Source organism: Neobacillus vireti, from assembly GCF_036962345.1.
In the GTDB taxonomy this organism is placed as follows: Bacteria; Bacillota; Bacilli; order Bacillales; family Cytobacillaceae; genus Neobacillus; species Neobacillus vireti_A.
In genome coordinates, this window is record NZ_JBALNB010000009.1 from 173,015 (window position 1) to 230,685 (window position 57,671).

The 57,671-nt window shown below is 38.6% G+C and carries 47 protein-coding genes and 1 pseudogene (2 of these 48 running past the window's edge); 13 read left to right on the forward strand and 35 right to left on the reverse strand.

Annotation, left to right across the window (positions count from 1 at the left end):
- Positions 1–825, reverse strand: the 5' portion of a protein-coding gene (locus V7108_RS11575) for an amidohydrolase (protein WP_335516874.1). 576 nt of this gene lie to the left of the window's left edge; only the first 825 of its 1,401 coding nucleotides appear in the window; its start codon is at positions 823–825; its stop codon lies beyond the left edge, outside the window.
- Between the two features lie 143 nt (positions 826–968).
- Positions 969–1,262, reverse strand: a complete 294-nt coding sequence (locus V7108_RS26920; protein WP_420489089.1) for a TIGR04104 family putative zinc finger protein — start codon at positions 1,260–1,262, stop codon at positions 969–971.
- 520 nt (positions 1,263–1,782) lie between these two features.
- On the opposite strand from V7108_RS26920, the gene V7108_RS11580 reads away from it, so the two are divergent.
- Positions 1,783–3,492: a PucR family transcriptional regulator gene (locus V7108_RS11580; protein WP_335513871.1), complete on the forward strand. Its 1,710-nt coding sequence runs from the start codon at positions 1,783–1,785 to the stop codon at positions 3,490–3,492.
- A gap of 108 nt (positions 3,493–3,600) precedes the next feature.
- Here the strand turns inward: V7108_RS11580 and V7108_RS11585 are convergent, their stop codons facing one another.
- Positions 3,601–4,818: an MFS transporter gene (locus tag V7108_RS11585; RefSeq protein ID WP_335513873.1), complete on the reverse strand. Its 1,218-nt coding sequence runs from the start codon at positions 4,816–4,818 to the stop codon at positions 3,601–3,603.
- Between the two features lie 455 nt (positions 4,819–5,273).
- On the opposite strand from V7108_RS11585, the gene V7108_RS11590 reads away from it, so the two are divergent.
- Positions 5,274–6,131 carry a YhcN/YlaJ family sporulation lipoprotein gene (locus tag V7108_RS11590; protein ID WP_335513876.1) on the forward strand — a complete coding sequence of 286 codons (858 nt, stop codon included), beginning with the start codon at positions 5,274–5,276 and terminating at the stop codon, positions 6,129–6,131.
- Positions 6,132–6,253: 122 nt separating this feature from the next.
- Here the strand turns inward: V7108_RS11590 and V7108_RS11595 are convergent, their stop codons facing one another.
- Positions 6,254–6,400, reverse strand: a complete 147-nt coding sequence (locus V7108_RS11595; protein ID WP_335513878.1) for a hypothetical protein — start codon at positions 6,398–6,400, stop codon at positions 6,254–6,256.
- A gap of 124 nt (positions 6,401–6,524) precedes the next feature.
- Positions 6,525–7,314: pseudogene (locus V7108_RS11600) on the reverse strand (DUF2935 domain-containing protein).
- Positions 7,315–7,544: 230 nt separating this feature from the next.
- On the opposite strand from V7108_RS11600, the gene V7108_RS11605 reads away from it, so the two are divergent.
- Complete coding sequence (locus V7108_RS11605) at positions 7,545–7,883, forward strand: replicative helicase loader/inhibitor (RefSeq protein WP_335513881.1); 339 nt, start codon at positions 7,545–7,547, stop codon at positions 7,881–7,883.
- Between the two features lie 102 nt (positions 7,884–7,985).
- On the opposite strand, the gene V7108_RS11610 is transcribed toward V7108_RS11605, so the two are convergent.
- The 5 genes from V7108_RS11610 to V7108_RS11630 all read right to left on the reverse strand — a co-directional run bounded on the left by V7108_RS11610 (position 7,986) and on the right by V7108_RS11630 (position 11,952).
- Positions 7,986–8,525 (reverse strand): chromate transporter, encoded by a 540-nt coding sequence (locus tag V7108_RS11610; protein ID WP_335513883.1) that lies wholly within the window; start codon positions 8,523–8,525, stop codon positions 7,986–7,988.
- Position 8,526: 1 nt separating this feature from the next.
- Positions 8,527–9,150 carry a chromate transporter gene (locus V7108_RS11615; protein WP_335513884.1) on the reverse strand — a complete coding sequence of 208 codons (624 nt, stop codon included), beginning with the start codon at positions 9,148–9,150 and terminating at the stop codon, positions 8,527–8,529.
- Positions 9,151–9,359: 209 nt separating this feature from the next.
- The gene (locus tag V7108_RS11620) at positions 9,360–9,998 is read right to left on the reverse strand and encodes a DNA-3-methyladenine glycosylase (RefSeq protein ID WP_335513886.1); all 639 of its coding nucleotides are present in this window, start codon (positions 9,996–9,998) and stop codon (positions 9,360–9,362) included.
- 148 nt (positions 9,999–10,146) lie between these two features.
- Entirely contained in the window at positions 10,147–11,550 is a 1,404-nt protein-coding gene (gene thrC / locus V7108_RS11625) for a threonine synthase (RefSeq protein ID WP_335513889.1), read from the reverse strand.
- 219 nt (positions 11,551–11,769) lie between these two features.
- Positions 11,770–11,952 carry a 4-oxalocrotonate tautomerase gene (locus V7108_RS11630; protein WP_335513891.1) on the reverse strand — a complete coding sequence of 61 codons (183 nt, stop codon included), beginning with the start codon at positions 11,950–11,952 and terminating at the stop codon, positions 11,770–11,772.
- A 365-nt stretch (positions 11,953–12,317) separates the two neighbouring features.
- Here V7108_RS11630 and V7108_RS11635 point away from each other — a divergent pair, with 365 nt between their 5' ends.
- A complete protein-coding gene (locus V7108_RS11635; protein WP_335513892.1) occupies positions 12,318–12,512 on the forward strand; it encodes an H-type small acid-soluble spore protein in 195 nt (64 codons plus the stop codon).
- 121 nt (positions 12,513–12,633) lie between these two features.
- Here V7108_RS11635 and V7108_RS11640 read toward each other — a convergent pair whose 3' ends face one another.
- The 13 genes from V7108_RS11640 to gltB form a co-directional block, all read right to left on the reverse strand.
- Positions 12,634–13,674, reverse strand: a complete 1,041-nt coding sequence (locus V7108_RS11640; RefSeq protein WP_335513894.1) for a cytochrome d ubiquinol oxidase subunit II — start codon at positions 13,672–13,674, stop codon at positions 12,634–12,636.
- Positions 13,675–13,686: 12 nt separating this feature from the next.
- Positions 13,687–15,048, reverse strand: a complete 1,362-nt coding sequence (locus V7108_RS11645; RefSeq protein ID WP_335513896.1) for a cytochrome ubiquinol oxidase subunit I — start codon at positions 15,046–15,048, stop codon at positions 13,687–13,689.
- A 320-nt stretch (positions 15,049–15,368) separates the two neighbouring features.
- Positions 15,369–17,114 carry an alkaline phosphatase D family protein gene (locus V7108_RS11650; RefSeq protein WP_335513898.1) on the reverse strand — a complete coding sequence of 582 codons (1,746 nt, stop codon included), beginning with the start codon at positions 17,112–17,114 and terminating at the stop codon, positions 15,369–15,371.
- A gap of 383 nt (positions 17,115–17,497) precedes the next feature.
- Positions 17,498–21,967, reverse strand: coding sequence for a hypothetical protein (locus tag V7108_RS11655; protein WP_335515030.1), 4,470 nt, complete (start codon positions 21,965–21,967; stop codon positions 17,498–17,500).
- Positions 21,945–22,691, reverse strand: coding sequence for a DUF6063 family protein (locus V7108_RS11660; protein WP_335515034.1), 747 nt, complete (start codon positions 22,689–22,691; stop codon positions 21,945–21,947). Before V7108_RS11660 ends, V7108_RS11655 begins: the two co-directional genes overlap by 23 nt.
- Positions 22,688–24,202, reverse strand: coding sequence for a hypothetical protein (locus tag V7108_RS11665; protein ID WP_335515036.1), 1,515 nt, complete (start codon positions 24,200–24,202; stop codon positions 22,688–22,690). The genes V7108_RS11660 and V7108_RS11665 overlap by 4 nt, the downstream gene beginning before the upstream one ends.
- Positions 24,193–25,275 carry a Wadjet anti-phage system protein JetD domain-containing protein gene (locus tag V7108_RS11670; RefSeq protein WP_335515039.1) on the reverse strand — a complete coding sequence of 361 codons (1,083 nt, stop codon included), beginning with the start codon at positions 25,273–25,275 and terminating at the stop codon, positions 24,193–24,195. The genes V7108_RS11665 and V7108_RS11670 overlap by 10 nt, the downstream gene beginning before the upstream one ends.
- A 222-nt stretch (positions 25,276–25,497) precedes the next feature.
- Complete coding sequence (locus V7108_RS11675) at positions 25,498–25,962, reverse strand: hypothetical protein (protein ID WP_335515043.1); 465 nt, start codon at positions 25,960–25,962, stop codon at positions 25,498–25,500.
- Positions 25,963–25,967: 5 nt separating this feature from the next.
- On the reverse strand, positions 25,968–26,756 hold the full coding sequence (locus tag V7108_RS11680; RefSeq protein ID WP_335515046.1) for a hypothetical protein: 789 nt from the start codon (positions 26,754–26,756) through the stop codon (positions 25,968–25,970).
- A gap of 194 nt (positions 26,757–26,950) precedes the next feature.
- Positions 26,951–27,910 (reverse strand): aldolase catalytic domain-containing protein, encoded by a 960-nt coding sequence (locus V7108_RS11685; protein ID WP_335568322.1) that lies wholly within the window; start codon positions 27,908–27,910, stop codon positions 26,951–26,953.
- Positions 27,911–28,123: 213 nt separating this feature from the next.
- A complete protein-coding gene (locus V7108_RS11690) occupies positions 28,124–28,462 on the reverse strand; it encodes a hypothetical protein (RefSeq protein ID WP_335568323.1) in 339 nt (112 codons plus the stop codon).
- Positions 28,463–28,616: 154 nt separating this feature from the next.
- Positions 28,617–30,083: a glutamate synthase small subunit gene (gene gltD, locus V7108_RS11695; protein ID WP_335568324.1), complete on the reverse strand. Its 1,467-nt coding sequence runs from the start codon at positions 30,081–30,083 to the stop codon at positions 28,617–28,619.
- 16 nt (positions 30,084–30,099) lie between these two features.
- Positions 30,100–34,647 (reverse strand): glutamate synthase large subunit, encoded by a 4,548-nt coding sequence (gltB, locus tag V7108_RS11700; RefSeq protein ID WP_335568325.1) that lies wholly within the window; start codon positions 34,645–34,647, stop codon positions 30,100–30,102.
- A 135-nt stretch (positions 34,648–34,782) separates the two neighbouring features.
- Between gltB and V7108_RS11705 the strand changes: the two genes are divergently transcribed.
- The gene (locus V7108_RS11705; protein WP_335568326.1) at positions 34,783–35,685 is read left to right on the forward strand and encodes a LysR family transcriptional regulator; all 903 of its coding nucleotides are present in this window, start codon (positions 34,783–34,785) and stop codon (positions 35,683–35,685) included.
- A gap of 148 nt (positions 35,686–35,833) precedes the next feature.
- On the opposite strand, the gene V7108_RS11710 is transcribed toward V7108_RS11705, so the two are convergent.
- Complete coding sequence (locus V7108_RS11710; RefSeq protein ID WP_335568327.1) at positions 35,834–36,991, reverse strand: glycosyltransferase family 4 protein; 1,158 nt, start codon at positions 36,989–36,991, stop codon at positions 35,834–35,836.
- A gap of 180 nt (positions 36,992–37,171) precedes the next feature.
- Between V7108_RS11710 and V7108_RS11715 the strand changes: the two genes are divergently transcribed.
- Complete coding sequence (locus tag V7108_RS11715) at positions 37,172–37,927, forward strand: serine/threonine-protein kinase (RefSeq protein ID WP_335515068.1); 756 nt, start codon at positions 37,172–37,174, stop codon at positions 37,925–37,927.
- A gap of 48 nt (positions 37,928–37,975) precedes the next feature.
- The gene (locus V7108_RS11720) at positions 37,976–38,740 is read left to right on the forward strand and encodes a glycosyltransferase family 2 protein (RefSeq protein WP_335515071.1); all 765 of its coding nucleotides are present in this window, start codon (positions 37,976–37,978) and stop codon (positions 38,738–38,740) included.
- A 65-nt stretch (positions 38,741–38,805) separates the two neighbouring features.
- Here V7108_RS11720 and V7108_RS11725 read toward each other — a convergent pair whose 3' ends face one another.
- Positions 38,806–40,293, reverse strand: a complete 1,488-nt coding sequence (locus tag V7108_RS11725; RefSeq protein ID WP_335568328.1) for a glycosyltransferase family 2 protein — start codon at positions 40,291–40,293, stop codon at positions 38,806–38,808.
- 33 nt (positions 40,294–40,326) lie between these two features.
- On the reverse strand, positions 40,327–41,016 hold the full coding sequence (locus V7108_RS11730; RefSeq protein WP_335568329.1) for a glycosyltransferase: 690 nt from the start codon (positions 41,014–41,016) through the stop codon (positions 40,327–40,329).
- Positions 41,017–41,217: 201 nt separating this feature from the next.
- Between V7108_RS11730 and V7108_RS11735 the strand changes: the two genes are divergently transcribed.
- Complete coding sequence (locus V7108_RS11735) at positions 41,218–42,132, forward strand: NAD-dependent epimerase/dehydratase family protein (protein WP_335568330.1); 915 nt, start codon at positions 41,218–41,220, stop codon at positions 42,130–42,132.
- A 34-nt stretch (positions 42,133–42,166) separates the two neighbouring features.
- Positions 42,167–42,868: a glycosyltransferase family 2 protein gene (locus tag V7108_RS11740; RefSeq protein WP_335568331.1), complete on the forward strand. Its 702-nt coding sequence runs from the start codon at positions 42,167–42,169 to the stop codon at positions 42,866–42,868.
- Between the two features lie 101 nt (positions 42,869–42,969).
- On the opposite strand, the gene V7108_RS11745 is transcribed toward V7108_RS11740, so the two are convergent.
- From V7108_RS11745 to V7108_RS11775, 7 genes are all read right to left on the reverse strand, one after another.
- On the reverse strand, positions 42,970–44,514 hold the full coding sequence (locus V7108_RS11745; protein ID WP_335515084.1) for an acyl-CoA carboxylase subunit beta: 1,545 nt from the start codon (positions 44,512–44,514) through the stop codon (positions 42,970–42,972).
- A gap of 24 nt (positions 44,515–44,538) precedes the next feature.
- Positions 44,539–45,321, reverse strand: a complete 783-nt coding sequence (locus V7108_RS11750) for an enoyl-CoA hydratase (protein WP_335515086.1) — start codon at positions 45,319–45,321, stop codon at positions 44,539–44,541.
- Positions 45,322–45,334: 13 nt separating this feature from the next.
- On the reverse strand, positions 45,335–46,249 hold the full coding sequence (locus tag V7108_RS11755; RefSeq protein WP_335515089.1) for a hydroxymethylglutaryl-CoA lyase: 915 nt from the start codon (positions 46,247–46,249) through the stop codon (positions 45,335–45,337).
- A gap of 31 nt (positions 46,250–46,280) precedes the next feature.
- Complete coding sequence (locus tag V7108_RS11760; protein ID WP_335568332.1) at positions 46,281–46,496, reverse strand: acetyl-CoA carboxylase biotin carboxyl carrier protein subunit; 216 nt, start codon at positions 46,494–46,496, stop codon at positions 46,281–46,283.
- 18 nt (positions 46,497–46,514) lie between these two features.
- Entirely contained in the window at positions 46,515–47,864 is a 1,350-nt protein-coding gene (locus V7108_RS11765) for an acetyl-CoA carboxylase biotin carboxylase subunit (protein ID WP_335518113.1), read from the reverse strand.
- A 125-nt stretch (positions 47,865–47,989) separates the two neighbouring features.
- Complete coding sequence (locus tag V7108_RS11770; protein ID WP_335518110.1) at positions 47,990–49,957, reverse strand: acetate--CoA ligase; 1,968 nt, start codon at positions 49,955–49,957, stop codon at positions 47,990–47,992.
- 43 nt (positions 49,958–50,000) lie between these two features.
- Positions 50,001–51,140 carry an acyl-CoA dehydrogenase gene (locus tag V7108_RS11775; RefSeq protein WP_335518107.1) on the reverse strand — a complete coding sequence of 380 codons (1,140 nt, stop codon included), beginning with the start codon at positions 51,138–51,140 and terminating at the stop codon, positions 50,001–50,003.
- Between the two features lie 282 nt (positions 51,141–51,422).
- On the opposite strand from V7108_RS11775, the gene V7108_RS11780 reads away from it, so the two are divergent.
- Positions 51,423–53,240, forward strand: coding sequence for a helix-turn-helix domain-containing protein (locus tag V7108_RS11780; RefSeq protein WP_335518103.1), 1,818 nt, complete (start codon positions 51,423–51,425; stop codon positions 53,238–53,240).
- Positions 53,241–53,339: 99 nt separating this feature from the next.
- Here V7108_RS11780 and V7108_RS11785 read toward each other — a convergent pair whose 3' ends face one another.
- Together V7108_RS11785 and V7108_RS11790 are read right to left on the reverse strand one after the other, a co-directional pair.
- On the reverse strand, positions 53,340–54,158 hold the full coding sequence (locus V7108_RS11785) for a CPBP family intramembrane glutamic endopeptidase (protein WP_335568333.1): 819 nt from the start codon (positions 54,156–54,158) through the stop codon (positions 53,340–53,342).
- A gap of 57 nt (positions 54,159–54,215) precedes the next feature.
- Positions 54,216–54,611, reverse strand: a complete 396-nt coding sequence (locus tag V7108_RS11790) for a hypothetical protein (protein WP_335518095.1) — start codon at positions 54,609–54,611, stop codon at positions 54,216–54,218.
- 168 nt (positions 54,612–54,779) lie between these two features.
- On the opposite strand from V7108_RS11790, the gene V7108_RS11795 reads away from it, so the two are divergent.
- The 3 genes from V7108_RS11795 to V7108_RS11805 form a co-directional block, all read left to right on the forward strand.
- Positions 54,780–56,828, forward strand: coding sequence for an ATP-binding protein (locus V7108_RS11795; RefSeq protein ID WP_335568334.1), 2,049 nt, complete (start codon positions 54,780–54,782; stop codon positions 56,826–56,828).
- A gap of 103 nt (positions 56,829–56,931) precedes the next feature.
- Entirely contained in the window at positions 56,932–57,432 is a 501-nt protein-coding gene (locus V7108_RS11800) for a redoxin domain-containing protein (protein ID WP_335568335.1), read from the forward strand.
- A 37-nt stretch (positions 57,433–57,469) separates the two neighbouring features.
- Positions 57,470–57,671, forward strand: partial view of a glycine/sarcosine/betaine reductase selenoprotein B family protein gene (locus V7108_RS11805; protein WP_335518086.1) — the beginning only. 233 nt of this gene lie beyond the right edge of the window; the window shows 202 of its 435 coding nt (coding positions 1–202); its start codon is at positions 57,470–57,472; its stop codon lies off the right edge, out of view.

Sequence of the window (57,671 nt, forward strand, 5' to 3'; positions counted from 1 at the left end):
TGCTTTATAGTCGGCAGCAATTTGGACCATCGTATTCAATGATTTTTCCATATTCCCATCAACCAAGGTTGGATCTAGCCCGCCAACATGGGTAACTCCAAGCTGCATTGCGTCACGGATCAAACCCTCTACATTTGAACGAAGCAATCCATGCTGAGGAAAGGCCACGATTTCATGTGTTATTTTATCGGAGTAGTTCGCTAATGCTTTTTTCAGATTCTCGAGATTCTTTAACCCTACAACCTGATCGATATTGCAATGGCTTCTAACGTATGTTGAACCATAACTGAGAATCAGCTCAATTAATTTCTCTGCACGCTCCTGAGCAGTTGGCAGAAGCTCCAGTAACAGTGTCTGTTCTAATTCAATCATATCAAAAATACCGTTTTTTCTCAGATGGGCTGCTTTCCAAGGACCGCCATAATAGGTTTTATCCAAATGAATATGCATATCTCTAAAAGAAGGAAGTAATAGCATACCTTTGGCATCATAACGATCTAAATTTTTATTGTATGTAGCCTTAGTATCTAGTATCCTGTTAATCTTGCCATTGGTAATTTGGAGGTTGCGTAATACAGTTTCCGTCGCAACAACTAGACCGTTTTCATACTTATAACCACTTTCTAAACGGACATTTAGTAACATATAGTGGCTATTTTTCCCTGGTTTTTTGCTATTAACTCTGACCTCCGCATTCGCGACGTTCTCTTGTGGTAAAAATAAATCCATCGTGCCTGTGACGCCAAGAACAGCGGAGGCGCCTCCAATTTTACCAGCATTACTCAGAAACTTTCTGCGTGAAAAACCTTCAATTTCCTTAACCAACTAAAATTCCTCCTCATGTAAATATAAATTTCTAAATACTTGGGTAACAATTTAAGCCATAAACTATAGAAATTATAATATATAATTATCGCTCCTTAGGATGGGGCGATTATCAGATTGATTCTCAACTGTGAGCTTTGTATTTAACGATTAGCTTTATATGCTGCATAATAAGGGAAGCTGAGTACAACGGAAAGAAAGACAATGATAATTACCGTTACTCTTAAATTAAAAGGAAGATTAGCTTGACTGAAAATGAATAACAATCCTGCTATCAAAAGAGAAAATAGTAACCTGCTTTGTATCGTAATTTGATGTCTTGTTTCACATTTCCTACATACAAGTGGTTTATAATTCCAACGGATAGTTTTTTGTATTTCTTTCCATGTAAATTGACGTTTACAAGCTTCACACTTTTGTATTCCCAATACAAACACCTCTCTTTTTCAGGAAATCTAACAAATGCTTAATTGACCTATCTAATTTCAAAAATGTCAAAGTCTAGCACATTATGGTATAGAGCCGAGAGTAAGTTTTTTAATCTGCTATTCTCTTTCTTCCAAAACCCTTATGATTTTATTTTAGATACTATCTATAATTTTGTCTTCGGGTACAAACAACAAAAAAACTTAATTTTAATTAGGCACCATGTACAATAAAATACGACTAAATTATGTCATTGGTATAAGTACCACAATTAACAAGTGGTACAGTTGGATTCCTGCTACTTCATCTCTTCTTAAAAAAAGCTTATAAGCCATAAAAACTGAAATAGTTTATGAAAAACATGACTCTGTTTTTTAAAATAATTTTACAAACAAAAAATCTTACTCCATTTATTTTAGTTATATTACTTAAAACTAATCATCGTTTATTGAAACCAAAAACCTTCGACTTTAAATTGTGCAAGTTATACAATGACTATATTAATAATATTACGACCAGGGAGTGAACAGATTGCTTACGGTTAAAGAGCTATTTAATATAAAATCGATTGATGGGCTAAAAATCGTTGCTGGGGAAAAAGGAATTAATAATGAAATAACAATTGTAAATATTATTGAAAATCCTGAGGCATTTGACTGGCTTTCTCCAAATGAACTGCTTTTATCTACAGGATATATTTTTAAAGACAATGAAGAGTTACAAAATCGAATCATTAAGGAGCTTTCTGATATTAACTGTGCCGGACTAGTTATCAAAATGAAAAGATACTTTGATAAACTCCCACAGAACATGATTGACCAAGCAAACAAGCTCGGATTACCTTTAATTGAGTTACCATTTGAATATACTTTATCAAAGGTCATCTCAATTATTAATGAAAAAGCGTCAGGGAGATACGATTTATTAAACAGAAAAACCCTGGATATTCATAATTTATTTTTTAGAATTACACTTGAAGGCGGCGGAATTGATAGAATATTATCGATGTTATCTGAGACCATTAATAATCCTGTTATTTTTGTAAATGAAGATTGGAAGTTAGTGGACTTTAATGAACACATAAATAATAAAGTTCCGCTGTCATACTGTCTTGATTTGGTAAAAAATAGATCCGTATTCCCACAAGAATTCATTGACTCTATTCCGAAAAATATTAGTGAAATAAAAAAGACGATTAAACGAAATTATTATTTAGAAGGCATGGAAATAAAATGCAGAATCCTGCCTGTTGCGGCAGCAAGTTCTATTTATGGATATATAATTGTTTGGCAGACAGTTAGTGAACTGACAGAATTTGACTTCATTATTTTAGAGCAGGCTTCTACTAATATTGCACTAGAAAGGATAAAAGCCAAGGAAATCGAGGAAGTGAAATTAAAAATTAGACAGGACTTTTTCGATGATTTGCTATCTGGAAAAATCACTTCTAGCGAAACCATCCATACGCTAAGTGAAATGCATGGACTTCATTCAAATTATATGTATTACTGTATAGTGATTAATATAGAATCAGAGGAGTTCCAGAAGTATGAGGATATGGTGGCTAGAAGGGTTAGCTTGGAGAATAAAGCTAGAAAATGTGTGGAACTCATTTATGATTACTCTAATAAAGCAGACGGAGAAGTAACCTGCTTTCATAGAAACAATCGAATCATTATCTTAATTGGACAGCACGAGAAGCGATCAACAGTTTCTGTTAATGAAGCTAAACAATATACTACTAAACTATATAGTAAACTGAATCAGCAAATAAGCAATACCACCTTCTTAATTGGAATTGGCAGACAGTATGAATCCATTCAGTCTCTTCATAAAAGTTTTTCAGAGGCAAATGAATCGATTAGATTAATGCAAAAATTTGAAGACATTGGCGGAGTATCTCATTTTGAAGATCATACTATCTATCACTTTTTAGATTCCAATATTAAAGACATGGAACTAGAAGAATTTTTTATGAAACGGCTCGGAATGGTTTATAAAAACGATCAGTTACATGGAACAAGCTATATTATTACATTAGAAAATTATTTTCAAAATAACTTAAATCTGAGCGAAACTGCAAAAGCGATGTTCTTACATCGGAACACACTCATCTATAGAATTGAGAAAATCAAAGAAATATTAAATTCTGATTTAAAGAATTCAGAGGAAATGCTTCAAATTCAATTAGCATTAAAGATTTTTAGACTATTAAATAAGAAACTTCATAAAGACTCATAAGCTTAAACAAATCTCCGATAATCAGCAATACCAAGGTGAATCAGGAGCATTTTATAAAAAAGCCATTCCCTCCTTTTTAAATTGGAGAGAATGGCTTTTATACTAACCTTACACTGCTTTAGATAGATGACTGATATCTTCTTGACTGCCTTTTCCTTTTTGTAAACTAATCATTGCTATGAACGAGATACAATAAAGCGCCGCAAGATATCCCATTGCTACCGTTACATTTGCATGTTGCAGGATATATCCAACTAATATAGGAGATAATCCCCCTAAGGCCCTGCCAAAGTTAAAGATTGTGTTTGTTGCTGTACTGCGAATTTCTACTGAGTAATACTTGCTAATTAATGCTCCATAACCGGCAAACATTCCGTTCGAGAAGAATCCTACGATCGCACCGCCGATCAAAAGACCTGCACTGCCAGACGCATAGGAGTATAGAAAGACTGCTACCGCGGAAGCGAGCAAGAAAATTCCATAAGAGCGTTTCATACCTAAACGATCGATAAATTGTCCAAAAGTTAACATCCCAGCAATCATTCCTGCTGCAGTACTAATGGTCCAAAGAGCTGAGCTTGAGACTGATAACCCTTGTGATTGTTGGAGCATAGATGGCAGCCAAATCATTAAACCATTATAACCTGCAATTTGAACTGTTGCCATGATTGCTAAACCAAGCGTTGTTCCAGTTATTCTAGGTGTTGCAAACAGCTGCTTTAACTTTCCTTGTTTCTGTACATGTTGTTTATTCCTTTGTGTTGCTAACCATACCGGTGATTCGTCAAGTTTCTTTCGCACGATAAAGGCGAATATGACCGGAGCCAATCCAATGAAGAACAATCCTCTCCATCCCAATGTAGGAAGGATCATCGCGCTAAGAAGTGCTGCCAGGATTACACCATATTGCGCACCAACACTAACATAAGAAGAAGCTCGTCCTTGTTTATTTTTTGGCCATGCCTCTGCGACAAGTGCCATACCTATCCCGTATTCTCCTCCTGCTCCTAAACCAGCAATAAATCGAAATAGATAAACTTGTTCAATATTTTGTGCCAGCCCGGTTAACGCTGTCCCGACTGCAAATAGCAGGATAGTATAGGTAAATATTCTAACTCTCCCAAATTTATCTGCTAGAATACCGAAAATAACTCCCCCAGCAAGCATTCCTATATTCGTAATAGAAGAAATAAGTCCACCCGCTGCCATATCAATATGAAATTCCGCTATAATCATCGACATCGCAAAGGATATAAACATAATATCCATTCCCTCTAATGTTAAACCTGCTACTGATGCGACTACTGTCTTTTTACGATAATCCAATTGTCATTCTCCTTTCAAGCCTCACAGGACTTATTTAAAAGATGGTTTAAAAAATAAATACCCTTTCATCCAAAGGACAAAAGGGTATTCAGACATAGAAGTTATATGTATGAATTTTACCTTCGCCTTTTTGGACTCTCTGGACCAGATTTAAAGGGAATTTAATTTCAACTAATAGTAACATGTTAATAATCAGATGACAATATAGTAAAAAAATAAATTCCTATGTCAAATTGCCCCATAAGCGGGGTCCGATTGTAGTTTTTTTATAAAAATATTTTTTCCCAATTACACTTTTTTTACCAAAGGCGATCTTTGTCCACTTTTCATATTGGAGAAAAAACTTGGCAATTTTTCTTTAAAAGTTATTATTTAACATCTCATCTACTCGAATATTTCCACTTAGATAAGCCACGATATATCTGTAAGATAATTTTTTTAGGAGTTGACATGACTTGAAAAAAGGCTTGATTACGTTCGTTTTAACCTCAACCCTTATCGGTTTAACTGGTTGTGCAGGAGATAATAATAATGCAGGCAGTGATAACAACGGTGGCCATTTTGGAGTAAACAATGTTAGAAACAACGTTAGAAACAATGATAACAATGGTGTTACGGGAAGAAATGTTTCGAACCAAAATTTAAGAGTTTCAACTCGCGCCGCAAACAATGTAGAACGTATAGGTGAAGTTGACCAAGCCCATGTAATTATCCGTAACAACGATGCATACGTGGCAGTCCGATTAAACAATAACCAAGGTACTACTGGAGACCGCGCCGGCACAGGAACTGGTAATCAGATCAATACTTCGTATAACGGGAATGGAAACGGCAATAATGCTGGATATACCCAATATACCGGTAATACCGGGATTACCGGAAACAAAACAAATGCTGGTACTACAGGTAGAAACATGAATAAAGGGACTGGCTCCATAACCGGAAACAATACGGTTGCTCGGACTGAAGGTTTAAATGGAACTAACACTGGTTTTGGGACTAATGGTATAACTGGAACTAACACAAACACCGGTAATAATGGAATGGGAACAAATACTGGCAATACCAACACTGGTCTGAATGGTAATAATGTAACAGGCGATACCACCTATAAAGAAGTATCCACTCGTCTTGAGCAAAGAATAGCTGATGAGGTTAGAGCCGCTGATAAAAAAATTCACAATGTTTATGTTTCATACGATAACGATTTCTATAACCAAATGAACACCTATACAAATGATATTCAAAATGGACGAAACAGAGATGGTATTTGGAATGATTTTACTGATACTGTTGGAAGGTTTTTCCAGTAATAGTTTAATGGTAAAACTGGCGATCATTACAAATCGTCAGTTTTCCCGTTCCAATTTTAAATTTATTTAAAAAATAAAGTTAGATGTAAAAAAATCAGCCAAGAATTATCTTGGCTGCGGCCTTAACGATCAAGTCCCTTTTTATTCTTTCCAGAATTATCATTTGGTGAATCACCTGTACCGTTCTTGCTTTTGCTATTAGGAGTCCCATAAACCTGATTATCTTTTGTCACTTTAGCTCCTGTAAGGAAATCATCCTTTGTTTTCATTCAATTCATCTCCTTTGTTTAACATTTTTATTATTAATGGAGATGATAATTAATATACAACAATATAATTTATTTAGTTCATTATAAAATAAAAAGTCGCATACGCGGCTTCATTGATTAAATTTTATGCCCCTTTCAGGTTTGCCTCAAACATATCTATAATTTCCAGGAACCTTTCCGCTTCTCTGAATGTATGATCAGCTAAAAGAGGATGAATATTGCTCTTAATACGACAAGCTTCTATTAAATCTCTTGTTGTTTTCTTGAAGTCCCTTAAAGAAGCAACAGAAACCCTATTCTGGTTTAGAAATTGATCTAGAATTGGTTTTGTTTTAGATTGTGGTCGCATATAATCTAAATCTACTGCTTGAAAAAGAAGTTGGTCAAAATCATGACTAAACTCTCTTGCCTGGTCAACTAATTTTCTTTCCGATGGATCTAAAAGGTGTCCAATAAACTTTGCGTGATCAGCCATAATTTTTAAAAAAAATACATTTTCTTCAATGACTTTATCCGGGGTTGGGGCTAATATTCCTTCGTTTAATTCTTTTAGTCGATTTGCAAAATAAGCTGCTTCTCTGCTAATTGATCAACCAACAAAGGAAAATTGTTGTGCCTGATTTGACAGCGAAGTGTTAAATCTAATATCTTCCTTTTTATACCCATAGATTGCTGCAGCTCTTGATAAACCTCGGTATTAAAAGCCTGAACTTGATGAGGGTCCGAATTTACTGAAAATCTAGACAGCTTTTCCTCAATCCTTTCGAATAATCCATAAACTGCCGTGCTTCCTCAATCAATTGCTTCTGCTCATATGTGAAACCTAAACTTAAAAACAAAGAATGTTCTTTCATGATCCTGGACCAAAATGCAATTTCGTCTAATGACCTAGAAACAATCGAATCAGTTGCCATTCTGTCCCCCCTCATTTATAAACACTGCACTCCATCAAATATATTTGAAATGATTGTTAGTCTTAATTACCTATTGGTACCAATAATTTTTATTTATTCTTAAATCGTATTGCGAAAAGGTTATCAGGACAAAACTAGAAATAGCAGACAAAATCAGAGAGAGAATCGATGTCCAATCAGATCGAACGTTTGATTGAGGAAGGGAAAAACTCATTACAGGAGGAAGCTCAATGACCAAGGCAGAAGTAGTAAAACTTTTAGCAATGATTGAATCGGTTTATTCCCACTGCATATTCAAGGACGAAACGATACAGCAATGGTTTGAATTTTGTTCTGAAATGGATTTTGAGAAAGTGATGGCAAAGGTGAAAAATCATATTAGAAAAAGTCCTTTTCCACCTGCTATTACCGATATTGCTGTATTTCCCTTTGAAGAAAACAATTTTCCAGAATCATTACAAGACTGGATGAAGAAGGGACGTGAGAGAATTGAACGTGACCCTAAATCAAATAGGCGGGGACCGACACCTGCCTGGCTCGCCGAATATTCACCAAGAAAATTTATTTAATGCGGAAGGAATCCTTTTACTATTTTCAACTATTCCAAAGGTAAATATTAAAGCCGCAGAAGTAAGCGGCTGATACCATTTATTCGGTTTCATGTTTTTTATTTATGAATAAATGGCAGCACCCACTATACCAGACAATACAATCACTAATGCAGGATGTAAGCGAAGTTTTATTAAAGCAAAAAGAGAAAATAAAAATATCAGCAAAAGACTAAGAGAGTGCCAGCTAAAAGTATCTACTAAATGATTACTAATGGCAAATTTAATCGCTGCGTATCCAATTAACCCGGTAATAATAGGACGTAATCCATAGAAAGCAGATTCAACATATTTATTTTTACTGATTCTACTAAAAAACATTCCAATAATAATGACGAGTAACAAAGATGGAATCACCATTCCTAACCCAGCCGCAATGGCTCCTGTCATACCCTGAACCTGGTAACCTACAAAGATAGCACTATTTGTTGCAATAGGCCCAGGTGACATACCGGCAACTGCAATTACATCTGTAAACTGTTGTGTTGTCATCCATCCATGTTTAAATACCTCTAGTTCAATAATGGGGATCATTGCATAACCGCCACCAAATGAAACAAAACCGATCATTAAGAAAGTCCAGAATAGCTCAATTAGTATCATGTTATATCCCTTCCCCCATATACCATTCTAATTCATTTTGTGACGTGTATTTCTTCTTTTTAAGAGAATCATAACCTAAACGATTTTTGACCTTAACGAGCATGATTCCAAGGAATATCCCAAATAAGATTAGTAACACAGGATGTAAATGGAAAAATAATAAAATGAATATCGCTCCTACGGAAATACATAGAGTGGTTTTATCAATAATAGCGGATTTACCAATCATATACCCTGCATAAACAATTAGAGCAACAATGGATGCACGAATGGCCTGAAATGCTGCCTCAATTTTGGGATTTCCTTGAATCTGAAGAAAAACAATACTAAGAACAACTACGATGAAAAAAGTTGGTAAAAATATGCCTAATAATGCGGCAACTGCTCCTCTAATTCCACCAATTCTATACCCGATAAAGGTTGAAGAATTAATTGCAATGGCGCCTGGAATGGACTCGGCCAGCGCAAAAACATCCGTCACATCCTCGATTTTCAGCCACTTCTTCTTATGTACGACTTCTCTTTCGATGAGCGGAATCATGGCATACCCTCCGCCGAACGTCACCGGCCCAATTTTAAAAAACGTCCAGAAAATCCAAAATAACTTCATCCATCCATCTTTCATTTTTAATTCTCCTTTCGATTTATCTATGTGATTCTTCTGCTAATCGATTAATATAAAACTCTCTGTATACGTTATCCTTAGTTACTACGATAACATGGATAGTAAAGGAGGTATATTGCAACAAATGCATAGGATATAACAAAATGTTATATGGTTGAAATCCAGCCAGGTCCTAAGTTTCCAGAAAAAAGTAAATCATAGGAGCCTGCTTAAAATGATGATGGATTGATTTTGTATTCAAATTTTTGGTGCCTTGATACGAATCTATTATCGGTAACCCAGAACCGCCATGGATAATCCTTGGCTTCACCCGAGTTGTCGATTCCAATTCTTTTCCCGACTGATATACTTTCTGGACAATATCCTTTAGCTATATATAATGGCGGAAGTGTAAGTGAACTGCCATAGTCGTCCATGGTAATGCCCAATGATTTGGTCAGTTTCCCAGGGCCATTGGTAAGATTTTTTAAATCTTCGATACCTCTCCTGATTTTCATAAGCTCAATCCCATACCGGGGTTCTATGGCGCGGACCAATACGGCCTCAGGTTTTTCTTCACTGCCGCTGACTATATTGAAAAGGCAGTGGGTATGCATGAGATACGTATAAGCAATGCCAGAACGATGGAACATGACCTCTGTTCTTGCTGTCCTCTTGTTGTTAAAGCTGTGTGCAGCCCTATCCCCGGGACCTATATATGCCTCTGTTTCTACAATAAATCCTGCAGCCATACCCTGATTTGTATTTTTTACCAGAAGGCACCCAAGCAATGCCTTTGCCAGTTCTAGGGTTGGCTGTTCAAAAAATTCCTTTGGCAGCGGAAATATTTCATTTGGAAATTCACCCATGATAAATAGTCAACCTCCAAAAAATGATTTTCTTATTGTTTTACCCTATTTACTGATAATTAAAAATGGATATACTCGAAAAATGAAAAAAGGCACCTTCCAGGAAGGAAGATACCTCTTAAGTTAACAAGAACCTAATTTTGTGTTTTTATTTTGCGGATAAGCTAAAAAGCTTTTCTAAATGAGTAACAACTTCCGCTTTATCAGCTTCCACAACCTCTAGATACTGTGGCTTATTAAACAATTGATTAATTTGTTCAGGGAATGTCTGTTGGATATTACAACGTTCGATTGATTCATTAAATTTTGCCGGATGAGCAGTGGCTAGTGTGACGCAAACCTCACTTAGTGGACTGCACTTCTCGTATGCAGCAACCCCACATGCAGTGTGTGGGTCTAATAAATAACTTGTTTCAGCATGATACTTACTGATTGTTTCCAAGCATTCTTCCCCTTTTACACCATATGCAGCAAAATCTTCTTTCACCTGTTTAAGCAGTTCTTCACTTACGACAATATTGCCTTCTGAATTGAATTTTTCCATCAAAACCGAAACAGCCTTTGGATTCTCTCCAAGCAAGTAATAGAGATAGCGCTCAAAATTGCTGGCTACTTGGATGTCCATGGAAGGGCTATAGGTGCTGCGGAATTCACCAGGCTTGTACAATCCATCATGGATAAAGCCCTCTAAAATATTATTCTCGTTTGTAGCAACGATGAGTTTCCCCACCGGTAAGCCCATTTTCTTTGCAAGATATCCAGCAAAGATATCTCCAAAATTCCCTGTTGGCACACTAAAGTTAATATTCTCTGCGTTAATCTCTTTTTTCACTTGGAAATAGGCATAGAAATAATAAACCGTTTGTGCCATGATACGAACAAAATTTATAGAATTGATCGCACGCATATGGTATTTGTTTTTAAAATCCACATCCGCGAACAATTCCTTGATGATTCTTTGACCATCATCAAACGTTCCTGTAATCGCTAAGTTCAAAACACTTTCATCATCCACAGTGGTCATTTGTAATTCTTGTACCTTACTTACTTTGCCATGGGGGTGCAATATACAAATGCGAATGCCTTCTTTTCCTCTTACACCTTCAATCGCTGATGCCCCTGTATCCCCTGAAGTAGCGCCAAGAATATGAATAGACTCTCCTGTCTTCTTGGATACATAAGAATATAAATTTCCTAAGAATTGCAGTGCAATATCTTTAAAAGCAAAGGTTGGCCCATGGAAAAGTTCTAGAACATACATGTTATCCTTCAGCTTTTGAACGGGTGTTACCTCTGGGTGTCGAAATGTAGCATAGCTTTTCTCGATTAATACTTTCAACTCATCGCCTGGGATCTCCCCATCAACATAGTAAGAAAAGATTTCGTATGCTAATTCTTGATAAGTTAATGTAGACATTTCTTCTAACTTTTCTGCTGGAATTTGCGGGATTCTCTCAGGTACTAATAATCCTCCATCATTTGCTAATCCCATTAAGACTGTATCAATAAAACCAATTCTACTTACATTTCCGCGTGTACTAACAAAGTTCATAGCTGCCTCCAGTTTATCCTAAAAGTTTTATTTCCCTCGTTGGGAGATTTACCAATATTTTTAATAAAACTAAATATATAAAGTTCATTTTAATACAAAATTGCGTGAATAGTCTATGAATTATTGTTTTTTAACGCACATTTATTTATAAACATTCAACCTTGTAGGAAGGAATGAATCATAGGATGGTGGTATCTACTGCCATGCTTAGTCATATACCTATTTTTCTACAGGCTCCCCAGCTTTTCCCCAATGGGTTTTTGGAATCTCGGTTACGAGGACTCTTATATTCTCCTTCGGTGAATCTAGTGTTTCGGATACGGTGTTCGTAACATTACGAATTAATTCTGCCACTTTTTCTTTTGTTCTTCCTTCCATCATTTGCACATGAATAATAGGCATTCAAACCAACTCCTGACATTTTTTTAAATTCGTATTGGAAAAGGATACTTCACCAAACCATCAAATTTCCCGATTACAATATCCCCAGAGTTTAACTTAACTGCAGCTGTAGTGCCGAAAGTTAGAATTACATTGCCATTACGAACCTTTAAATCCCTGCACTTAATGGTTATATCAAATTCTAACAACTTATTAGCTATTCAAGCAACTCAATTGATTGGAGCCTAATGCAGCCGCACGAAATCCGAAGAATAGAATCCGAAGCCAACTAATGGAATACCATTGAACGATAAACGAACCAAAACCGTAATACTTCTTAAGAATATAAATTTGATGTTCGGAAAACATAATGTTGAGGTGTTCATATGAATCTAGATCGTGCCAAAAAAATCCTTACTTCCGACCAAGAAATAGCAGTACATTATCATGGAATTCCTATTTGGATTGAGAGCATAGATGATATATCAAATAAAGCGATTGTATCCGAACGAGGAATTCATAGTGAGAGACAAATCGTACCGATTAATGATTTGGAAGAAACAGGAGAGTATTATACGTGAATAGGTACCATTTAAAACAACCTTTTAAAAAGGAAACATGTTCTAATCTCCATTATCATCTACTAATTCTGCACATCATGTCCAAAAAAATCCCACCTATAGGTGAGATTTTTTTATGTTTTCACTGGTTCCCCTTTTGCCTCAAATATCGCTTATCATTCATAAATAAACTCCAAAAGTAAATAAAGCCAGGGAAGAGGATTGCAAATCCTACGATATAGGTGATAAACACCGCCCTAAAGGAGTTAGGGTCTGTAAATGCCGACTCAATTGTAACATTTGGATAGATGATATACGGCAAATGGGCCTTTCCATAGACATAGCTTGCTATCAGATACTGAAAGGTAACGGCAACAACAGCGAGTCTTGGCATGCCTCGTTCCCCTTTTTGAAAAGGATTTGGCGCATATAACCCGTATCCAATAATTAAAAAGAAGCCGACCGAGATCAATAGTAACGGAAGATCCTCCATCATTTTATTGTATAACCAACCAGCCTCACTTTTTAAGGTAATCACAATTAGCAATGCCATAATTAATGATATCGGACCAAGAATTTTTCCATCCCGAAGGTACACTCGGTAAGCTTCCATTTCATTTGAAGCCTTTGAATAATCTGCTAATAATAATGAAGAGAGAAAAAGTGTACTCGTGATCGCAAACCCGATGAAGGCATACTCATTGGGGCTCGAAAAGAGCTTACTAAGATTTAAATTCGCATTGCCATCTACAATATCAACATAGTGACCATGTGTAATCGGCAATACACTAATTAACAAGCCGGGAATAATGATTCCTGCAATACCAGAAATGTAGGTTAACGGCTTTTTATATTCCGTCGCAATGTTTGAAAAAACTAAAAATGCACTCCGTAATGCCAGTAATAGAAGGATCAAACTGCCGGGAATCAGTAGTATGGTCCCCAGAATATTGGCCGCACTTGGAAAAAGGCTGTAAACAGCAACCACCAACGCAACAATAAAGGTATTTGTTACTTCCCAAGTAGGTGATAAATAGCGATTGGCAATGTTCGTTGCTTTCGTTTTTTCCCGGTTGATGTAAACCATTGACCAAAAGCCGGCTCCAAAATCCATTGTGGCCATGACAGCGTAGATGAACACGAACCCCCACAGCACGGTAATTGCAATAAGAGCATCAGCCATATGTTTCTCCTCCTATGAATTTGAACTAAATAATGGGATGCTTTTTTTCTCTGCACGCTCGATATCATCTAATTCTGTGTTTTTTCTAAAGAAGTAGAGTAATACAAGCACGACAGAAAGCCCTAAGATTATGTAGACAATAATAAACGATACAAAAAGTGGACCTAAGTTGGTTGCCGTTGTTGCAGACTCTGCCGTCGATAAGATATGGTAGATTACCCATGGCTGACGGCCTGTGCAGGCAAAAATCCATCCACATTCAATGGCGATCACTGCCAGCGGACCGGTTGTTACAAGCCCCCAAAGAATGACCTTCGGGTAATGTGCTTTTTTAAAGACCTTTCTCCAGACGAAAATGAGTAAAGGAACCATAATCAGGGCGGAGCCGATGAACACCATTCCATTAAAAAGAGTATGAATGAATAATGGCGGCCATAGCTCTTCCGGATAATCGTTTAAACCGACAACCACTGTATCAAAACTGTTCCCGGCGAGAAAACTCAGCGCCCAAGGTATCTCGATAGCTCCTTTTATTTCTTTCGTTTTTGGGTCGGTAAAACCACCTATGGCTAAGGGTGCATGGGATTGTGTTTCAAATAACCCTTCGGCTGCTGCTAATTTTTCCGGCTGGTATTTATGCAGGTATTGAGCAGATTCATGTCCATTTAAAGCGGTTAGAAAAGCAAAAATCCCCCCCACTACAAGACTTAGAACCAGTGCTTTTTGATGAAACAGATATACTCTCGATCCGATTTTATTTTTCATCATTTTAAAAGACGCAACAGACGCGACAACAAAAGCTCCTACTACATAGGCAGACAATGCCACATGTCCGGCTGTAACAAAGAAGCTTGGGTTAAAAAAAGCAGCCCAAGGGTCAATATCGAGGAATTTCCCATCTTCATAACGGAACCCAGCTGGTGTACCTTGGAAGGCATGGACATTGGTAATTAAGACGGCAGAGGACAGTGCCCCAATTGCCACCAGAACTAAACTAACGATTCGCATCCAAGGAGCTATTCTTTCTGCTGCATAGACGTAGATCGACATAAACAATGCCTCAATAAAAAAAGCATAGATTTCGATTTGGAAAGGAAGAGGCATTACTCTACCTATCACTTCCATAAAACCAGGCCAAAGTAACGATAATTGCGTACCCGCTATCGTACCGGTGGGAATCCCAACACCAAGTAAAACTGCAAATGCTTTAGTCCAACGTTTCGCCATTACTACATAATCTTGATCTTTTGTTTTTTGATAGAGAAGCTCTGCAGCCAAAATCATGAGCGGCAAACCGACGCCTATCGTGGCAAAAATTATATGAAAGGCCATTGTCGTTCCAAATAAGGAACGGGCAAATAATAAATCACTCAAATTGAATTCTCCCCTTACGTATCATGGTCTTGATAATTATTTCCAAAAGAACCATTAATATGTAGAGTAAGTGATATTTCAATATAAAAATCTCACCTTCAATTTTGACGGTGAGATTTTTATATTTACATATTGTGACCCAAAGTTGGCATGTCAGAAAGGATTATTGGATCAACCATTCCTGCGATATAGCGATTGGGGCATAGATTAGAAGCATAAAAACAAAGAATGCGTGAACCTTTAATTTTTCTTCTTGTGATTTGTTTTTGTAAATAATTATTAACAGTGGAAAGTGCAGGTGTTTTCGCTTTCCACTAAATTTAATTCGTAACAGCCTCGCGTTTGCGCTTTTTCTCCATTTGCTTTTCGTGCGCACGGGAGTGGGCACGGTGGCGGTCTTCTTCCACTTCTTTAGACATTTGAACACCCATTGGTACTGTAGTTGCCGCAATTTCTTTAAGCCCTTGCTGGTCTTTCTCAAAAACAAATGACGCTCTTGTTGAAATATCTGCTCCCTGCTCAGTTACAAATGGGACTACACGGTAATCTGCACGCCATTGTTCAGGAGTGACCCGGCAGCGAACGTAACCGCGGTAATTATTAAAAAATTTGATGTGCGGGTTATCCTCTAAAGATTTAGCCGTATCTGCCCGCCAATCTGAGCCATTTCCACCCGATGTAATCGATGTTCCAACAAATTCTGCTCCAAAAATTGGAGCCTCTAGATTATTGTGATCTGTCGTTAGGTTTGAAGCCCAACTTGCATGGACATCTCCAGTAAGAACGATAACATTGTTTATGTTTTTGCCAGCAACGAAATCCGTAATGCGCTGGCGTGCTGCCGGATAGCCATCCCATGAATCCATACTGAATTTTGGTGCAGTGATGCTTCCAGATTTACGCTGAGCAAAGAAAATCTGCTGGGCAAGGACGTTCCAATGAGATTTAGAGTTTCCTAAATTATCAAGCAGCCATTTTTCTTGCTCTGTCCCAAGAAGAGTGCGTTTTGGATCCAAGGATTCTGGTGTATGAGCTTTTGATCCATCACCATTCGCCTGGTCATCACGGTACTGGCGCGTATCAAGGACATAGAAATTCGCCAAACCACCATATGTAAAATCCCGGTATAATTGCATGCCGCCATCGTGAGGCAATGACGACCTTCGGAGCGGCATATGCTCGTAATAAGCTTGGTAAGCAGCAGCACGGCGTTTGATAAATTCTTCTACAGACTGGTCTTTTTCTGGAATGACATTTGCGTAGTTGTTTTCCACTTCATGGTCATCCCATGTAACCACCCACGGGAATGCAGCGTGAGCAGCTTTGAGGTGTTCATCAGAACGATATTGGGCATGGCGATTGCGATAATCTTCAATCGTGATAATTTCGTCGCCTTTATGGGCACGGACATTGCCCGTTGGTGAAAGATACTCGTTCGTACCGTATTCATATATGTAATCGCCAAGGTGGAATACAAGATCAAGATCCTCTTTCGCCAAATGCTTGTACGCAGTAAAATAGCCGTGTTCATACTGCTGACAGGAAGCGAATGCAAATGTCATGCTTGCTACGCTGGCACCTGCTGCCGGTAAGGTTTTTGTTTTTCCAACAGGACTTATTTCATTACCAGTCTTGAAACGGTAAAAATAAACACTATTAGCCTTCAGGCCGCTCACTTCTACATGGACTGAATGTGCGAGATTAGGAGAAGCATGTTCCGTACCTCGTTTGATTACGTTTCGGAAGTTTTCGTCTGTGGACAGCTCCCAATTAACGGGAACGACATGAGCTGGCATTCCTCCACCGTTTAACGGATCTGGAGCTAACCTTGTCCATAATACGACACTGTCTGACAGCGGATCTCCTGAAGCAACACCAAGAGTGAAAGGATATTCTGTGAAATTAGGAGCCGCCTCTACTTTAAATCCTCCCAATGATTGAGCAATGGTCAGCCCTAGGGACAAACCTGCGATCTTGCCGGCTCCGTGAAGAAAGCCGCGGCGGTCTAAATTTTTCTTAAAGTTTTGTTCGTTAAACTTCCTAATCATATCTTCCAAATTTGTCATAACTTTTCCCCTCTCAGATTACATATTTTTACCACGACTTAGATTATAACTAGGATTTGTTAAAATATTATGAAGATTGTAAATAGAAAAATAGTATGTAGTCCGATAGGTGGTTCATTTATAATAGGCCTTTCAATATAGATAGGAATAAAAATTAAAATTACACCTCATAAGTTTTTCTAGCAAGGCAAATTCATTGACTTTAAATAGTCATTCTCTCCTGTTTTTTTTAATATTATATTCATAAAAAACTTACAAACTATCATTCAGTTTATTATACATAATGCTTCTTAGCTTATATGGGTGGCTCAAGTAAATTAAAAATCCCACTTTCCATACGGAAAAGTGGGATTTTTACGTTAATTCTCATATTACAATTTTGGTTACCTTACCTGAGTAACTTCCTCTCCCTGATAAATCCGAAATGCTGGAACAATCGTGTCGGAGACTATTTCTTTTCCTTTTTCACGAATGAAATCCAATTTATAATAGGCTTCGAATCTTTGGCTGATTTCTGTTTTTACCAGCTCAGGCGGAGTGACGACGATGAATTGGAACTTCAGTTTTTCGGCCACAGCGAAAATCGGGTCAAGGACATGTGCTGAAGCAGCCTGTCCAAATGGATTATCACAGACCAACGGAACCCAGCTTTGATCGGTTTCGCTTTTAACCGATAATAACATCATCATCATGACCATTCGGGCAGACAGTTTTTGACCTCCACTGCCATCCGATTTCGTTTTAGAACCTTGATTAATGGTCTGCCAAGTGGAATAATGCTCTCTTTGCGGCTTTCCGTACATAAAAGCATTATCCGTTCGCATGTTGTAGACCAAAAGCTCAGGATAACGATTTCTTAGTGAGACAAATAATATTTGCTCATCACTAATCAGTTGTTTTATTTCTTCGTCCAATGCCCGATTTTGTTCATCAATTAAATCAAATTGTTTTGTAATTTTGTTAATCGCAGCAACAAAATGCTGTTTTAGCAGTGGTTCGATATCTTCAGGCTTTTTAGGTAAGATATCCTCTCTTAGCTGAACAAGCGGAAATGATCCTCGTTCATTCTTCAGCTTCATCTTTGCCACCATCGAACGAATCGCCTCTGATATGCTCATCACTTTCATGCTGGCACGGCTTGCCCAGAAGTTTTGAGCCTTTTCTGCTCTTTCCTTATCGCGCTCTAATTGTTCCAAACCACTCTGTGAAAAACGCTTCATATTCTTAACAATGCTCTGGATATGTGTATAATGCCTTGTATCCAAATGGTCTAGTGTGGTTAATACTTCATTTTTAAAACGAATCTCCCAATCTTTTCCTTCAATGGTGAGCTTTAAATTGCGCAATGATTGGTCAATTTTCGCATGCTTTTCCTGGCCTTCTTCTTGAATGGCTTGATGTTCTTCACACCAGGATAAGATACATACTTTCCCTTGACTCTTAATTTTTTCAACATCATCATTCGTAAATACAGCAGCTTCCTCTTTAAGGATAACCGATAGAGTTAATAAGTCTCCTTCAAAGCCTGCAATATTCGTTTCTGTTTCTTTTTGAACCTTCTCAGCTTTCTTTACTTCCTCTTTCGTGACCTTCGTTTGGTCTTTTATTTCTATTTCTTTAATATCTAAGTCCAGGTCTTCCCAGGCTTCTGGCTGTTTTTCATGCTTTTCTATCTTTTTTCCTAATTTATCACGCTGTTCGATTGCGTGCTTTAAGCTTGTTTCAGCAACGGTTACTGCAGTGCCTTGTTCCCGTTCTTCTTTTTCTGCTGTCTTCGCTTCCTTTTGAGCATTTTGCAGCATGTTTTCTAATATACTGATTGGTTCTTCAGGTTCAGCCGCATTTTTCCAATCCTCATCATGTGTATGGAGTTTTTTCTCTAATTTCTTTTGCTGCTTTTGCTCCGTTTCCTTTCTTGCTTGAAGAACAAGTAATTCCCTCGCCTGTTCTTCTTTTGATTTTTGCAGCTGTTTTAGCTCTTCGATGCTTCCATTTATCTCTTGTAATAAATGTGGTGATAATCGAGGGACCTCTTCACTTTGGTCACCTTTTTGTTCAGCAGGAAAAACGGCTTCTTCAATAAAGAAAGCAATTACCTTAATATTTTGTTCGGTTGTAAGTTTCCATTCTAGGTATGTTTGATTCCACTGGTTTTGAAGTTCAACTGTATGTTGGTGCTCTTTTCCTATTTCTTGTTGCTTAGAATCTAATGCTTCCTTCTGTTTCTCTTTTTCTAGTTTCACCCGTTTATTTTCTTGGTGCTGCATTTTTTCTAGGTCAAAACCCTCTAAAGTTTTTACATTTCTTGTAAGCTTTTCTATTTTGCCTTGTATCTTTTCCAGCTGTTCTTTTAAAGTAAGCTGGAATTCTCTTTCTTTCTCTTCCTGTGTCTTAATTTCTTGTAGTTTCGTTTTCAGAGAAAGAAGAGCATTTTGTTCCTGAATCATCTCTTTTTCGATATCAATAGAAAGATCACTTGATGAAAAACGATCGATTTCTTTTAAAATACGACGCAAGGATGTTTCTGTTTTTTCAATTTCAAAGAGTGTATCTTTCCTATCTTCTATTTGTTTAGCAATCTTTACTTTCCAACTGGTGAATTGATTTTTATCGGTTAAAAGCTCCTTCTCGTTTCCGTTAAGGATGACAAATGATGGGTGGTGCTGTTCATTGTTCATTTCTTCACGCAAGAAAATTGGAACAGGACTTTTAAACATTCTTCCTGAAAGAACCTGCTGGTTGATTTTTTGCCATTGCTGACCGCTTACGACCAAACCGTATGGAAGGAGTGGATGCGTGATAAGGGTATCCGCTAATTCTCCGGGACTTAATGACTGAAGAAATTGAGTACCATAAAAGACATCAATACCAGTCTTCTCATCAATCCATTCCTTTAACTCTTTCACATCTTTATTAGCAATCCAGAAGGGCTCATCGTTTAAGGAATGATCGAGTTGTGTTTCCCAAAGTTCTTTTTTCATTTGTTCAGCTTGCTGGCGGTTATTGCTCAGTGCTTCTTCTATTTGTAAGCTATACTTCGATAAGAGCGAGTGCGTAAACGGGACTGTCACATCATCTAATAAACCATGAAGCTTATCTAAAAGTTTTGATTCTCTTTCTTTTTGCTTTTCATTTGCGAGGTTTAATTCCTCACATTTTGCTTCTGAAAACTGAATCGATTGGACGAGAGTACCATGTGAATTTGCTAACTTGTTCTGCTTCTCGTTAGATTCCTTATTCTTTAAATGGAGCTCTGCTAATCTTGCTTTTTTCTCGTCAATTTGTTTCAAGAAACTATTGGTTAAGCCCTTTAAGTCATAGGTTAAACGATCACCAAATTCTTGAACGAGTGCAGCTTCCTTAGAATCAAAGCTATGCATTTGTGTATATAGAAAATCAATTTCTGTACCAAGCTGTGCAATGTCTTTTGTCTTTTGTTTATCTTGCTGCGACAGTTCCTTTGCTTTTTTAGTTAAGAACTTTTGATATCCTGCATACTGTTTCATCCCTTCCTGTAACGATAAAAAAGCATCCGCCCACTGAGATTTCGCTAATTGCTTAATTTCGTCCATTCTTTGATTTACTTGCTCTAAACCGCTATTTTGCTCTAACGTCGCAATCTGCTGTGAGAGTGAAACAATACTCTGTTCGTTTTCATACCATTCTTTTAATAAAGCTTGAAAGGCAAGTTGTTCTTTTCTTTCCTGTTTCTCTATGACAATCCCTTGTAAGGTAACATGTTTTTCCTTTTCTAGTACTAACTTCTTTTCCCAATCCATGATCTCTCTGTGAGCTTTTGCAAACTCTAAATTATCCTTTTGATAACGTAAATCAGCCTGCTTAATAATTAGTTTCTCTATGTCTTTCTGTAAAGTAAGCAAACGTTCCTCTTCTGTTTGCTTCAAATGCTCCAGCGCACCAAGAAGCTGCCTTCCTGTCTGTATACTTGCTTGAACAATTTCTTTATGTTCTACCCCACTAGCTAAGTGCTCTTCAAAGGGGACAATGTCTTCTAAAAACTCTTTATGCGCTTGCTCTCTTTTTAAAAGTACTGGCAGATCCTTTGCAATACTTGCCTGACTCTTAAATATCTCCACAAGATCGTTTTTTTGGTGCTCGGTTCGATGTAAGACTTGACTTACAGTAGGGATGATTCGTTTTTGGAACAGTGAATGATCATCCTCAGCTCCCTCGAAATATTTCCCAACGCCGCCTTCATCCTTATTAATGTCCTTCATAATATCCCAGTCTTTACGGTTAATACCATACGTATCAAGGATGCGATAGTGCTTCTTCGTATCTCGGTAAACGTCATATCCATTCCATTTTAAATAGTCTTTTAAGCTTTCAGTTTCAGCAACCTCACCATTTTCATAGAGCGGAATATGTTCTAGCGCTGTCTCTTCCTTCCGTTCAAATTCGCGTGTGTAGAATGTAATATTAGGGAGGATTTTTGCTTCCTGCTCCAATGTGTTACTCTCACTACCACTTTCTTCACTCATGGAGATGCGCTGTTCGGCTGAGAACATTCCTCCCGTTATCAGATGGCGGCGTTCAGCTCCGTCTAATTCCCACTGAATGAGTACATGAAAGGTATAGGGAATAAACTGCTCTTTATTATTAAAGAAGAATTGCTGATAATAACGATTGTTTTGCTTACCCCAAGAGGTTCCTGGTTTAAGAATTTGGAAAATGGTCTGCAGGAAAACACCTTTTCCCCCGCCATTCATCATGGCAATCAGACCATTTGTTGATGTTTCATCGTTATGAAAATTAAACGTCGTATCTTTATATTGTTTTTGCATGCCATCATACTTGAGGCCGACAATTCTAATTCGATGGATTTTCGGCATGCTTCTCCTCCTCTGATGTCATTAACTTTTTAAAAAGTTCATAACGGTCATAATCGTGATACAAGTATTCAATCCGCTCAAAAAGCTCATTTCTAGGAATAACCTTGGCAATATCGTCCCGATCTAAAATGACGATAAGTCCCTCTGTCTCTAATAATCGCATAGCACCCGCAATTAATCCGATTCTCGTCCGTCTATTCCCTTTTTTTAATCCAAAATCGTCCGTATCGACCTCCATGTACTTCCATGTGGTCACCACTTCCTTCATATCGATCCGTTCTTCTTCCCCGAAGGTCGGTTGATTTTTAAGAATGCTTTCCCATTTAATGATTAATTCATTGATTTGTCGTTCTAAAGCGTAGAAGCTAATCCCTTCCCGCTTTGTACGGATTTTTGCCGCCTGGTTGCGATCGATGGCTGCTAAAAAACACATAATGATGATGCTAATTAGATGAAAATGTTTTTTCGTTTCCACTTGCTTGTGTTTATCTTTCAAATGGGTGAAATTCGTAGCAAAGACGGAACCAGTTGGCTGAACAACTAAATGGATACGTTTAGGCGCTTCAATGATATATGTACCGGATTCGTCTGCTAATAAAAGAACAGTCTGTCTCACTTCTGGATCAAAATAAGTCTGGAAATGTTCACTATTCTCGTCGATGACTTTATCTTTTAATAGTGTAAAGTAGACAGCTGACGCTTTTTTGATACTATCCGCGTTCATCTCTTCTCCTCCTCAATACATATTTTAAAAGGGGTTATTTTCATTTGATACCATAAGAAAGGCTCGGCTCGGTGATCAAACATCGTGAAGATTTTAAAGCCTTCAAACATTTCAAATTGTGGATACTCCTTCATTAGTTTATAGAGGAGAATTTCTCTCTCATCACTTAAGGTTTCTTCCTTTCGTTGAAGCACTTGGATTTTTAACGGCTTTTTATCGAACATCATCCACAAATCAATCGTTTCAGATTCTTCAAACCACAAATCCTGTACTTCTAACGGTAGTTGCTTTATATCTGTTAACGAAAACTCACCGTTGGTTTGCAAAAATTGAAAAACATAACTCCATGCTTTTATCACCGAATCCCAGTTCGTCACGCGCGGATGAGTAATACTATCCTCTGTCTCATCCTCAATAATAGTTTCAGATAATGGTTTTTCATTGAATTCCTGCTCCCCCCAAATCCAATCGAGAGGCAAAATAAATTCATTCTTTGGCGAAAATAAAGGAGAAAGGACTTTTTCTAAATCTGTAAAAGCATGAACCCCTTCCTTCAAGAACCAATTTTCATAAAAATGCTCGCGAAATGAAACCAGACTGTTTTCCCAAAACAATGAAGGATTTTCCGCTTTTAATTTCATCTCATAGGAGATATTTTGAATGACCAGTTTGGCAAAACGGTCGTGCAATTGTCTGGTATGGCCAATTTTCTCCTGAAGAAGAATTAATTCATTCTGGATATAATCATCTTCTTCATTTCTACGTTTTGTCTTATCGATCATACTCGATATGGTCCGAAAGTGATTTTTTTCTTCTTCAAATTGCTTTTCTATTTCAACACGATTGTCTGCTCTTTGCCATTCTTCTTCAATCAATAAGATTTTGGGATTGTTGATCATTTCCTTTTGGAAGGAGAATTCATTTGCCATTAAGCGGTTTACCCGTGAAATGAGGTGATCGAGGTTACGAGTAGCTTTTCTAAAATTACCATTCTTAATCAGCTGCATACTATAGAGCTGTTCAATCGTAATGGAGAATTCCTCCGCCATTTCTCTGCTGATAAAAATCATTTCCTGAGCGACATCCGTCAGTTTATAAACAATCGTTCCGCCCATCTCTAAATTTGTGTATAATTCATCCATCGTGACATATCTAAATGTCTGCGTCTCCCAGGATTGTCTTATTTCATCATAATATAGAGCTTCAAACGGTTTACTATATTCTTCTTTACCTTGATACAGGAGCCCGCTGGTAATCCGTTCCACCTGTTTCTCATCTGCTAAAAGCTTCATTTGTTTTATAGAGTCTTCTACCATATACCTGATATCTGCTTTTCGCCGATGATCATCATCATTTAATTCTCGGTAAAAGATAGTAAGAAGCACGTGCATGAGAATGGTTTGTATATGGGGTTTCAATTCCCCTACTTCCATTCCCCTCCCAAGCTCAAACAGTGGATTTAGTCTTTGCACACGCTTGCCGAATCCTTCCCATGATTCGTTCACTGCCATCTCCTCCATGTTTCAATTGTTAAAACTTCTTGCGGGATCCGTTTGTTTTCCTGCCATAATTGCTTTAATACCTTTTGCTCCTCTTCGGTAAACCATTGAAAGAAAGCATCGCGGTAGTTGTGATTTTGTGTTTGGCCTTGTTTTTGATTGTTTCTTTTATCCAGACATTCGAACATTTTACGATAAATTTTCAAGGCAGGCTGAATACAGCAATCCGGGTATTTTCCGATCAGCCTGCTAATGATACCGTATCCGGCAGCATCCAGATCACCTGCATAATAGAAAAGATAGTTGTTCGGCGGAAACATTCGAATGAAAAAGGAAAAGCTTCGTTCAATTTTCGTACCTTCACCATAAATAATCAGTTCAGGTTCATAATCCAGTCGGTTTGCTTCCAATAACTTAATAGAAGTATGAAAGAAAGATAGATTCTCAACAATTAGTACTCTCTGAATATCTTTCATTTCTTTCCCTTGTTTCATCCAAAATACAAAGGGCTCTCCGTAGTTCACCATTTTAAGCTGGTCTTCTGTTACTCCAATCCTTGTTAAAAAACCTTTTCCCTCAGGAAAGCTATCAGCGTCGAGCAAGAATTTTTCATGGCCAAAGAGCTCTAAACTTCTTTCTTCTACTGAGACAACTTCCCGTTCCTGACTCGATTGGAGAAAGGTATAGACATGCTGAATGTGTTTCCATTCCTCTATCGTTTGCCATTCGGGATGCCGTTCATAAAAAGAAAAATCAAACTGGTCACTTAGTTTCATCATCGCGAGGCGATCCCATTTGGCTGACTGATCTTTTATATTCACCCAGTAATATAAGGGGAGCGCTGGATTTCTGCCATTATATTGATTATTTTGTATAGGAATTAGTTGTCCTTCAGCTGTCAAGGTTTCGATGGCACGGTAAAATAATGTATAACCGTCCATATCGAAATAATCATCCGTAAGCTTCCGTAACTGGAATTCTAAATCGTTACTATTAATTTTCTTTTTCTGTTTAGGGTGCTGTATATCAGCTATGAAACCTCTCACCCGTGTTTCAATGATGTCGATTGTACTCACCTGCTTCATTTCATAGAGTCTTAAGAATACTAACCATTTAGGACATCCTTTATTATAAACTAGTTGCGATATGGTTGGTAATTGAAATTTTATTAGAATAGTAACAAACTAAAAACGATCCAATACGCTCCTCACAGAAGTCTGAAATTGCGCTAAAAAAATCCGCACAGTGAAAAATTCACCGTGCGGTAAGACAGTGGACAAAGAACCCTTCTCCTTGTCCAAGAACCTTTATTTACTGCTAACCTTTGCCACCCCTAAGGCAAAATGATTCCATAAAATATTTTCTACTAGTTCAACTTGCCATTCTTCACAGTCAACAATTAAGATAATTTCTGAATATTTACCTTTTAGGAGTCTTTTATTTTTTTTTATGACCTTTTCAATAATAAGTCTAATACCGACACCCACAAAAAAACCAATTATTGCACCAATTAATCCCCAATATATTGGACCCCATGATAGTTTGAACCCGATACTCGCACCAATAACAGAGAAAGCTGTTGCAAGTGCCATCCCTATGTCAATCAATGTGGTGCCATCGGCGCGATGTAGAGTATCAAACAGCTTGAGGTCCTGTGTTCGATTATCAAGGGGAATAGCAAATATTGATTCTTTATTTATTCCTTTTTTCTCAAGTGTGACAATAGCGATTTCCAAATAATTATTACTTTCAAAGGTAGCAAACAACTGCATACATATCACTTCACTTTTCGTCCCTTTAAAATTGAAAAGCTTGGGTGTTGATAGTTTTCCATTAGAAATTTCATTTGTTCCTTCTTAAAAAGTTTATTATTTTCGACTGTATTTATATAAGAATCATATGCCGCAAATCCATAGATGGATGGTAAGAATAGCAGCCATTGAGCATTTAAAACTGAAATAGATTCTTGGATTTTCCCTAAAAACAAAAGAGAAACCGCTTCAAAAAAATGTGAAAAATAACAGAAGACTATACAACAAAATATTAGAAAAAAGGCAGTGATCGTTCTATGCAGATAGAGCTGCCCAAGACCCGGGGCAAATAGTGACCATAATATAGCTAAAAATGGTTTTCTTTTGTCTAAGTAGTTCATTCCAAATGGTCCCATACTGAATGTGTTATAACGATGACCTTCATGATCGGCTAAAATATAAATAGCATTCAAGTCAACTGTCGATCGATAACTATCCCATATTCCAAACAAATAAACTGGGATATACATTAGCAGCCATCTTGTATCTAATATATCCTTAGCTAAATGGATATTTCCCTGGAAGGAGAATACCATTGCCTGGTTAAGATGAGAATTAACATTTACAATAACTTCCCAAATAATCAATATATATCCCCTATGATATTTTGCCAAAAGCAAATGTCCCAAACCAGGAAATGCTACTGACCACCAGGCAATGATATATGGATTCCTTAAATGAATTTGGGATGTACCAAACATGCTAACATCAGCAATATAGCGTCTAGCTGTATTATCATTCGAATAATTATTCATAAATTCACCAATTAACCCCATCTCTTACTGAACTACTTTGTCGCTTTTATACGAGACAACATAACAAGAATCTGATATTTTTACTGGAATATCCAATTTGATTTATTTTTCCCATAAAGGAAAATATTATTAAAAAGTTCATATGAACAACAAAAAGTACACCTCAATTCAGAGATGTACTTGATTAGTCTACTTTATTTGTTTGCTGGAGCAATATTGGATTCTGGTGATGTTACTTTATCATAAAAATTGACGAATTTATCACGGTCCGCGCTATCACGGTAAGCCATGGCAACACGTGGATGTTCATTGAGTACACCGGAAATCATATAAGGAATGATATAGCCCCACTCCCACTTTTGGCGCATTTCTAACATATGCTTTTCAATCATTCCAAGGACTGGCTTAAGTTCATAGCTTGGTTTTTGTATGTAACTAACGAGAAGTTCTGTATTACAGTTACCTGCAGCACGACCCATGCCATATACAGATGAATCAAGGTAGGTAACCCCGTTTTGCATCGCGGTTAATGTATTGGCAAATGCTAACTGCATGTTGTTATGTGTATGGATCCCAAGCTGTTTGTTAGGAATCAATTCTTTAAACTTTTGAACTTGGTGCGCAATATCCGTTGGATCTAAGCTTCCGAAGGAATCGACAATATATACTACATCCACCGGACTTTCCTTCACCATTTCAAATGCTTTTGTAAGCTGTTTTTCAGGTACACTGGATAAAGCCATAATATTAAGGGAAGTTTCATAGCCCAAATCATGAAACATTTGAACAAGTTCTAACCCTTTATCTACTTCGCGGATATAACATGCCACGCGAATCATATCTAAAACACTTTGCTCTCGAGGCAGGATATCATTTGGATCTACACGTCCAATATCTACTAAAGCAGAAAACTTCGTGAATTTTTTCTCAGGGAAAATTTCTTTCAGGAAGTTATCATCTAAAAATCTCCATGGATTTGGTTCTGTGGCATTGAGTAGTTTTGGGGAGTTTTTGTATCCTATCTCCATATATTCAACACCCGCTGCGCTTAAGCTATTATATAAGTCTTGAACAAATTCGACACTGAAATCCCAATTGTTAACTAAGCCTCCGTCTCGAATGGTGCAGTCTAAAATTTTACTACTTTGTTCCATGAAAGTAATTCCTCCTGATTTTCTTATTTTAATATTATTTGTATATTATATACTTTAATGCGCTAAAATTCTTACTGTGTTTATAACACGTTTCGATTGATGTAGTCAATCTATTTTCAAAAAATTCGTTTTTTTTACAAAATAAAAAACCATTCTCTCTTTTTTCTTGTTTTAGAGAACGGCTTTTATTAGGGTAAAACTTCTTATTTCAGGTTATGAGAACGCACTCATATGGCCGGTTTCTTCAAATATTATTAAACTTTCAATCTCTTTCATTACTTGAACACTTCTTGGAAGCAGTACAAGCACTTTATTTACGACCGTAATTTCATATTCAATATCACAGATTGCTGGTACTTGCCCAATAACCTTTTGAGCTACATCAAATGGTACCTCTAGCTGAGCAATACTGTGACCGTTTGAAACACCCTTATCATTCGAAAAAGTTTGTTTCTTATTAAGAATATGTATTTCACCGACTTGAACCAAATTTCCTTCATCGTTCAATACATCATATGTTTTTGCATAAATCACAACTTCCCTGCGTTTCAAGAAAACACCCCGCCTTCATTTTTAATCAACTCATACTAATTATAAGTTCTTAATTAAGAACATTCAAGTAAAACTAAACGCACTAGTAATCAATACTGTGCGGTTTAGTTCAATAATTTATAAATTTAGCAGGTTAAGTTAAAATGAGTTTTTTTCACCCCAGCAAGTATGTGTGAACTTCCCGTGCGACTTCCCTGCCTTCGTTTATTGCCCATACGATGAGGCTTTGACCCCTTCTGGCATCACCGGCAGCAAACACTCCTTCGACATTGGTTTTGAAATCACCATATGCAGCTTTTATCTTATGATCAACAGTTTCGACACCAAATTGGGTTAACAGTGGCTGCTCTGTTCCCTCAAAGCCAATGGCAACAAACACGAACTGAGCGGGCCATACTTTTTCTGTACCAGGAATTTCTTTGAAAAAATAACGCCCTGCCTCATCCTTATGCTTCTCCATTTGGATGGTGTGAAGTTCTTTCACGGTACCATTCTCATCGGCCACAATTTTCTTCGTTTGAATACAATATTGACGAGGGTCTTCCCAGAATATTGCCTCTGCTTCTCTATATGCATAATCCTTGGTAAAAACATTTGGATATGCTGGCCATAAGTTATCAGAAGTACGTCCAGCAGGTAATTGTGGATGCTTCCCAAATTGAACAATACTGCGGCATTTCTGACGAAGAGCCGTTGCCACACAGTCTGCACCTGTATCGCCACCGCCAATCACAATGACATCTTTGCCTTCTACATTAATAAATTGGTCATCCTCAAAATTCGAATCCAATAGACTTTTCGTAGCTAACGTTAAATAATCCATTGCAAGGTGAATCCCTTTCGCTTCACTACCTTCAATCCCTAAATCTCGATGCTTTTGCGCACCTGTACAAAGGATTACAGCATCGAACTGTGCTTGGAGTTCTGTAGGTGTGATATCCTTGCCAACTTCCGTATTCGTTACAAAATTAATGCCTTCCTGCTTCAACAAACGTATCCTGCGTTCAACTACTTCTTTTTCAAGCTTCATATTCGGAATTCCATACATCAGCAAACCGCCAGGACGGTCGGCACGCTCAAAAATGGTTACTGAATGTCCTGCTTGGTTCAGCTGATCAGCAGCCGATAAACCTGCAGGACCGGAACCAATAATGGCCACTTTCTTTCCAGTCACCGTGGCCGGGATCCTCGGTGTGATCCATCCATTTTCAAATCCTTTATCAATAATCGCTTGTTCGATATTTTTAATCGTTACTGCAGGATCCGAAATCGCCAACGTACATGAACCTTCACACGGTGCAGGACAAACCCTTCCTGTAAACTCAGGAAAGTTATTAGTCTTCAGCAGCCTTTCGAGTGCTTCTTTCCACCGACCTCGATAGACGAGGTCATTCCACTCTGGTATCAGATTGTGGATTGGACAGCCTGAAACGGCACCTTGAATCTCCATCCCGGTATGGCAGAAAGGGGTGGCGCAATCCATGCACCGAGCTCCCTGTATGCTTAACTTTTCAGCAGAAAAAGGAGCAGTACACTCTTTCCAATCCTTCAAGCGTGTCAGCGGGTGCCTTTCTCCCACTTTTACACGGGAGTATTCCATAAATCCGGTTGTTTTCCCCATCTTCTCTCTCCCCCACCTAGCGAATTCCTGGTTCCTTCTGTTTTGATAATTCTGGTTTTATGGAGGAATTTTCTAAGAAGGCACGCATAACGGCTTTTTCTTCCGGCAGACCTGCTAGCTTTTGCTCCTCAATCAAAGAAATCATCCGTTTATAATCCTTCGGAATGACTTTGGCAAATTTTCTTACACATTCTTTCCAGTTTTCTAGAACACAGCTTGCCTTCACACTTTGGGTATAACGGAAATGGTTTTCAATTAACCTTTTAAGCTCTTCCTGATCAGCAACAGTTGCTACCGATTCAAATTCAATCAATTCTTGATTACATAAAGCTTTAAATGCATCCTTGTCTTCCGTTAAAACGTAGGCAATACCGCCGGACATTCCGGCTGCAAAGTTTTTGCCAACATCCCCTAATATCACCACACGGCCTCCAGTCATATACTCACAGCCATGGTCGCCAATTCCTTCAACCACCACATTTGCACCGCTGTTACGGACGGCAAAACGTTCCCCTGCACGTCCGTTAATATAAGCTTCGCCGCTTGTTGCCCCGATGAAGGCGACATTTCCAGCAATCACATTTTCTCCTGAAGCAATCTTTGTGTGTTCATCTGCTTTAACGATGATTTTTCCTCCAGACAGACCTTTTCCAACATAATCGTTTGCATCCCCTGTAAGAAATAACGTCTGCCCTTTCGGTATAAAGGCACCAAAGCTTTGCCCGGCAGAACCGGTAAATCTTAGTGTAATGGTATCCTCCGGAAGACCATTTTCACCATAGCGTTTAGTTAGTTCACTGCCAACCATCGTTCCAGTCACGCGATTTACGTTCGTAATCGGGAAGCTGACATCCACGGGTACCCCCTGCTCTAAAGTGTGTTGAACAGCCGGAATGATTCTTTTTATATCAAGCGTTTCATCAATTTTATGATTTTGCGGACGTTTAAAGGTGCGCGTTCCTTCAGGCTTATAAAGCAATCTAGTTAAATCCAGATGCTTAGCTTTCCAATGTGCTCTTCCCCGCTCACTTACCATTAGTACATCGGTACGACCGACCATTTCCTCCACACTTCTAAAACCTAGTTCAGCCATAAGCTCACGTACTTCCTGTGCAACAAAACGCATAAAGTTAACGATAGAATCAGCTTCTCCGGTAAACCTTCTACGCAGCTCTGGGTTTTGAGTAGCGATTCCGACAGGACATGTATCCAAATGACAAACACGCATCATCACACAACCAAGAACAACAAGAGGTGCTGTTGCAAAAGCATATTCCTCTGCCCCCAAGAGGGCTGCCATGACAACATCAAGACCTGTCATTAATTTTCCGTCTGTTTCAAGTACAACCCGGTCTCGTAAACCATTCAGCATAAGCGTTTGGTGCGCCTCTGCTAATCCAAGCTCCCATGGCAATCCAGCATGTTGAATACTCGTTTTCGGGGAGGCACCCGTTCCTCCATCGTAACCGCTGATTACAATCACATCGGCAACAGCTTTAGCCACACCAGCAGCGATGGTTCCAACTCCGCCCTTGGAAACAAGTTTTACGCTGATGCGGGCATCACGGTTTGCATTTTTCAAATCATGGATCAGCTGAGCCAAATCCTCGATGGAGTATATGTCATGGTGCGGCGGAGGAGAAATTAAGCTGACTCCTGGCGTTGCCCCTCGAACGCCGGCTATCCACGGATATACTTTCGTACCCATCAACTGGCCGCCTTCACCTGGTTTTGCTCCTTGTGCCATTTTTATTTGCAGTTCTTTGGCATGAACAAGGTAATGACTTTTTACACCAAATCGACCGGAAGCAACTTGTTTAATGGCACTTCCTCTGTTGTCGCCATTTTCATCTAAATAGGAACGGCTCGAATCTTCACCGCCTTCACCGGAGTTACTTTTTCCACCTAGACGATTCATGGCAATCGCTAATGTTTCATGAGCTTCCTTACTAATAGAGCCAAATGACATCGCACCTGTTTTAAAACGGAGGACGATTGAATCAACGGATTCTACTTCCTCGATTGGGACAGCCGCTCTCGAACCATTAAAAGTGAATAAGTTACGTAGAAAGCCAAGCCTCTCCTCATTGGCAAGTGTCGAATATTTCTTAAATAATTTATAGTCACCATTGCGGCAAGCCCATTGCAGTGTATGGATAGTTCCAGGATTAAAGGCATGGTGTTCGCCATCATGTCTCCATTGCAAATTACTTCCTGATTCTAAAGTGTTGTCGCCCAAATCAGCATAAGCTGCTACGTGGCGAAGCTTCGCCTCCTCAGCTATGACATCTAAACCAATTCCTCCAAGCTGGGAAACTGTACCAGTAAAGCAGCGATCAATCACCTCCGTGCTAATACCAACCGCTTCAAAAATTTGTGCACCGCGGTAACTTTGCATGGTTGAAATCCCCATTTTGGACATGACCTTAACAACACCTTCAGTCATGGCATTTACGTATTTTTCAACTGCTTCTTGATAGGTATACGGGAAAATGCCTTTCTGGTAAGCATCCTGATAAATCGAAAAAGGCAGGTAAGGATTAATGGCATCTACACCATAACCGAGCAATACTGCAAAATGATGAACTTCTCTTGCCTCACCGGTTTCAACCAAAATGCTTGCCTTTGTTCTTATACCTAAGCGAATTAGGTGCTGATGAAGGCTACTCGCTGCTAGTAAGGATGGAATGGCAGCATTACTTTCATTCATATTACGATCAGAAAGGATGATTAAACTCGCCCCTTCATCAATTGCTTCTTCTGCTTGAGTACAAATTTCGTTCAATCTATTATCCAAATATTCCGAAAACAAAATTTCGATTACTTTGCTTTTAAATCGTTCGCTTTTCTTTAATTCTTCAAGCTGGCAGTTGGTAAGAATCGGTGTTTTCAGCTGAATCCGTCGGCAATTTTCTGCAGTTGGATGAAGTAAATTCCCTTCCGCCCCTAAATAGGAAATGGTTGAAGTGACGATTGTCTCACGTATAGAATCAATTGGCGGGTTCGTTACCTGTGCAAATAATTGCTTAAAGTAGTTAAACAAAGGCTGCGGGTGGTCTGATAGTACCGCAAGAGGTATATCTATTCCCATCGCTCCAAGCGGGTCTTTCCCCTCACTCACAACTGGAAGGATATATTTTTGAATATCTTCATACGTATATCCAAAGGCTTTTTGACGGACCAATAAATCTGATGGAATCTCTCCCTCAACCTCTACCTTCACTTCTAAACGGACAAGCTGTTCATTTAGCCATTGCTGATAAGGTTGTTCCTGAGCCAACTGTGATTTGATTTCATCATCGGAAATGATACGTCCTTCTTCTAAATCAAGTAACAGCATTCTTCCCGGGCTCAGCCGCTCTTTGTATAACACCTTTTCTGGCTCTACATCAATGACGCCAACCTCTGAAGAAAAAATGATATAATCATCTTCTGTAACATAATAACGCGCCGGACGAAGCCCGTTTCGATCTAAAATAGCACCTATTTGTTTGCCGTCGGTGAAAGAAATAGCAGAAGGCCCATCCCAAGGCTCCATTAATGAACTGTGATATTCATAAAAAGCTCGCTTCTCACCCGTCATATGAGGGTTTTCAGACCAGGGCTCTGGAACGAGCATCATGGCTGCATGTGCTGGTTTTCGTCCAGCAAGCACCAAAAATTCAAGGGCATTGTCCAATATAGAAGAATCACTTCCGTCCGTACCAAGGATGGGCAGGACTTTTTCCAAATCACTTCCAAACGCCTCGGAAACGAATTGCCTTTCACGCGCCTTCATCCAGTGAATATTTCCCTGAAGGGTATTGATTTCACCATTATGAATTAAGTATCGGTTAGGATGTGCTCTTTCCCAGCTCGGAAACGTGTTCGTACTGAACCGTGAGTGCACAAGAGCAAACGCAGAGATAAAATTCTCATCCTGTAAATCCAAATAGAACTGATCTACTTGTTCAGGTGTTAACAGCCCCTTGTAAACAATGGTCCTGCTAGAAAGACTAGCAAAATAAAAACGATGTTCAGACTCCTTTGCCCAATTTTCAGCTCGTTTCCGAATTACATACAATTTTCGTTCGAATGCTAATGGATCCGTACTTTTTTCGTTGTTAGCAACAAACAACTGGCGAATTACCGGACAGCTTTCCTGCGCCGCCTCCCCGATTGATTCAATATTGACTGGTACTGTTCTCCAGCCTAGTACCGTTTTTCCCTCTTGTTCAACAAAATTATTAATCTTTGATTCAATCACTTCCCGTTCGCTATCATCCTTTGAGAAAAACACCATCCCCACACCGTATTTCCCTTTTTCAGGTAAGTTTATGGATGAACATTCTTTACGGAAAAATAAATCAGGTATCTGAACCATAAGCCCCGCTCCATCTCCCGTAAGCGGGTCACTCCCCTGTCCGCCGCGGTGATCCAATTTGCAAAGCATTTTTAGCCCTTTTGCCACAATATCGTGGGTAGCATTCCCTTTTATGTGAGCATACAAGCCAATTCCACAGGCATCATGTTCAAATTCTGGACGGTAGAGACCTTGTGCTTTTGGTAGTTGATGATACGTCATAACAAATCTCTCCCTTTTGGTTATTTTTGTATAAATTTCTTATATGAATTATTTTAGGTTTTCTAATCAATACAAACAATATATAATTTATATCAAACCAATCTAATTTTTATATAAATAGGAGGTGGAATAGCATTGGAGCTTCGTCAATTACGTTATTTAATCGAAGTTGCAGAGCGGCAGCATGTTACCGAGGCAGCTGATCACCTAAACGTGGCACAATCAGCCGTCAGCTATCAAATTACTAAACTAGAAGAGGAGCTAGGTGTTAAGTTATTAGAAAGAGTCGGCAGAAATATTAAGATTACACCGATTGGGAACATTTTTTTACAATTTGCTGTAAGTGCTTTAAAAACATTAGAAGAGGGGAAAGAAAAAATAGAAGAATACCTCAACCCATTAGGAGGTACGATTAATATTGGATATCCTTCGAGTCTTTCCATCTATTGGCTTCCAACTCTTATTTCGGCTTACAAGGAAGTTGCACCCCATGTGAATTTCCATTTGCGGCATGGCTCCTATGCCTATTTAATCGAAGCGGTAAAAAACGGGGAAATCGATTTAGCCTTTCTAGGTCCTGTCCCCATGAAGGAACCTGATCTCGAGGCTAAGATTTTATTTATGGAAAGTATCGTTGCCTTGCTTCCTGAACATCACCCCTTGGCTGAAAGCAAAAGTCTGTATTTAAGTGACTTGCGGACAGATCCTTTTGTCTTATTTCCAGAAGGATATGTCCTGCGAAAAATTGCTGTAGATGCCTGTCATGAGGCTGGCTTTGAACCGAACATTGCGTCCGAAGGAGAGGATATGGATGCGTTAAAAGGACTTGTTTCTGCGGGGATCGGCGTTAGTCTTTTACCCGAGAGCACTTTTTATGATTCTGTTCCACGATTCACAGTCAAAGTACCGATTGAAACACCAAAGGCCATGCGTACAGTTGGGGTGATTACTCCGAAACATAGAGACATTGCACCATCCGAAAAGAATTTCTATCAATTCCTTATCCAATATTTCAACAGGTTGGATCAGTTTAAATAATGAGTGTTATGAACGCAGTAATTGTAAATTACTGAAGAAGTAATTTTGCCTCAAATGAAACCAAGAAACTACTAGGTTGTTCCTTGGTTTCATCATGTATGCATAAAAACCAAAAAAAGCCACAGACATATAAATGCCCATGGCCTCTTTATCCTTCTTGCAATTCTTGGTATAGCTTTAACATTCTTTCAACCGTATGCTGCCAGGTAAAATTGTTTCTTACCCGTAAAACACTTTCTATGCCCATTTCCTGTATTTTTACCGGATTTGACAACAAGCAAAGAATGTATTTAGTTAATTCTTCACGAACATTAGAAGGGTCTATTAAAAATCCGGTTTTTCCGTGTTCAATAATTTCAGGCATACCACCGGATTTTGTAGCAATGACAGGGGTACCGGTTGACATCCCTTCTACATTTACAAGTCCAAAAGCTTCATTTTCTGCAGAAGGAACTACTAGTATATCTGATATTTGAAACAATTCATGAATCTTATCATGTGGTATAAAAGAAGTAAAAACAACGTAATCTTCTATTTCCTTCGTCTGTTTAATTAAACGGGCAGCATATTCCGTATGTTTAGAAGAAAATTCAAGTGCGCTTCCTGCAATTATTAGCCGAATAGTAGGGTCAGCTTTAATTAGCTCTGACATAGCTTCTAAAATATGGTGCACCCCTTTAATTTCAATTAATCTACCTACATATAAGAGAATTTTATAATTGGGTACACCTAGTTGTTTTTTTAAAATCTCTAATGAGGCCCTACTATCAAGCTCCCATTTTGATTTAAATTGTTCAGTGTTTACACCCAAATGATTAACAATAATTTTTTCTGAATTACAATTGGTGTGGTTTACTACATAATTTTTTAAAAAATGGCTATTAACCATAATTGCATTCGTCAGATTTAAATAACTAATTAGTTTTTGCTCGTTCATGTATGGTGGGGAGATAAATTTTACGGAATGAAGGTTAAGGATTATCTTAGCATTTGGAAATGCACGACGAATGGCTTTAACCATTCTGGGGCGATTCTCTATTTGAATAATATCGGGCAAATCCTGTTGTAGTTGATCTACTACTTGTTGAATATAAGTCTTAGTTTTAAAGGAATAACGATAAAAAGTTATGTTGCCGCTTCTTTCAATGAATAATTGGTTTTTAGTTTTCATTCCAAAAATGATTACATCTACATCTTTTTGAAAAAGATTGGATGTATGTTGGACAACCAACTCAACAGAACTTGATTTATGGCCAGGTATAGGATAAGCCCCTGGCGTAATGATAGCTACCTTAAGCCTTGTCACCTCATTTCAACTCCTTTCTGAGATGCTTTATATTATACTAGCTTACTCACTAAGGAATTGAAGGGTGTGGACAGGCTGCCAAATTTTTGAAAAACAATTATATTATTGACCCTTTTATATCTCAGATACATAAGATGGTAAAAACATATTTTTAAACAGAAGGAGCGAAGATTGATTTGAATGGAAGAATTAAAGAACGGTAGATATGTTTATTTTCCTGAGCACATAGGCGAGGGGCGAACAAGCCAGGTCTTTAAAGGATTCGATACAGCAACCAATCGGGAAATTGCGATTAAGCGCATGATGAAAAGTGAAGAGGCAAATAAAGAATCGGATATCATGAAGAGAATCCCTAAACATCCCTTTCTCTGTGAATATATAGACTTTTTTGAAGATCAGCTGCATTCCTATATTGTAATGGGATTTAAAGACGGAGAAAGACTTGGTTACTACAGATATGGTAAAATTTATCCCCCTAACAAGGCAATAGAAATAACCATGAACATACTAGAAGGGATCGAGCCTTTTCATAAAGCAGGTCTGCTGCACTGTGATCTTTCACCTCACAATATACTACTCTCTAAAGATCAAAAAACCATTCAAATTATAGATTTCGGATGTACAGTTGTGAAAGACAAGAATGGGGAATTCAATGGCATGCATATGGTGGGCACGAAAGGTTTTTACCCGCGCGAGCAAAAAATGAAGGGTCTATCGCATCTTAACGATAGTACTGATCTATATAGCATTGCTTGTATCCTTTTATATTTAATAAATGGAAAAGCCCCTTTCTTTATTGTCAAGACTTGCAATCAAATAGATGACCCCGCTCTACAAAGTGTAGTAAGAAAGGCGACAAGCTATAAAAAAAGCGATCGTTATCAATCCGCAAATGAAATGAAAATGGCTATTTCCTCTCTCAGAAAAAGCTTGTAATCATTAATAGACCCCGCTCTACAGAGTGGACCTAGAAAGGAGTAAACCATGCAAAGTAAGTCAATTGGCATCATGATCACCACCGTTAATGTGAGGAAACAAGTCTTAATTGAGAACCTAGAACGCCTAGTTACCTTTATCCCATCGCCCTTTACAATCTATATATACAATGATTCAGGGCCCAAGCTGTATGATGATATTAAGACGGTTATTCCTATAACGAAAAACAAGGAAATCACACTTCATTGCTTCAATGATCTTGGAGAAATTAATAAGGATCCGATTGGTTGTGGTGGCGGCCGTCATTTTTTATTCGAACAAATGAAAGAAAAATTTGATATTATTATTTCTCTCGATGATGATATGCTTATTAAAGAAGGCTGGTTTGATGCTATCATGAAAGGCATTGAAGACTTCCCAGAGCATTCTATCTATACGGGGGTTGTCACAGATTCATTTGGAAGAGTTCAAATTGCAGGTTCAAGGATGAAATTTACTAGGAACTCCTTGAAAAGGAGAGAAAATCGTACGGTTTCAGGACTGTATACCGTAACGGACTGGGGACCTTTAGGTTGTTTAATCCTTTGTCGCCATGCCCTAAAAAAGGAAGTAACCATCCCTAATCTATTTGTCCGAGAAGATTCAGCCTTTTTCCTTATCTGCAAGAATTTGGGCATTAATGAAACCATCGTATGCAAAAACGCAGTTGCCGTTCATAAGGCGCAAGCTGTTCCAAGCTCAAATCTTCGCCAGCCTGAGAAACTGCAGGAAGCGAAAGAATATTATAAAAAGCATTATGGACTGGATATGTGACAAATACAAAACACCTCCATTTGATTTTGATGGAGGTGTATTTTTATATACAGTATTAGAATTAACTAATTTTCTTTTGAAAGAATAACTTTCTCAATCATACCCTTATTCTCAATAAATTGCGGTTTGTAATGTCCCCCCCATTCCTCAAGCACTTTCTCTATGATATCTTTTAATTGCTGCTGACATTCTATTTGTTTTATTAAAGTAAGGTTATTCACTAGCCGGCGCTGATTATAAAGCGTTTTGTCAATCCAATAAAACGAATAGTGCTCTGCCAGTTTTAACATAATCTCAAAATCCTCAGCTATGCTTGTTGGCCAACCCCCAATGTGATCGATTGCACTTTTTAGATATAAACGAGGACAGTGTGTTTTCAATTCTGTTAATACTTCGTATTTATTTTTATAATTCATTCCCTTGTGAACAGGACCTGGTATAGGCTTGTATCTCTTTTGAAACCATATCTTTCTATTCCCATAGCATAGACCGACATCGCCCGATTGTTGGGACATTTCACTTACCATTGTTTCAAGCGTATCATGTTCTAACCAATCATCACCATCAAGCTCCAATATATACTCACCTAACGCAAATGGTAAGCCTTGATTTAATGCACTTCCCTTTCCGCTATTTTCAATTTTAAGTGGAATGATCCTTGGATCCTTATATTGAAGAATCTCTTGCCACGGATTATCTGTAGAACCATCATCAATTAATATCAATTGAAAATCTTCAAATGTTTGATTTAATACACTTTCAATCGCTTGTCGAATATATTTTCGCTGATTATAAAAGCTAGTCATTACTGTAACTTTAGGAGTCTTTCCTTGCTTCATGTAATGATAATTACTGGCCGCTACAGTTTTTATCCTAATATCATCAGGGGGTGTGATTGTCGTATAAGCATGTTCCCCTTTTAATCTGTATTCCAACAAAAAATGAGGAATAAATTTAATTTCACCAATTCCTAGAAGTCGAATCCAAAACTCATAATCTTCAACTTTTTCAAATCTAGTATCATATCCTCCCGCTTTAACAAAAGCGGATTGTTTAAATAAAAAGGAGGCCCCGATAAAATTTTGGTGAAGAATGTCTGCTTTATTCCGAGACATAAATTTTAGCTGAGTTTCTCGATGAATCACATCATTCCTCATATTTCTTCCATTTTGATCAATAAGTTTAAAAAGGGAATACACTAAAACAGTTTCCTCAGGTGCATTAACGAATTGTTCATAAAGTGTTTGTAAAAATTTAGGATCATGTCGATTATCACTAGAAACCCATGTTAAAAATCGACAATCATTTAAGTGTGAGAATCCTTGATTTAAAGAATATGCAATACCTTTATTTTCATTTCGAAAAATAATCTCGTAAGGAATGGTTAACATGTTAGATGCTTCTTTTACAGCTTGGACGGTTTCTTGATTAGCACCATCAATGACAATTACTAATTGAAACTCACGAAATTTTTGGGATTCTAAGGATTGAATACATTCATCAATATATTGTGGTTTCTGATTGTAAACTGGAAGAACTACTCCAACCTCCATTTTCTTCCCCCCTATATAAGATTGAGATAATTATCATGATAGTTTAATAACGTTGCTTTTAAAGTCATCTGTATATGCAATAACTTCTCCGTGTTCAATTAGTCTTTTATCACTAATTTTCCAAGTATGTTCATTTACATTTTTTCCTCTGATCGCAGCGAAATTATACCTACTAGTTGAATAGATTCTATAACCAAACTTAATACATTTTTTTTGAAATTCAGTATCCTCTCCTAAAGTGAGGTTGGGAAACTTAATTTTATTTATGATTGATCTTTCAAAAACCAGGGTTGCCCCACTAACATTCTTAACATATTTGTTATTAAGCCCTTGACCACGCAATAAGAGTGCATTCATACTTTTTAAAAAAACAAAATATTCAAGTTTACCTACGATATTAGCTTTTGTTGTTTTAAGTGCATTCATTGCCTCTGTTAAATACTCCGGACCATAATAATCGTCATCGTCAAACTTTGCGATTACATCATATTTTGCTTTTTCTATACCATAATTCAAACATTCTCCAAGGGTATAAGCCTGGGGAAGTTGATGAATTGTCACACCCTTAATACTTCCCATTTTGCCCTTAATGAGGTTTATATCCATCGCATCATTATTTAAAATAATGATAAGCTCCTTATCCTGAAATAATTGATTCGTGTAGTTATCAATGATATTACTTATTAAATGTTCCCTTACTGTACTAGTAATGATTGAAATCAAGTCTATTCACTCCCCCCATCCTTATATATTTATATGTAAGATTTTGGGGACAGGTTCTGGACAGCTAAATGGATATCGCAAATAATTCCATTCTAAGGGCTAGCACACAAACCAAAATAGTAAATTTTAATATGATAATATTGCATTCTTTTAGACTTTAAAATGAAAACGAAAAATAACAGAATGGGCAGTGAATGATTGATGAAGGTATTAATTACAGGGGGAGCAGGTTTTATTGGTCTCCATTTTGTTGAAAAATTATTAAAAGAAAAAATAGATGTAGTTATTGTAGATAATTTATCAAGCGGAATCAAAGAACGTATTCCAAAATCTGCAGCATTTTACGAGGTCGACATTGAGGATTTATCAATTGAAAACATATTTGCTAGTGAGAAGCCTGATTACGTCGTTCATCTTGCTGCACAGGTATCCGTACAAGTTTCTATGAAAAACCCGTTAGGAGATTGTCTAGCAAATATTGCTGGAACCATTAATCTCCTTCAAAATTGTGTGAAATATAATGTTAAAAAATTTATTTTTGCATCATCAGCCGCAGTATATGGTGAACCAACCTATCTCCCAATTGATGAAGATCACCCACAACACCCCATCTCATTTTATTCCCTATCAAAACAGACTTCGGAACAATATATCAGGTTATTTGCTGAACATTTTGGCTTGAATTACAGTATTTTAAGATTTGCTAATGTATATGGTCCGGGGCAAAACGCCCATGGTGAAGCAGGTGTAATTTCCATCTTCTTAAATTCTATTTTGGAACAGGCCCCTCCAATTATTTATGGTGGTGAGCAGACAAGAGATTTTATATATGTAAAGGATGTAGCAGCTGGTATCTATAGCGCCCTTCATAATGGAAGGAATCGCACATTTAATATCAGTACCAATACAGAATCAAAGATAAATGAATTACTAACTTTAATGTTGGAAAAGCTAAACACCCATTTGCCTCCAGTCATTAAACCTCATCGAGAGGGTGATATCGGACAAAGCAGGCTGGATAATACGAAAGCCTTAACGGAACTACACTGGGTCCCTAGGTATTCACTGGATAGAGGGTTACAAGAAACCATTGATATTATCAACAAGAACTCATAGAAGTAAGACCGAAAAAACAATGGAGATGGTTGAATTGATCACGAGAGAAAAGAATTTAGTCAGTATCATTATCACTAGTTTTAACAGGGAGAAATATATAAAAGAGTGTTTGGAAAGTATATTGGCACAAACTTATAGAGATATAGAGATTATTTTAGTAGATGATTGTTCCACCGATAAAACATTAGAGATTTTTTATGAGTTTCAAAGAGAAGCTGTAGAAAAAAGACCAGAAATGAAAGATCGAATCATCGCGATATCACTGCCGAGGAACGTTGGATATGCAGGTCCTTTAACTATGGGAATGTTCCTTAGTAAGGGTGAATTTATCGCCATTCAGGATTCAGATGATCTTTCACATTTAGAGAGGATTGAAAAACAGGTCAGTTATTTAAACGCTAACCCGCAATATGAGCTTGTAGGAACTTTATTTTCGTCATTCTTCAATTACAAAAATGGGAAATTTATTGGCTTACGTCGTCCTGTAAGGTGGATTAAATTCGATGAAGAAATTTATAAAGTTTATAAAAATGGAGGACATTGCATTTGCCATGGGACAACTCTTTTTCGGGGATCTGTTTTTGACCGACTTGGCGGCTTTACTAGAAGATTAGGTAAAGAAGCAGATTTTGAATTCCTTCAAAAATGTATAACAAATGGTGTGAAGGCAAACAACCTCCCAGAAGTGCTTTATTACTATAGAAGACATCCTGAACAAATGTCAAAACAAAAATGATCAATAGTATGCTAAAAGGCACCCTCCTGTCCGAAAGGTGCCTCACTTTTTTATAATTGAAAATATTATACTTCTAATCCAACCTTAAATGTTGCTTCCAACTAAACCGGATATACTGAATGCTTTCGTTCAGAGAAAATCACATATTTTGAGGAATATGCTTCGAATCTATTCACAAGCTCGTTACGTAAAGAATTTGCAGGAATAATACCGTCAATCACCATTTCAGAAGCTAATCGGTAAATATCAATATCTTCTTTATATTCATCGCGTTTTTCCTCGATAAAAGCAGAACGCTCTTCTTCCGGCAATTCGGCAATTTTCTTTGCATACACTGCATTTACTGCGGCCTCTGGGCCCATTACAGCAATTTGAGCAGAAGGCAAGGCAAGACAAGCATCTGGTTCAAATGCCGGGCCAGCCATCGCATATAACCCTGCACCATACGCCTTACGAACAATAACTGAGATTTTTGGAACAGTCGCTTCGGACATGGCGGAAATCATTTTCGCACCGTGGCGGATAATCCCTGCCCGCTCTACCTTTGTACCAATCATAAATCCTGGGACATCCACTAAGAACAAGAGCGGAATATGGAAGGCATCACAAAGATTAATAAATTTAGCTGCTTTATCTGCTGTGTCATGGAACAAGACCCCGCCTTTTACACGCGGCTGATTGGCAATGATTCCAACAGGCTTTCCGTTTAGGCGTGCAAGACCTGTGATAAGTTCAGCTGCAAATAGCTTTTTGATTTCAAAGAAAGAACCTTCATCGATAATTCCATTAATGAGATCGTGCATATTAAAAGGTGAATTTTGATTGGCTGGAATCAGTTCTTCTAACGTTTTCTTCAATTGTTTAGGAGCCACAGCCTCAAGGACAGGCGGCTTTTCAGAGAAATTAGCTGGGAAGTAAGAAAGATAATCACGAGCAGTCGCAATCGCTTCCTCCTCATTTTTCGCCAAAACGTCTCCACAACCGGATACTGAACAGTGCATCCTGGCGCCACCCATTTCTTCCAGTGTAACTTTTTCTCCGATTACCATTTCGGCCATCCGTGGTGAACCCAGATACATGGAGGCGTTTTTATCTACCATAATCACGATATCGCAAAATGCCGGGATATAAGCTCCGCCTGCAGCAGATGGACCAAACAAGATACAAATTTGTGGAATTTTCCCGGAAAGCTTCACTTGATTGTAAAAAATTCGGCCTGCTCCGCGTCTGCCTGGGAACATCTCAACCTGATCGGTAATGCGGGCACCGGCTGAATCCACAAGGTATAGCAATGGTACACGCATTTTCTCAGCTGTTTCTTGGATCCGAATGATTTTCTCAACCGTCCGTGCACCCCAGGAACCCGCTTTAATCGTGGAATCATTGGCCATTACACATACAATTTGACCATTGATTTTTCCAATTCCAGTATATACACCATCTGCTGGGAGATCCCCTGCAAGACAGTTCGCAAAAAGCGCATCCTCTAATTCAAAACCAGAATCGAATAATAGTTTTAAGCGATCCCTGACAAATAGTTTTCCTTGTTCCTGATTTTTCTCATGATATTTTGGGGGCCCGCCCTTTTTAATTTGTTCTACCCGTTCTTCAAGTGTTTGTTGAAGGTTATTTATTTCAACTGACATATGCTTTCCTCCTTCAGTTTTCTCTTATTCTCCCATATAAACCGGAGGTCTTTTTTCCTTAAAGGCCTGCAGTCCTTCTAAACGGTCCTTCGTCGGAATCGTTACTTCATAGGCATTTTGTTCGATGGCAAGACCGGTGTTAAGATCGACATCATTGCCTTTATCGATAGCAAACTTTGCTTGTGCTATAGCAATTGGACCATTTTTTACGATTTGGCTTGCAATTTCTAATGCTTTTTCAATTAATTGACCACTAGGAACCATATACTCTACTAATCCAATCTCTAAGGCCTCTCTGGCATCGATTCTTCTCGCAGTGAAAATAAGTTCTTTTGCACGTCCCTTACCTACTAATCTCGGTAAACGCTGGGTACCTCCAGCACCTGGAATAATTCCCAAAGAAGTTTCTGTAAGACCAAACTTCGCTGTTTCAGAGGCAATCCGAATATCACAAGCGAGCGCAAGTTCAGTTCCCCCGCCAAGCGCAACACCGTTCACAGCTGCGATCACTGGCTGTGGCAAAGCTTCTAACTCATTATTATTTCCACGGATCAAGGAAACCGTCTTCCGTACCTTAATAGGGTCCATTCCTGCCCGTTCTTTTAAATCTGCGCCCGCACAGAAAGCTTTCTCCCCGGCTCCAGTTATCACGATACAGCGGACTGTCCGATCAAATTTACAGGTAAGAATCGCATCCTGAAGTTCTTCTAACATTTGTACAGATAAAGCATTGGCTGCTTCTGGACGGTTTAATGTAATCAATGTAATTCCGTTTTCCAGCCGGTTCACTACTACTTTTTTATCCATTTGGTCACCTTCCTCATATCTTGCAGCCTGATTGGGCGCTTTGTGCTTGGAAGCTTTTGCTCGGTAATGGTTTTCCAATCTTCCCTTGAATGTACGTGGAAGCAGCTAAAATCTTTTTCGGATCCACACCGGTATGAATTCCCATTCCACCAAGCATATAAAGTAAATCATCTGTTGCTACATTCCCCGCTGCACCTGGTGCATACGGGCAGCCGCCTAATCCTCCAATAGAAGAATCAAATGTGGTAATACCCATCTCCAGCGATACTAAGATATTGGCAAGTGCCGTTCCGCGGGTATCGTGGAAGTGCATCGCTAATTTATCTGCTGGAAACCTTTTAAGTAACACTTCTAAAACCTCTTGGACCTGCTTTGGATTTGCTACCCCGATCGTATCCCCAAGTGACAGCTCACCAATTCCCATCTCAAATAAAGTTTCGGATACCCTTATTACCGCGTCTAAATCAACATCCCCTTCATAGGGACAACCGAACACCGTAGACACATAGCCTCTGCTTAATTTCCCTGCGGCCAGAGTTTTTTGGACCAAATCTCTTATGATGGGGAACGTATCACCAATAGATTTATTAATATTTTTTAGATTATGAGTTTCGCTGGCAGACATAAACACAGCTGCTTCATCGATGTCTGCTTTTAATGCCCGCTCTAAACCCTGCTGGTTTGGAACAAGTGCTGTATAGGTTACACCAGGCTGTCTGGTAATATAGGTGGAAACGGCAACCGCGTCCGAAAGTGCTGGAATCCATTTCGGGTTCACAAAAGAGGTAATTTCAATATGTTTCAGGCCGCTGGTTGATAATTGATTAATCCAGGTAATTTTGTCTTCTGTTGAAATAAAAACCTTCTCATTTTGCAAACCATCTCGCGGTCCAACCTCTTTAATGGTTATATTTGCAGGCCACTTCATTGTTTCATCTCCTTCTCCTATTACGCAGGATTTATTCAACTTCTACAATGACGTCTCCTTCATTCACAAAATCGCCTTCGTTCACCTTCACTTCTTTAACGGTTCCATCAAACTCAGCCGCGATTGGAATTTCCATTTTCATCGATTCTAAAATCGCCACATCCTGACCTTCCTCTACTTGATCCCCAGCCTTAACCAGCACCTTCCATACATTTCCTGCCATACTTGCTACTACTTCTTTACTCATGATGTAATTCCTCCTCTATTATTTTTTTAGTGGTTTTAAATATTTTTCAACAAAGTTGGTTGTTGTATCACCTGAATGGAATGCCGGGTGGGATATGACTTCTTTAAGCATAGGAATATTTGTTTTAATTCCTACTATTTGATAATTTTCTAAAGCAGCTTGCAAACGTTGGATCGCTTCGCCGCGGTTACTGCCTTTTACAACCAATTTTGCAATCATAGGATCATAAAAAGGCGTAACAACAGATTGTCCATGAATCGCCAGCTCATGTCGCACACCTATGCCATCTGGGAGCTCTAATTTTGTTATTTTTCCTGGAGACGGGAAGAAGGTTTTCGGATCCTCCGCGTAGACTCTTACTTCAATGGCATGACCATCACGTTTTACCTCTTCTTGCGTAAAAGTTAGTGCTTCACCCGCTGCAATTTGCAATTGCTGTTCAACCAAGTCTAAACCCGTTATTTCTTCTGTCACTGGGTGCTCCACTTGGAGACGTGTATTCATTTCAAGGAAATAGAAATTTTGCTTTTCATCCACGAGGAATTCAATGGTTCCTGCGTTTTTATAACCAATCGATTTTGCTGCCTTTACGGCTGCCTCTCCCATTTTTTTACGTGTTACTTCCGTAATAAAAGAAGATGGAGCTTCCTCAACGACTTTTTGGTGCCTGCGTTGAATCGAACATTCACGTTCCCATAGGTAAACCGTATTTCCAAAACCATCTGCTAAGATTTGGATCTCGATATGCCTCGGACTTTCAACGTATTTTTCAACGTACATGGCCCCGTCGCCAAAGAAATCTGTCGCTCGTTTTTGGTTGCCGGCAAAAGCCTTCCGGATTTCATCACCGTTACGGACTACCTGCATCCCAATTCCGCCTCCGCCAGCGGATGCTTTTAACATCACTGGATATCCGATTCTGTCCGCTACTTCTACTGCCTCCTCGGCATCAGCGAGCGGGTAGGTGATTCCTGGAACAACTGGAACCCCAGCCTCCTCCATTGCTTTACGAGATTCAATCTTGCTTCCCATTTTAGAAATAACCGCAGGAGTTGGTCCGATGAACGTAACTCCTGCTTCCTCACATCTCTTGGCAAATTCAGCATTCTCAGAGAGCAATCCATACCCAGGATGGATGGCATCTGCTTTTGTAACTCGTGCGACTTCTAAGATTTTATCGATATTCAAATAACTTTCTGCCACACGAGGACTTCCAATTAGATGGGCTTCATCCGCTATTTTTACATGTGGGGCCTCACCATCGGCTTCGGAGTAAACGCCAATCGTATGAATCCCTAAAGCCTTACATGTCCGCATGACTCGAACAGCAATTTCACCACGATTAGCGACCAATACCTTTTTGAACATACTTTCCACCCTTTCTGTCTTTTATAAAGGCTCTTTTCTATACACCAACAGCCTTTATTGAAAATAATTGGTGGAACCAGTCATGCAGATTAATGATATGAGCGTATGACTGGCTCAATGATACATTATTTAACTGTTTTATTTTCAAAAACCTTCTCTTTAATCTGGACCACAGTTGACGGATCTTCCAGACCGGTTATATCACCGGCAACACTACCTGTTACAACGATTTCTTTTAACAAACGGCGCATAATTTTGCCGCTGACTGTTTTCGGCAGCATATCTGCAAAGATTATCGTTTTTGGCTGAGCAATCTTACCAATTTGTTGTACGATATTCGTATTTATTTTCTCTTCTAACTCTGGAGTTCCTTCATACCCATCAGCCAGGCGGACAAACACCAACGGTACTTCTCCTTTTATTTCATCAGGAATCCCAATAATGGCACATTCAGATACTCCCGCAACTTCAAGGACTGCACTTTCCATCTCCATGGTACTTAACCGATGTCCCGCAACATTAAAGGCATCATCAGAACGTCCAACTACCCATAAGAATCCATCTTCATCGAATAGTGCAAGATCACTGGCATAATAACTGCCTGCCACTTGGCTATAATAGGAGGCGTAATATCGCTCCGGTTCTTTCCAAAGCGTTCGGCACAGCATAGGAAACGGTTTATTAATAACTAAATTCCCTAACTGAAGAGGTTTCACTGCATTCCCCTCCGCATCCACAACACTAAAAACAGCACCTAAAAATGGATTACCGGCAGAACCCGGTTTCATTGGTGTAAGCCATGCTGCTCCAGCTATAGGAGAACCCGCTGTTTCCGTCTGACCCCATGTATTATTGATATAGACGTTTTTATTCCCTAATACTTCATATGTCCAATGCCATGTTTCCGGATCGAAAGGCTCTCCGACAAGTGAAATGACATCTAGGCAAGATAGATCATATTGTTTAAGTGGTTTATCTCCCATACTTTTTAACATTCGTAAGGCAGTCGGGGCCGTGAATAACTTATTCACGCGGTATTTTTCAATGATTTGATAAAAACGGTCTTTTGTTGGATAATCAATGGCTCCTTCAAACACAACCGTTGTTACACCATTCGCCAGGGCACCGGCAATCCCCCAAATATGCATAGTTAACCAGCCGATATCTGCTGTACACCAGAAAACATCATCATCACGGTGATCCATATGGTACTTAGCATAGATGTAATTTTGAATGACAAAAGCCATTCCGGAATGCACTACGCCTTTCGGTTTTCCGGTTGTACCACTCGTATAAAAGACAATCCCACTCTCATTTGCTTCCAGTCTTTCAGGTTCACAAATGATACTTGCCTTCTTTGTCAGCTCATGCCACCAGTAGTCGCGGCCTTCTGTCATTTCTACCTCTATACCTAAACGGTTAACAACAATGACAGCTTCTACTGAAGGAATCGTTGGTGCTACATGATTAACTTTTTCTTTTAAATGAATGACCTTCCCTCTGCGAATGGTAGCATCCGCTGTTACCACAACTTTTGGTTCAAAGTTAATGAGACGGTCTGTTAATGATTTTTCGGAATAACCGGAGAAAATAGTGTTGTAAACAGCACCAACACGAAAACAAGCTAAAACCGCAATAAATGCTTCGGCAAGGTTTGGAAGAAAGATCGCGACACCATCACCCTTTTTCACTCCAAATGACCTAAGAACATTCGCAAATCGATTCACTTCTGCCAAAAGCATATTGTATGTGTAAAATTTCGAATCGCCGTTTTCACCCTCCCAAATGAGAGCTGTCCGGTTTCCTGCCCCATTCTCTACGTGACGGTCAAGCAAATTGACGCTTGGGTTACTAATGCCCCCGGTAAAAAAACGAAAATCAGGGAGCTCTCCACTAAGGGTTTTATTCCACGGTTCATACCATTTAAGTTCTTGGGCTGTATTTGCCCAAAAGGATGCTGGATCTTCCTGGGATTGTTTCAAAAGTTGTTGAAATGCTTCCGTACTGCCTATAGAGGTAGAGCGTACTTTTTCTTCACTTGGATAAACGAGTTTGCTATCAGAAACGACTTTTAAAATTCCACTTAAATCCATGTTACAGCTCCTTTTACGTTTTTTATCTATTCTAGTAAACTAGTTAACAACCAAGTTGTTTCGCAATGACCATTCGTTGAACTTCAGATGTTCCTTCGCCAATTTCCAAAAGCTTAGCATCACGGAAAAATCTTTCTACTTGGTATTCCTTCATGTATCCATATCCGCCGTGAATTTGAACGGCTTGGTCACATGTCCGCATACACATTTCAGAAGCAAATAATTTTGCGTATGCTGCTTCTTTTTTAAATGGACGGCCTTGGTCCTTTAACCAGGCAGCTTTGTAAACCATATTTCGTGCTAGTTCAATATTCATAGCCATATCAGCTAACTTAAATTGGATTGCCTGGAAGTTTGACAAGCTTTTTCCAAACTGCTTTCTTTCCTTTGCATACTGAAGGGATTTTTCGAATGCACCTTGTGCAATCCCAACAGCCATTGCTCCAATTCCAATTCTTCCTCCATCAAGAGTAGCTAGAAATTGCTTGTAGCCATTTCCCTCTGTACCAAGTAGATTTTCTTTGGGAACCCTTACATTTTCTAAGATTAATTCAGTTGTATTGGAGGCATGAAGACCCATCTTTTCATAGTTGCTAATAACCGTAAATCCAGGTGCATCCGTTGGAACAATAAATGCACTGATTCCATTTATTCCTTTTGTGCGGTCCGTTATGGCTGTAACCGCTACGTGTTTGGCGTAACTTGCATTTGTAATAAAGCATTTTGATCCATTTAGGACCCATACATCCCCATCTAGAACAGCTGTTGTTTGAGTACCGCCTGCATCGGATCCTGCATTTGGCTCAGTTAAACCAAATGCCCCAAATGACTCTCCCGTACAAATTGGAGTTAAGTATTTTTCCTTTTGTTCATCAGTACCAAACAAATGAAGTGGTGCCCCGCCTAATGAGATATGAGCAGAATAGGTAATCCCTGAAGATGCGCAAACACGGCTTAGCTCTTCAACGACGATAGCAAAACTGGTCGTATCGGCATCAGACCCGCCATATTGTTCAGGAAATGGAAGCCCCATAATCCCTAACTCTGATAGTTTCGAAAAAGCTTCCAAAGGGAATTCCCCTGTACGATCTCTCTCATCTGCTCCAGGAGCAACCTCTGCTTCAGCAAATTCCCGAATTAACTTACGGATCATCTCTTGTTCTTTCGTTAAATCAAAATTCATTGTCTCCACCTTCCCTTTTCTTAATATTCCGACATTTACTTACAAAAAACTTCATCTGCCTGCAACTCTGTCTTAAATCGACATATTTAAAAATATTGAAGAATGATAGTAAAACAAGTACGAAATACCCCTTTCAATATTTTCCCAACTTTCTTATAATTATAACTATTAGAATATATAATTCTATGTTCATTTCTCCGAAATTATTTAAGGGAAATTTGTGTGTTTTACACAAATTTACATAGAAATGGAAGCGGTTACGACTAAAAGTGAGGATGATGAATGATGGAAGATACATTAACACATCGACAATTAAGGTCATTAATTCATGTTTCAAACGTCATTAATTCTTCTTTAGATATTGATACCATTTTTGATTCAATCCTAGATGAGGCAGTTTCTGCCGTAGATGCTTGCGGTGGAGGGTCCATTTGGGTATTTGACAAAAAGCAAAACCGATTAATTGCGCAATCAGCCCAAGGGCTATTTTATCCACATATATTTAAATCCATTAAACTACTTCCCGGTGAGTCCATGACCGGTATGACATTTGCGCAAAAAAAATGTCTTGTTTTTAGGAACGAAGTAGAAATAAAACAAGCCTTAACTACATTAACACCCATAAATAGAGATTTATTGGATCGATCGATACGAAACAACATTCATTTTACTTCTGTCATTTCTTCGCCAATTTTACTTAAGGGTGAATGTATTGGAGTCATTACTTTAGATTCTTTTGAACAATCTTTACATTTCCAGCAAGAGGATATTCATTTATTAGAAGCCATCGGCCATCAAGCTGCCATTGCCCTTGAAAAATCCAGCCTTTACCGTGAAAAGGAAAAAACGGTGCGCAAGCTTTCCCGGTCCATTGAAACACATAGAAACTTAGCCGACCTCGTTGTAAATGGAGAAGGAATTCAATCGATTATGTATTATATTCATCAGAAGATTGGGCAGCATATTTTTCTCTTCGATGATATAGGAGAACTAATGGGCTCAGCCTGCCACTCGTCCTTTACAGAGGATATGACTGATTATTTTAAGCAATACGCGAAGCAAATTATTCCTTCACTCGAAAATTCACGAACGGTTTCAGAAATAACCTTAGAAAACGAAAATTTTCAATTAGTCGTATTACTCCTTGGCTCTAAACTGAAGTCTCTAGGAGTTTTGATGATCCTATCGAAACAACAAATGAGTGAATTGGACATCTCTGCTCTTGAACATGCCTGTACGATTATCTCCCTGGAGCTTGTTAAGGAACAGGCCATTATCGAAACACAGCAACGATTGAGAGGAGAATTCGTCACCAAACTCTTTACTGGACAGATGGACGAAGCATTAATTTTAAAGGCCAAAAATTTAAATTTCGATCCCAACCGAAACTATGTTGCTTTTATTATTAATTTTGATGATCGAGCAAAAGTGAAAAAGATTCCTGATAGCGCTCTCATAAATATACTCCATATGACCAATAAGTTATTCATAGAAAGAAATTTACAAGGTATGGCGGTAATGAATGAAAATCAAATTGTCGCGCTGCTTTCCTATCACTCAAAATTACCTTCATCCAGCATCGCTACCGAAATTAAAAAACTGGCAAAGGTTTTACAAGATTGGATTCAAATTAAATATGGAGAGTTTGATTTGTCCATTGGCATTGGAAGAATGAAGCCCGGACTGCTTTCTGCTCATGAGTCATTTAAGGAAGCGATAAAATGTATAAAGTTTCTTAAAAACTATCATTTCGAACACCATATCCTTTGTTATACAGATCTTGGTGTTCATAGATTTATTTTGAAAAATTCAGAGGAAGAATTAATTGATTTTATCGAAGAAGTATTAGGCCCCCTTATTCAATACGAGCAATCCCGAAAAGGCGACCTAGTAAGCACGCTTACAGCATATTTTGAACAGAATCAAAATATCAAGAAAACAGCAGATTCTTTGCATATTCATATCAACACCTTAAACTACCGCCTAAAGCGAATCGAGGAAATTCTCTTGATCGACTTTACCGATAACCAACAATTATTCAATATCCAGTTAGCAAGTAATATCTATCAATATATAAAGAAGAAGGAAATATTGGACTAGGCGGGGCCATGGGGACGGTTCTGTCGGTTTTTTTTTGTTTTAACTAATGAATTAAAAAGACCATAAGAACCGTCCCTACGGTACCTAAAAAGTATTGTACTAAATCGAAATGTTTCTACTCGGGTTTGGTTTTCTAAAATACCAAAGTGTACTAAAAAGAAGATACAATCCCATGAAAGAAGCAATCACTATCAGGGTGAATTCTGACATATTTTCCATTGCGTCCACCCAGCCGATTTTTTTCATGCCGAACAGACTGGTGTTAAACACAATTCCAATCAGGATAACGGACCATATGGATGAAGTGCGTACATAGATGGAGCCATAAACGAATCCTAGTGCCAACCCAAGAAGTTGCATCCCAATACCGCCTGCCGACTGTAACACCGCAATAATCAAGGAGATGACGAGAATTGGCCAGAAAACGGGGACATTTTTTCTTGCTTCGTTAAACATAATACCGATAAATACAATCAGTTCGAGTGCCGTGGTAATAACGGAAGAAACCATTAAGTAAGCAAACGAAACAGACTGAAAATAACTTTCCGTAAAATCATTTAACGTAGTGATGTTGTAGGATAGTAACAGCTTCATAACAGCAGCATTTAAGAAAGTGAACGCGAGGCCGATTGTGACCATGTGAACGGCACAGCTTAGGCTAATCTTCGAAAAGCCGCTAAGTTTCCAAAAACTTTTCGGTGTCTGTTTCAATATCCGGTATTTAATATTATAAACAATCGCCGAAAGACCGATTGTCGCAGCAAGTACCATGAACAACTGAATGGAAATGTTCTTTCCTTCTCCAAATTGCCCCCAGCCTAAGACTGGATTAATGAAAGAATTATAGAGAAAGATAACTAAAATGATAACCGCTAAATAAAGTAAGTAATTTCCCAGCATCGACAAATATCTTCTCAAGTATAATCTTCCCCTTTCACTCTAGACAAATTATCTTTTCACCTTTAAACTAACCCCCTACTGTTCACTCACGCCAACCACTTCATAAATTTCTGCTCCTTGCAAGCGGAAGAGATCCTCCATTCCCACGATAGAAAAGATCTTTGCCAACTTGACTGCCATTTTTTCAAATATCGGTCCTTGTTCGACTGTGTTCAAGTATTTTAACTTGAGATTCCAATTCCTTAATGTTATGGGGTCTACCACTTCAGCAACAATATTGGGAATCTCTTGAAAATTGGTGCTTGCTTTCATAAAAGTCTGAACAGGTAAAGCAATATGTCGTTCATCTACATAGCATACCTGAGATAAAGAAGTATTGGTTGGAATCCCATCCTTTGAAACAACCATAATGTAGCTGGGAAAAACGTCTTCTAGGGCCAGTTTTATTTGTTTTGAAAGGACCTTGTTCATCTCAAACACCACCCTCTTGATATCGTTATCTTACTGTCAATGCGCATTGGCTTTTCTTCAATCAACTATAATCAACAAACACTCTCACAAGCAATATCATTCCACTCTCAAAGAAGGGTATGTGAGATTACATATAGAATATGTAAGTATTTGTAAGGGGGTATACGAATGCAAATCCAGTCAAAACTTTATAATACAGAACGAAACTTTTTTGTAGGACGGGAAAAGGAACTAGAATTAGTGCAAGAACATGCTGCTGGACATTCAGACTGCCAGTGGTTGCATATTTATGGACAAAGCGGTATTGGAAAATCAACACTTCTTCAGCAATTTATGGCTGAATTAGAGGATGGCGGTTTTTACTTTTTAGATGGCAGTAAAACCATAAGGACGAAAGAAGATGTTCTAGTTCAATTGGCCATTCAGCTCAGGAATGCGGGCGAAATAGACATGATTGAACATGATCAAGGGGAGATTGTGAACAGAATGATTCGCAAATCGAATCATACAGGGTGTCATATTGTCCTAATACTTGATACTTTTGAAAATTGGCGCTCCGTTGAGGAATGGCTTCCTCACTGGCTGGGTCAGTTTGACGAAACCGTACGAATTATTACTGCTGGAAGGCACCCGCTCACCGGCGGCTGGCTGCGTTCGGGGTGGGCAAGCTTCATTCATACCTTGTCACTGGCCTCTTTGACACCAACGGATGTGGACCAATATGCTCGAAAACGAGGTATTGCAAGCAGCGAGACCAAATCACAGTTATTCCATTTTTCTCGGGGCATTCCTCTAGCCATGACCCTTGTGGCCGAAATGATGTTGAAAGGAAATCAATATAAACCTCTCGCTCGCGTGGAACAGAACCAGCTTATTTCAGTACTAATGGAAGAACTGGTCGATGGACTGGAGGCTCCCGTTCGGCGATTACTCGAGGCAGCATCGGTGTTTTGGAGATTTAATGAAGAGAGGCTTGCTGCGATATTGAATGACGAAATAGACCATGAATCCTTTAGAAGTCTTATTAAAATGCCTTTTATTATTTTGAAAGAAGACGGATGGATGCTTCATGATGCGGTAAGATCATGGGCACTTGAAGATATGATGCTTCGGAAACCTCAAACCTATGAGCAAATGAGAAGAAAAGCGCTAAAACAAATTCGGTTGGAGGAACGCACTAATCCGCTTATAAGGCAGAAACTGCACTTAGATAAAATGAGCTTACATGAAAATCCTCTTGTTCGGAATATTTGTTTCACCGCTCATTTAGACAATGTTGAAGTGCGTGGATGCCAAGAAATTGATCTTCCCAAAATTGAATCCTTGTACCTGGGCTACCATCATTTCGTATTACCCGAAGCTTCTGGGGATATTCTTATGGTGCGTTTAATTCGACCGATTTGGGAGGTTGATCCTTCCTCTTTTATTACGATTTGGCAAGAAGATGAACTCGTTGCTTTTTTTGGAAAGATTCCGCTCCATGCCGATATGCTGAAAGTGTTAGAAACTGACCCAGTCCTTCACCCCTTTTTGAATGGATGGAAACCGGTTCCTAATGCTTATTTGATATGTTTTGTTGGTCTTGAGCCTGAGCTTGCGGCAAAAACACAAACCTATATTATTAATACTCTCATCAATCATTTTTCATTTTCAGAATGGCTTTTTGATTTTACTTGTTTAAAAGAGTGGTTTCCTGTTTTAGAGTTATGCGGATTCGAAGCTGCTCCATGGTCTCAAAGCAAAACACAATCCGGAACAGAATTCCGCGGATTTATCCTAGATCTTACGAAGGAAGACTACCTAACAAAACTAGATAGACTTCTATCAAGTAATTCTATTGGCGAAACGTTGACCGAGGCTCCTTCAACCTTTGATATAAATGAACTTAAAACGCTAATGAAAGGATTTTCAAAATTCCCTGTGAATCCTGAACTGTGCGAGCACTATATTCGTTTGTTTCCCCGTCGTGTCACGTTGGATTTATCCACTGATAACTTAGGGGAATATATTCAAAAAGATATAATTGATGGCGTTAACCAGCTAATCGGTGGTGACGATATGGATGCTACCTTTGGGAAAATATTAAAATATGCTTTTATTCAAGGAATTCGTCCCCATGAACTGGTTGCCAAGAAAATTAATCTATCCCTATCAACCTACTACCGATATTTGAATAAAGCACTAGAGCGTATATACCAAGTTTTAGCGCAAAATTAATATATTATTACGATTTCCCGTTAAATAAAGAAGGTTAATTCAAATTGGGCTTGGGAATAATAAGCAGTGTTCGTGAATTTTACACTAGAAAGGAGTTAATAACATGCCACAAGGAGCTACTGAAACAAGCACCTTAAAAGTTGGTGATCCGGCACCGGATTTCACTGTGGATGCACATGGCGGACGCAGAGTTACGTTGAGCGAATTCCGCGGATCCAAAAATGTATTTCTTTGTTTTTACCCTTTAGATTGGACCCCAGTTTGAGGCGCGCAAATGCCTTCATACGAGGATGATCTTCCTCGTTTTGAAGATTTTGATACCCAGGTCCTGGGTATTTCAGTAGACAGCGTACACAGTCATGATGCATGGGCTAAATCTATTGGCGGAATATCCTATCCGCTTTGTTCTGATTTCTATCCGCATGGAGAAGTTTCAGAGAAATATGGCGTTCTTCGCACAAACAAAGGCGAACCGGCATATGGAGCCTCAGAGCGTGCTCTCTTTATCATTGATAAAGAAGGAATTGTTCAGTGGATTGATGTTCATCCACTTGATAAGCAGCCTGATAACGAAGAGTTATTTGATGTTTTACGAAAACTATAAAGTCGAATATTGTTAGTAGAATATAAGGAGATTGTGTATGGAACTCTCAAGAAAAGCTATCCCATATACACCTAGCACCAAACCATTACATGAAATGACGATCATGATTGTTTCTACTTCTGGTGTTCATCTAAAGGATCAGGAAGCATTTCACACCGATCCTTCCGTAGGAGATACTACCTTCCGAATTATTCCAGGAGATGTTGATTCAAAGAATTTAACGGTAACCCACGCAGCCC

Bases quoted from the DNA above. Each gene is read 5' to 3' on its own strand.
- V7108_RS11595 (WP_335513878.1), bottom strand. From the start codon at position 6,400: ATGAAAACAAAGGATGATTTCCTTACAGGAGCTAAAGTGACAAAAGAT.
- V7108_RS11605 (WP_335513881.1), top strand. From the start codon at position 7,545: ATGACCAAGGCAGAAGTAGTAAAACTTTTAGCAATGATTGAATCGGTT.
- V7108_RS11610 (WP_335513883.1), bottom strand. From the start codon at position 8,525: ATGATACTAATTGAGCTATTCTGGACTTTCTTAATGATCGGTTTTGTT.
- V7108_RS11615 (WP_335513884.1), bottom strand. From the start codon at position 9,150: ATGAAAGATGGATGGATGAAGTTATTTTGGATTTTCTGGACGTTTTTT.
- V7108_RS11620 (WP_335513886.1), bottom strand. From the start codon at position 9,998: ATGGGTGAATTTCCAAATGAAATATTTCCGCTGCCAAAGGAATTTTTT.
- thrC (WP_335513889.1), bottom strand. From the start codon at position 11,550: ATGAACTTTGTTAGTACACGCGGAAATGTAAGTAGAATTGGTTTTATT.
- V7108_RS11630 (WP_335513891.1), bottom strand. From the start codon at position 11,952: ATGCCTATTATTCATGTGCAAATGATGGAAGGAAGAACAAAAGAAAAA.
- V7108_RS11635 (WP_335513892.1), top strand. From the start codon at position 12,318: ATGAATCTAGATCGTGCCAAAAAAATCCTTACTTCCGACCAAGAAATA.
- V7108_RS11640 (WP_335513894.1), bottom strand. From the start codon at position 13,674: ATGGCTGATGCTCTTATTGCAATTACCGTGCTGTGGGGGTTCGTGTTC.
- V7108_RS11650 (WP_335513898.1), bottom strand. From the start codon at position 17,114: ATGACAAATTTGGAAGATATGATTAGGAAGTTTAACGAACAAAACTTT.
- V7108_RS11655 (WP_335515030.1), bottom strand. From the start codon at position 21,967: ATGCCGAAAATCCATCGAATTAGAATTGTCGGCCTCAAGTATGATGGC.
- V7108_RS11660 (WP_335515034.1), bottom strand. From the start codon at position 22,691: ATGAACGCGGATAGTATCAAAAAAGCGTCAGCTGTCTACTTTACACTA.
- V7108_RS11665 (WP_335515036.1), bottom strand. From the start codon at position 24,202: ATGGCAGTGAACGAATCATGGGAAGGATTCGGCAAGCGTGTGCAAAGA.
- V7108_RS11670 (WP_335515039.1), bottom strand. From the start codon at position 25,275: ATGAAGCAGGTGAGTACAATCGACATCATTGAAACACGGGTGAGAGGT.
- V7108_RS11675 (WP_335515043.1), bottom strand. From the start codon at position 25,962: ATGCAGTTGTTTGCTACCTTTGAAAGTAATAATTATTTGGAAATCGCT.
- V7108_RS11680 (WP_335515046.1), bottom strand. From the start codon at position 26,756: ATGAATAATTATTCGAATGATAATACAGCTAGACGCTATATTGCTGAT.
- V7108_RS11685 (WP_335568322.1), bottom strand. From the start codon at position 27,910: ATGGAACAAAGTAGTAAAATTTTAGACTGCACCATTCGAGACGGAGGC.
- gltD (WP_335568324.1), bottom strand. From the start codon at position 30,083: ATGGGGAAAACAACCGGATTTATGGAATACTCCCGTGTAAAAGTGGGA.
- gltB (WP_335568325.1), bottom strand. From the start codon at position 34,647: ATGACGTATCATCAACTACCAAAAGCACAAGGTCTCTACCGTCCAGAA.
- V7108_RS11715 (WP_335515068.1), top strand. From the start codon at position 37,172: ATGGAAGAATTAAAGAACGGTAGATATGTTTATTTTCCTGAGCACATA.
- V7108_RS11720 (WP_335515071.1), top strand. From the start codon at position 37,976: ATGCAAAGTAAGTCAATTGGCATCATGATCACCACCGTTAATGTGAGG.
- V7108_RS11725 (WP_335568328.1), bottom strand. From the start codon at position 40,293: ATGGAGGTTGGAGTAGTTCTTCCAGTTTACAATCAGAAACCACAATAT.
- V7108_RS11735 (WP_335568330.1), top strand. From the start codon at position 41,218: ATGAAGGTATTAATTACAGGGGGAGCAGGTTTTATTGGTCTCCATTTT.
- V7108_RS11745 (WP_335515084.1), bottom strand. From the start codon at position 44,514: ATGTCAGTTGAAATAAATAACCTTCAACAAACACTTGAAGAACGGGTA.
- V7108_RS11750 (WP_335515086.1), bottom strand. From the start codon at position 45,321: ATGGATAAAAAAGTAGTAGTGAACCGGCTGGAAAACGGAATTACATTG.
- V7108_RS11755 (WP_335515089.1), bottom strand. From the start codon at position 46,249: ATGAAGTGGCCTGCAAATATAACCATTAAAGAGGTTGGACCGCGAGAT.
- V7108_RS11760 (WP_335568332.1), bottom strand. From the start codon at position 46,496: ATGAGTAAAGAAGTAGTAGCAAGTATGGCAGGAAATGTATGGAAGGTG.
- V7108_RS11765 (WP_335518113.1), bottom strand. From the start codon at position 47,864: ATGTTCAAAAAGGTATTGGTCGCTAATCGTGGTGAAATTGCTGTTCGA.
- V7108_RS11770 (WP_335518110.1), bottom strand. From the start codon at position 49,957: ATGGATTTAAGTGGAATTTTAAAAGTCGTTTCTGATAGCAAACTCGTT.
- V7108_RS11775 (WP_335518107.1), bottom strand. From the start codon at position 51,140: ATGAATTTTGATTTAACGAAAGAACAAGAGATGATCCGTAAGTTAATT.
- V7108_RS11780 (WP_335518103.1), top strand. From the start codon at position 51,423: ATGATGGAAGATACATTAACACATCGACAATTAAGGTCATTAATTCAT.
- V7108_RS11790 (WP_335518095.1), bottom strand. From the start codon at position 54,611: ATGAACAAGGTCCTTTCAAAACAAATAAAACTGGCCCTAGAAGACGTT.
- V7108_RS11795 (WP_335568334.1), top strand. From the start codon at position 54,780: ATGCAAATCCAGTCAAAACTTTATAATACAGAACGAAACTTTTTTGTA.